Source organism: Paenibacillus arenilitoris, assembly GCF_014705655.1.
Lineage (GTDB): Bacteria > Bacillota > Bacilli > Paenibacillales > Paenibacillaceae > Pristimantibacillus > Pristimantibacillus arenilitoris.
On the sequence record NZ_JACXIY010000041.1, the window covers coordinates 1 to 57,671 of the forward strand.

Here is a 57,671-nt window from a genome sequence, read left to right on the forward strand (position 1 = left end):
CATTTCGTTGTATCGCTTTTCCATTAATCCATGCGGATTAACGGGGCAGTTTCACTCGTTGTTCAGTTTTCAAAGAACAAGCTTTTGTTGCGCCGTCCGCTTGTTTCTCTCGGCCGGAATTAGAATATACCATGCACTTGCCCATTTGGTCAAGCATTATTCTGATTTTTTTTAAAAGGCATAAGCTCATCTTACCGATTTCCTAATAAAAGCAACAACCGTAATCAAAATCAGCGGCAGAGCGTAGGCAGTTGAACCCCAAAAGGGATGAACGACCGAAACGATTTCCACCCACTGCATATCCGAGCTGAACCCGACAAGGGTATTTATAAAAGCAACAAGCGCAATCGGCATCACGATCGACCGATGATCCTTAAGCTTCAATAAATGAGTAATATATAAACACAGCACATAAAGAGTAATCGTTGTTTTCATGTAGGAACCCGCGATTAAAGACAAGCCGATAACCGACTCGATTCTGGTCAAAATCTCCTGGACATCGATCGTGCGGGCCAACTCAAAGAGCGAATATTTTTTCACGCCAGCCAGCGGTCCGAACATCATGATGGTGCAAACGGTAGAAACGCAAAGCGTAACAATATTCAGAATTAAAGTCAGAAGCATGACAAGGTTCAGCCTGCCGCCCGAGCTCTTACGAACGAATGGAAAGAGCATGGCAAACAGAAAGACTTCCGCATAAGGAAAACCGAATGTAAAAAACGCACCGTTCAACATCGGTTTTATTCCATGCGGCATAACCGGAACGAGAAAAGTCAGGTTATAATGCTCCGTGCCAAGCAGTAAGACCGATGCAATAAAAATGACGATCAGGATCAGGATCAACGAGTACATTCTAGCCATGACCTCAATTCCTGCAACGACCGTCAATGCCGCTACGAGAAATACAGGAAAGGTAAACGCATAAATCGGCGTTTCTCTCATCATTGAGCTTCTCATAAACAAACCGATATCAAGGACGATTGCGGTGAGCATATGTAAAATAAAAGACAGCGGAAGAATGGATAAAATAAGGGTCGGCCAGCTTCCGACAAGCTTGCTGCTGTACTGCACGAAAGAAAGAGCGGGAAACCGGCGGTGCAAATAAAGCATGCAAACAAGCATCGCCATCCCTGCCGCGCCGGAAATCAGCAACGACAGCCATGCAGCGTTTTCCGCTTTGCCGATTAATGGAGCCGGAATGTTAATAATCGAAGATCCGGTCATAAATACGAAAAAAAGTATGCCCATCTGCATAGGGCTGACCGACTCCAGTTTTTTCATGATGCTCTCCTCCATTATTCCGAATCACTTCCCGGGCCCCTTCAACCATTGATCAATTGTTCTCGCCGAATCGGTATATACGAGATCGACCCATTCATATAGGCCAAATAAATCCATGCCCGCAACATATTCAATTCCGAGGTACACGGAGATAACAATAATGACAGCATAGACCGTCTTGTCTCTTTTGCCCGATCCGCCCTTCCAATGGAACGCGTCATATAGAAAAACCAGACCGTACGCAGACAGCAGGACAATTATACGCTCCAGCACTCGCCACCACCAGCCTTCCTATTTATTGCCATCCCCTGATACGGCCGGCTTATTGATTACGGTTCCTGTCGTTACAAGTGTTACTTTGACTTCCAATTCGAAAGTGGTTTCCGCAAACTGCCTGTCCCAAGTTCCCTTCATCGTTTCCCATTGTTTGGGGTTCGCTCTGTACAGCATGTTCCCGATCCCGATGATATCCGTTTTTTTTAATTGGAGGTAACGGATGGATTCCGACATCTGTTTTTTGATTTCTTCCTCCATCTTACGGACGAATTTCTCTTCATCTTCTCTCGTTTTTATTTCCGTACACCTCAGCTCGCCGGTAGCCCCTCTTACCACCGTCTTGACTTTAACGTTTACTTTCCCGTCTTTCTCCTTAGGCTTTAATTTCGTTTTTAAATCAAGCACCTCCATTGATTCCGTCCTCCTTGACTGGCCCGGACATGCGATCTCGATAATACCGGATTTATATTGATTTATCAGCATGACCAGTCCCTCCACCTTCTTGGAAGGCAGGACCCCCGTTAACTTGCCTTTTTTGACTAAGGCAAGACCTGCCGTGACGAATTTATCCTCTGCTCTCTTGTCTTCATAAACATAAGCCACAGCCGTATCGTTATGCGGGGCGTTCATCTGCAGCGCCAAATCAAGGAGAGTGGTATCGAGCGACTTCGCCGAATTTCTAAGAGAAAATTGCTGGGTCAAAGCAATCTGTTGGCCGGTTGTCTGTTCAATGACCGGCTGTCTGCTTAAGATTCGATCCGCGCGCCCACTCGTAATCAAGATGGATACCGTATGCCTCGGTTCATGATCCCTGTAGAAGAAGTCGATAAGCTCGCCGATATCCGTCGTTCTTGCTAGCTCTTCTCCAATTAAAAGGATGCGCATATGACTCCACTGGGCTTTTCTTCCCAGATGCAGCGGAATATCGCGGACCGCTTCGAATATTGAGCTATTCGACGTTTTGATTAACAGACTCGAAGATTTTGGGGACGCTCCTTTGCCTTTGCTGCTGCCGCCGGTTACCGGACGATACATTTGCGTCGTCATATCGATTGGCTCTTTTTTGCCCCGATCCAGAGCTACGGCCATGACGAAACCGGCCTCGTCCAGCTCCTCCTTGTTCCAGCAGCCCGAAAGGATCAAAAGAAATACGAGCATCAGGATCGAAACTTTCCATTTCATCTCATCCTTCGTCCCCTCGGGTTAGAATAAAATACAGAACGGGTATGGGCTATTTGCCTGTCTTGTGCAGCTGCTTGCGGGGGATCCTCAGCAATACTTTCAGAGGTATTCTTACGATTACGTCCCGGAGTTGAGCGATTCTGAGCGGCGCAAGCGGCGTGAGATAAGGTTGTCCGAGCGATCTAAGCTGACAAAGATGGAGCAGGATGAGCAGGAAGCAGATCATCATTCCGAAGCCGCCCATCAAGGCTGCGCAAAGCATGAGCGGGAATCTTAAAATACGCAGGGCGATGGCAATGCTGTATTGGGGAATCGCGAACGACGCGATGCCTGTCAAAGCGACGATAACGACCATGATCGGCGAGGCGATTCCGGCGGTAATGGCCGCTTCTCCGATGACGAGCGCCCCGACGATGCTGACGGCGGAGCCGATCGGCTTCGGCAGCCGCACCCCAGCTTCTCGCAGCAGCTCAAAGAAAAATTCCATAAGCAGCGCTTCAAAAAAAGCCGGCAGCGGGATCCCTTCGCGCGTATCGACGATTGCGAGCAGCAGAACGGTTGGAACGAGCTCGGAATGGTACGTCGTTAAAGCGATATAGATGCTTGGCAGCGTGAGCGCGATGATAAACGCGATGATGCGGAGCCACCGAACCAGGGTCGAGTAAATCGTTCTTTGGTAATAATCCTCGCTGGATTGGAAAAATTCAACAAATAAGCCAGGACACAACAAAATGCTGCCCGTGCCCTGCACGAGAACTGCTATCTTACCTTCAAGCATGGCGGCAACCGCCACATCCGGACGTTCCGTATACCGGTGCTGGGGAAAGGGTGACCATGTGGAATCCTCGATCAATTGTTCGACAAAAGAGGTTTCCAAAATTTCCACCTGTTTGATTTGTTCCATTCTGCTCTTAAATTCCGCCAACAGCTCCGGATCCACGGCATCGTCTATATATCCGCAAACCACATGGGTTCTCGTTACCCCGCCCGCGGATAACGATTCGATTTTAAACTTCGGCGAATTGATCCGCATTCGGAGCAAACCGATATTTTTATGCAGACTTTCGACGGTGCTCTCCCGCGGGCCCTGGACGACCGATTCGTTAGTCGGCTCCGTAATTTGTCTCGTCTCGATTTGCAGCGATTTATAGACCAATGCTCTATTCCACTTATTGAAAAAAATGACGATATTCCCATATGTAATTTGATCGACCGCCATCTCTAAATCCTCGAGCAGCTCCGCTTTTTTCTCGGATACCCCTTTATGCTCAAAAAAAGCAATAACGTCCTGAGGCAAAATATCCGTTCCCGGACCCACTTCATGCGTAACAAGATCCTGAAGGGAAGCCTTCATATAATTGAAAACTTCACCTTGTATAAGGGATTCGTAATATACGGAGCAAGCCTTATACTGCATTTCAGGTCCATATGACCATTGCTTGAAAACAATATCGGCGCTTCTTGCGAATATCTCTTCGAGCTGACGGATATTCTCCTCCAGTTGATCGGAGATCGGTCTCGCCGTTTCGTTGCCCGATTGCTTCTCGTTCACTTGTGATTGTCCGGTTGATTGCGTTGAATTCCCAACTTCCATGCCCGAACTCGAGGAATCTCCACTCATCCCAAATCACCCTTGTTTTCGCTTTTACTTGTTGGAATTGGGATTAGTATGGATTAGATCGGCCGAACCTATGCGATGATCCAATTATTGGCGGTTCTCGTCCGTCGACAACTTGCGGACGATATAGTCAGCCGTCCGTATAGCCAGCGCAACGGTTGACAATGTCGGATTTGACGCGCCAGTCGAAGGGAGGACGCTGTTATCGGCAACATAGAGACCTTCTACGCCGTGAATCTGTCCGTACCTGTCCGTTGCCGACGTGAGCGGATCATCGCCCATCCTGCAAGTTCCGAACTCATGGTTGTCAGCCCCGGGCGGCATCAAACAAATGGCAAGCGCGTCGTTTATCTTGGCCAGTCGCAGCTTCATGGCCGCCGAGGCCTGCTGGATACTTTCATACATCTGATAAAGAATGGCCTCGTCTTTCTCGCTGTACGAGAATTCGACTTGCAATTCCGGCATTCCGTATTCGTCTACTCTACTCGGATCAATATATACCCTGTTTTCGTATCGCGACTCCACCTTGCCCGAAGCGCCAAAAAAGCTGATTTCCCACTCATCCTTAATCGGCTTTTTATCGTAATGGTAATTGAAATATTGCTCCGGCCCTTGAAGCTGAAGCCGGTAAGGGCGGTCCTCGCTCTCAGGCACGATAATGCCGAGCGCGCCTAACGGTTCAGGAAATCCTGTCGTACTCACGCTGGCCGTTGCGATCAAATACGAATGATTGGTAAGATAGCGGCCGATCGCTCTTCCTGCGATGCCCGAATTAAGCAGTATACGCGGGGTTTGCAGGGCGCTTGCCGATAAAATGACGGTTTTGGCTTTAAGGATATAAGATTTCTTATCCGAGGTCATTACCCGAACGCCGGCTGCCTTTCCCCCTTCCGTTATCACTTCGGCGGCATAGGTGTTAACGGCCAAGTCAAAGGGACGCCTGCTGAGTGCTCTTGCCATGAACAGGATGGAACTGAAAAAAACATTGGAATGAAGCCGTCCGAATTTCGTCTGGTCAAGATCGGCGGCTATCGGGATATCGTTCGCATTGTAAAAACCGTTTTCACGGAGGCGCTCCAGCAAAATCTGCGTGATCGACGAACCCTTCGTATAGGTAGTCGTTACACTCATCACTTCTTCGGCAATATTGTAATACATCTCCATTTCTTCGATAGAAACCGGCCAGTCGGCGATCTCGAAATTAGGGATGCGGGGAGTTATCGCCCCCCATAATATCGTTCTTCCGCCTGCCGCATAGACCAGCTTCATACCGGGATATTGCGGAAGTCTGTTACCGATCAAATCGGTTATTTCAGGAGGAGCGTACACTCTGAAGTTGTCTCCGTTAATGGTAGCTATGTTGGCAACATGAGTCGGGAGGTAGAGGGGACCCCTTTCCACGATCCCGATCCGTTTATTATTATTTCCCCACTGCTCGCACAACCGCCAGAGGGCGGCTCCGCCTCCCGCGCCTGATCCGACGATGAGCACATCGTACTCGGTCTCGGCCATCTCCTCCGCATCTGCGAGCGGAATCCAATTGGGAATAAATTCGGACTCCGGCACCGGCGGGCAAAAAGGGGCAACGACCCTGCTTTCGTTCAGTGGCACGTAATGGGGATCCAAGTTGACGCGCTGGCCCGCGATATTTTTATAGGGATTGGAAATACGCGGATTTATCGCCGTCAATTGATCTAATTCAAGCTGAAATTGATGGGCTATTTTAAGGAGAGTATCACCTTGTCCGGCAATATAGATCCTCATTCGCATCACATCCTTTTAATGAAAATGTATGCTGTCACAACTTGTTTAAATGACGTCCCCCCATGCGCCGAAACCTTGATTTGTTGTTTTTTGATCGGGAGACACATATATATCCATATCAAGAAAGGGGGATTTATGCGATGAAAGTAAAAATTGGAAACGGCCCGCAATTTGAATTGAAAACGATAAATGTGACCATTTGGAATGAATTTATACACGAAAGAACGGAACCGAACGTAGCAAGCATTTATCCAAGGGGAATTCATGCCGCCATTGCCGCGGGCATCGAACCGTACGGCTTTAGAATCCGGATCGCAACCTTCGATCAGCCGGAGCATGGATTATCTCAAGAGGTCCTTAACCGGACGGACGTGTTGATCTGGTGGGGACATTTGGCTCATGAAGAGGTAGCCGACGAGATCGTCGACAGAATCTATGCGAAGGTGTTGCAAGGGATGGGACTCATCGTCCTGCATTCCGGGCATCGTTCGAAAATATTTCGGAAATTGATGGGGACGAGCTGCGATTTGAAATGGAGATCCGACGCCGAGCGGGAGCGATTGTGGGTGGTCGATCCCTCCCACCCGATTACCGAAGGAATCGGCGAATACTTCGAGCTGCAGACCGAGGAAATGTACGGCGAGTTTTTTGATATACCGGCTCCCGAAGAGCTCATATTTATCAGCTGGTTTCAAGGCGGGGAAGTTTTCCGCAGCGGGTGTGCCTACCAACGCGGACTCGGGAAAATTTTCTACTTCCGGCCAGGAGACCAGGTGTATCCTACATACTACAACCGCAATGTGCTCAGGGTTATCGCAAACGCGGTCCGCTGGGCGGCAAGCCCCCACGGGGCGACTCCGGTATTCGGAAATACGGCTCCTCTGGAGAAAATAATCAAGGAAGAACCTCCCCCGCCCATTCATGTCAAAGCGGCGTCAGGCGGCATGACTAAGCGATACCTCGGCGAAGCATCCGATGGCGAGTCGGTTTATCTCTACACCTTAACCAACCGAAACGGCATGCAAGCATCTATTATGACTTACGGCGGGATAATGACGAGCCTCAAAGTGCCCGATCGAAACGGAATAATGGAAGATGTCGTTCTCGGATACGCCACATTGGAGGAATATATGAAAACCGGCAATAAGCCCTACTTCGGAGCGTTAATCGGCCGGTATGCGAACCGTATCGCAAATGGCCGGTTCACGCTTGACGGCGTAACTTATCGGCTATCGGTCAATGAAGGCTCCAATACGCTTCACGGCGGCAAACGCGGATTTGACAAGAGGGTCTGGAAAGCGGAGGAGGTCTATCCGAATGGCGGGATCGGGCTCGCGCTCGGCTATTTGAGCGAAGACGGCGAGGAAGGATTTCCGGGGAATGTTGCGGTGAAAGCAGTCTACTCGCTTACGGACAACAATGAATTGCGAATCGACTACACGGCTACGACCGATGAAAAGACCGTATTGAACCTTACCCAGCATAACTATTATAATCTGGCCGGTGCAGGGAACGGTAACATTCTTGAACATATCGTTACGATCCGTTCCGATTGGTTTACTCCGGTCAAGCCGGACCTTATTCCGACAGGACAAGTGCAAAGCGTCGCAAATACGCCGCTGGACTTCCTTAAACCGATGTCCATCGGCTCGCGAATCCGATCGGACTATCCGCAAATGCGATTCGCAAACGGTTATGATTTCAATTATGCGCTGCTTCAAAAAGGGAGCGCCCTCCGTTTCGCCGCAAGCGTATTTGAACCGAATTCGGGCCGGTTGATGGAGGTGTACACGACGCAGCCCGCCATTCAGTTTTATTCAGGTAATCATCTTGACGGCGGCATTATCGGCAAGGAAGGAAAGGCATACCTTAAATATGGCGGTCTCAGCCTGGAGACGCAGCATTATCCGGACTCCCCGAATCATCCCCGTTTTCCAAGCACGGAACTGCTGCCAGGCCAAACTTACAGGCAGACAACCATATACAGGTTTTCCGCTGTGTAAGTGTAAGACGGTAATGGGGAGTGCAGCAATCTGCCGTCAAAGTTATCGCTTGAAAGGAGCTGTCCCTAAGGTCATTGACCGGGAGACGGCTTTTTTCTGCATTCAAACAGGAAATCGGTTTTGTGCGGCATAAAAGAAGCTTCCCCGGCATTACAGTATAAATAGGATGAATATAGGTTGAAAGGTTCTGCGTTCTTACATTTGGATGGGAGTGACTCCATTGAAAATATGGGTATCAAACGAGCATGATACGCTTCGGACGATCGCCCAAAAAATCGGCGTTTCCGTTGATGTGCTCATAAAGTTCAACCCGCATATCGCCTATCCCGATCTTGCCGCTGCCGGCCGAACCGTATATTTGCCTTCCGCACCGGCACTTGCGCCGGCCGACACGGGCAAATTCGCCGTGCCTTCGGGGGAATTGCAGGAAGGATCCATTCCGACATGCCCATTGCCGCCGGTCAGGCCGCTTAACAACTGGATTCCGCTTACCCCGATCGAGCAGATGGCCGAGGAGGAATACGATGTCCTCATAATCGGCACCGGAGCCGGCGGGGGATCCGTGCTGTGGCGATTATGCCAGCAGTGGAAGAACGAGAGAAAAAGGATCGGCATCATCGAACGCGGCGACCAGTACATACCGACGCAGGCGCGCAACCTGCCAACGATGAACCAGGAGCGGTTGTCCGCTTATTTCGCGCACTTATCGAGGCCGCTGCCGGGTGCCGGTCCCGGGTATCCGGGAGCAAGGCAGCTGTTTGCGCTTGGCGGCCGGACCTTGTTCTGGTATACGTTCTCGCCCCGGATGCATGCCTGGGATTTGGCGAAATGGCCGATTCCCGTCGAAGAGATGGAAAGCTACTACGGCGTCGCGGAGGAAGTCATGCGCGTAACCGATTCCTTCGCGGAGGGAGCATCGTTTACGGAAATGTTGCTCGAGAGGCTATGGATGCGGGGGTATTCCAAAGCGGCGCCGCTTCCTATCGCGGCCGATATATTGCCTCAAGCCTACGGAGAAATTCATACCGACATGTTCACAAGCTCCATTTCCCTTCTCGCCAGGGCGCTCAATTTAAGGCCGTTCGATCTGGCGATTAATTCGCGGGCCGTGGAGATCCTTCACGACAATGGAAGAGTAAGCGGAGTCAAGGTCGTAACACCTGATCGGGCGGTGCATACGTTGAGAGCCAAAACGATCGTCTGCAGCGCAAGCACGTTCGAAACGCCTCGCCTCTTGTTCTATTCGGGCATTCAAAATCCGGTTTTGGGACATTACTTCTCGAATCAGACGTTTGTGCAAGCAACGGGGAACATAAGCACGGCCGACTTCCCGATTCCATGGGGACCGCTTAACATCATGATCCCGCAAAAGCCGGAATCCCCTTATTCGGTTCTCATGACCGGCCCCGAAGCGTTCTATTGGTATCCCGTTGCCGTTCAAAGGCCGCTTACCGATTTGACTACCGTTAATTTCTACGGGTACGGCAAGGTCGAATCCAGATACGACAATTACGTCGCTCTGAATCCCTACAAAAAAGACGAGTACGGCATTCCGGAAATCGAGGTTCATTTTGCCCTGAATGACACCGACCGGCACGTCGTGCGCCAAATGACGGAAGGGATCCAAAGCATTGCCGTAAATGCAGGGATTCGTCTCGTTTCCGAGGCGGGCAGGCCGCCGATTTGTCTTACGCCCCTTGGGGATTTGCATCATGATTCGGGCACCTGCCGCATCGGAGACGACCCCTCCGCTTCGGCCGCGGACGAGTACGGGCAAGTCCGCGGCTTAACCGGTCTCTACGTGGCCGATAACAGCGCATTGCCCGATACCGGCGCGGAGAACCAGACATTAACGACGATCGCGCTCGCCATCCGAACGGCGGATTACATTGCCCGGACCAACCGGGCGTAAATTTTTATCCCTCTTCTTTCTTTGGCCGAATAAGCTTCACGTTCTTGTTCAGGACGAAAACCTGCTCCGCCTTCTCGCGGTGTTCGTCGGTAATATGCCCGCTTAGCGCTCTGTAAGCGATCAATACGGCCGTCGCATCGTCGGCAAAGCCGGCCACCGGGACGAAATCGGGGATGAGATCGATCGGCAGAATCCAATAGGCCAAGGCGCCGACCGCGGTCATTTTGGCCGAAAGCGGCGTGCCCGGATCAAGCGCGCAATAATAGAGCGTAACGACCTCCTTCGCGAAAGGAACCTTGCCCGCATGCCGCTTCGCCTTGGCCCAAAAACCCTCTTCCACGTATTTGGTCCGGGTCTCGTGGTCGCCGATCTTCTCGACCCATTGGTTCACGTCGACTTCCATCGGCTTATGCGAGCAGGACGGGCACTCCGCATCGTGGAGCGTTTGTTCGTCCACCTCGGCCGCGCTGCCGCATTTCGCGCATTCGACTGTCGCCATGCCATTCACCTCGCTCTCTACACCATCTAATACTCTTCGGTCGTCCCGCTCGTTTCAACCTTATGTATCGAATCCGCATTTAAGAATCCGCGAGCGTTAACTGCCCGCTCACCAGCGTGCTGTAGAAGCCTCCCCGCTCGATGAGCTGCTTGTGCGAGCCTTTCTCGAGAACGGCCCCGTCCTGCAGCACGACGATCTGGTCGGCCTGCCGGATCGTATTCAGGCGGTGCGCGATGACGAAGCTGGTACGGCCCTCCATGAGCCGCTGCAGCGCTTCCTGTATTTTGATTTCGGTAACGGTATCGATGCTGCTCGTCGCTTCGTCCAGCACCAGAATCGAAGGATCGGCCAAAATAGCCCTTGCGATCGCGAGCAGCTGCTTCTGCCCTTGGCTGATGCCGCTCCCGTCCGCTTTGAGAGGCGCGTCGTAGCCGCCGCGCAGCCGCTTGATGAACGAATGGGCATTGGCAAGCTTCGCCGCCCGCTCCACCTCTTCGTCCGTGGCGTCAAGCTTGCCGTAGCGGATATTTTCACGGATCGTCCCTTCGAACAGAAACGGATCCTGCAGCACGAAGGCCATCTTCGAGCGGAGGCTTTCCCGTTTGATGGCACGGGTGTCCAAGCCGTCGATGCGAATGCTTCCCGAGCTTGGGTCGTAGAATCGGCAAAGCAGCTGAATGAGCGTCGTTTTTCCCGCTCCCGTCGATCCGACGAGCGCCACCGTCTCGCCGGCATTTACGGAGAAGCCGACCTTCCGGATCGTGGACTCGCGGCCTTCGTAGGCGAACGAGACGTCGTCGAATACGACTTCGCCCTTCACCGGGCCAAGCTCGATCGCCGCTCCCTCGTCCTTCCGCTCCTCTTCCTCGGCGAGCACGTCGAATACCCGCTCCGCGCCGGCTACGGCCGACAGCAGCGTATTCCACTGGTTCGCCAAATCGTTGAGCGGTCTCGTGAACTGCCTTGCATATTCGGCGAATATGACGATGACGCCGACCGTGATCGCGTCGTTCAACACGAATAAGGCGCCGATGCCCGCGATAATCGCGAAGCTTAAATTGTTTAACGCGTTCATGAGCTTCGGGATAAATCCCGAAATGGTCTGCGCCCAAAAGCCGGACAACCGTATGCGCTCGTTCCTCTCCTTAAATGCCGCGACTACCGTCTTCTCCTGCGAATAGGCCTTCACGATCCGCTGCCCGGAAAGCGTCTCCTCGATGTAACCGTTCAAATCGCCCAGATTGCGTTGCTGCGCTTTGAACAGCCGGCCGGTCTGCGTCGTGATCCATTTCATGCCAAGCGCCATAAGCGGAACGACGAGGAAGGTGAGCAGCGTGAGCATCGGACTGAGCGACAGCATGACACCGACCGTGCCGATCAGCAGCAGGACGCTCGAGAACACTTGAATGACCGAGCTGTTCAGTGAAGCGCTGACGTTCTCGATGTCGTTCGTGACCCGGCTCATCAGCTCGCCGTGCTGGCGCTTGCCGAAATAAGGGATCGGCAGCCTGTGCAAATGCTCGAACAGCTGCACCCTCATAAGGTAGACGATCTGCTGGGAGATGGCGATCATCCAAATGCTCTGCAGCCACATTGCAACGGAATGCAAGACGTAGACGACGGCCATGCCGGCAAGGAAGACAAGGAAGCCGCCGCCGCGGTTTATGAGAAAATGGTCGATGGCCGTGCCCGCAAGGTAAGGGCCGAGCAAGGAAAAAGCGGAGCTCAGCACGACCATCGCAATAACGGCCGCGAGCCTGCCTTTGTAATCGATCAAATAGCCCCACATCCGCCGAAGGGTCGCGGCCGTATTTCTCGCTCTTGGCTTCGCCTTGGCTTTCCCCGGGGCACCCGCTCCTTCCGCCGCCTCCGAGGCGCGTTCCGGCCTGGCGTACCGGAAAGGCTCCTTCAGCTCCCTAAGCATGAGACACACCTTCCTTCCCGAATTGCGACTCGTAAATTTTCCGGTATAGGGCGGATTCGCGAAGCAGCTGCCCGTGATTGCCCCGCGCGATCAACCGGCCGTCGTCAAGCAGCAGGATCGCGTCCGCGCCTGCCGTCGAGCTGATCTTCTGCGTAATAAGGAACGTCGTGCATTTCATTTGCTTAAGCGCTTGCAGCAATGCCTCCTCCGTCCGAACGTCCAGCGCGCTCGTGCTGTCGTCCAGAAGAAGAATGGCGGGCTTGCGGACAAGCGCCCTCGCGATGGTCAGCCGCTGCTTCTGCCCGCCGGACAAATTGACGCCCTTCTGACCGACGATCGTATCGTACCGCTGCGGCAGCTTCATGATCGTCTCGTGAATTTGCGCGATTTTGGCCGCTTCCATCACTTCTTCGAGCGTCGCGTCCTCCTTGCCCCAACGGATGTTCTCTTCGACGCTGCCGGTGAACAGCATAATATCCTGCGGGACGTACCCGACCTGGCGCCGCAGCCGCTCCAGCTTGATCTGGCGGGTATCGGCGCCGTCGACGCGCACGACGCCCTCCTCCGCGTCATACAAGCGGGGGATGAGCTGGATAAGCGAGGACTTGCCGGATCCGGTCGCCCCCATGATCGCGATCGTTTCGCCCGGTCCGGCCTCGAAGGATATCCCGCTCAGGATCAGTTCCTCCGTATCCGGGTAGCGGAACGATACGTTCTCGAAGGCAACGGCTCCTCTGCTTGGCATGCGCGCCGCCGCGGAGCTGTCCTTCGCGTCGAGCAGGTCGATTTCGGTCCCCAGCACCTCTTCGATCCGCTGCGCCGACGCGCGGGCACGCGAGAAGTTGACGATGATCATCGACATGATCGACAGCGCCGCGGTCGTTCGGGTCGCGTAATTGACGACCGCCACGACTTCGCCTACGGATGCGCTTCCGAAATCGAGCTGCACCCGGCCGAACCAGAGCACGGCGATGACGCTGGCGTTCATGACGAGCAAGATGACCGGCATCGTCGCCTCGGTAAGCCTGAGCGCCGCGACCGTCTTCTCCTTCAGCCGCTCGCTGGATCCGCCGAACCGCTCGGCTTCGTGCTTCATGCGGACGAACGCCCGGACGATGCGCATGCCGATCAAATTTTGCTGCATGACGCCGTTCACTTGGTCGAGCTGCTGCTGCACGCTGCGGAACAGCCGCTCCCCCCGCTTAAGCACCCACATCAGGAAGACGGCGAGGAAAGGCACGACGGCGGCCAGCCACAGCGCGAGCTTCGGTTGGACGACGAACGCCATGACGATGCTTCCGACGACGAGAAGCGGCGCGCGCAGCATGATGCGAAGCCCCATGAACACCGTATTTTGCAGCTGCATGACGTCGTTCGTCAATCTGGTAATAAGCGATGATTCCGGAAACCGGTTGAAATTGGCGAACGAGAACGATTGCACCTTGTCGTATAGCCTCTCCCTCAAGTCGAAGCCGAAGCTTTGACTGACGTGGGACGCATAGAACGAACTGAGAATGCCGACCGCGAAAGCGATGACCGAGCAGGCGATCAGCACGCCGCCCCATGTCAGGACGACCGACAGATCGTCGCGCCCGATGCCGTCGTCGATAATCTTGGAAATAATAAAAGGCTGCAGCAGCTCTACCGCCAGCTCCATCAACATGAGCAGCAGAGCCACTATTGCAGCCAGACGATACTTCTTCAAAAAGGCAAACATGGTCAGCATCGCGAAGCCTCCGAGTATTCATAGCTTATTTTTCGCCATCATACTCATTATAGCTCCTAATCCTTGGAGAGGCATAGACAAAGCGGGAAAAATATACTTAACCGTTCGGCGAGTCCTCGTAGAAAACGCGGAACACCATATCGTGGTTATAGTTCCCGAAGCCTTTGCCGTACAACGTTAATCCGCCGACGTGAACCGCATCCTCCTTCACGCCGATCCGGAAGGTCCAATGGTTGCGCGCAAGGCCGATATCGCCGATGCCGACGCCCGACATGCGCTGACCGTCGATATACGAGCCGTCCTCTTGAATGCGGATTACTTTCAGCAAGCCGTATTGATTGACCCGATCGTGCCACCAGACCGGCGAGAACCTGCCCCGGACCTCGCCGTAATCGCCGGGACTCGTCCACATGCCGATCTCCGCGCCGTTAAGCGCGAAGCTGATGTCGGAGGGCCAGTTGTCGTTGACCCCCGGCGCCTCCGATCCGAGCTCCATCGCGATCTCCAGCGCGACGGGGCGCTGCTTCGCCAGCAAATAGTTCGGCACCTTGTATTCGACGTAGCCCTTGCCGAACCATAAAATTCCCGCGTTCATCCGCTCGGGCTCCAGGAAGAAGCGGGGATCGTCGAACTGGCCGACCATCTTCTCGGTCGTGGCGATGCCGCAGGTCGGAAACACCTCGAACTGCGTGTAATGCCCGACGGGCACGCTTACTTCGTGAACCTTGAGCGAGTCGCCGGCGTGCGCCGGCAGCTCGATCGAGACGGACCTCTCCGCGAGCATGCACATCTTGTGCGTGCCGCCTTGCTTGCGGACCATCTTCGTCTGCACGAGACCCGCCTTCTCCAGCTTGCGGACGTGCATCGTGACGATCGCGCTGCTCAGCCCGAGCGACTCGGCCAGCTCCTTCACGTTCATCAGGCTGCCGGCAAGCAGATTGATGATCGATAACCGAACGGGGCTTGCGAGCGCTTCGTACAGCGGAAGCCACGCTTCGTCCGTATTCGCGTGAATCACGACGCCTACAGCTTAATGCGGATGACGTTCCAGGACGCCTTGCCGAGCACCGCTTGGATTTGGCCGCCGTCACTGACAGCCGCGTTGCCGGAGGCATGCGGCGTTACGCGGTTAGGCGATTCGGCCGTGTTCGTCATCTTGAGATCCTCGTGCTCGAGCACGATATGCTCGATGACGCTGAAGCTGCCGAAGCTGCGAAGATCGATCTCGAACGGCAGCGCCTCCTCGATGTTGCGGTTGACCGCGAAGATCGCGACTTCCTCTTTCTCCTCGTTATGAACGGCTACCGTCTCCAGGTAAGGCACGTCGGTATATTCCTTCGTATCGTACTTCGGAGATTTCACGAGCGGCACGAGCACGTTTCCGCGACCGAAGATGCTCGCGTGCATGTACGGATAGTAGATCGTCTGCTTCCAGGCCGGTCCGCCGTTCTGCGTCATAATCGGCGCGATAACGTTGACGAGCTGCGCGATGCAGGCCATCTTCACCCGGTCAGCGCGCTTCAGCATGCTGATCAGCATGCAGCCGACGACGAGCGCATCTTCCTGCGTGTACACGTCTTCGAGCTGCGGCGGCGCGATCTGCCACGGATCAAGCCTGCGGTCCTGCTCATGCGAATGGAACCAGACGTTCCACTCGTCGAAGGACAGATGAATCTTCTTCTTGCCGCGCTTCTTCGCCTGAATATAATCGCAAGTCGAAATAACCGTATTAATGTAGGAATCCATGCCGATCGACTTGGCGAGGAAATTCATCGTATCGTTGCTCGCGTTGCCGAAATATTGATGGATCGAAATGTAATCGACCGTATCGTACGTCAGATCCAGCACGGTCGACTCCCATTCCGGGAAGGTCGGCATGCCGATATTCGAGCTTCCGCAAGCGACGAGTTCAATGCCCGGATCGACGAGACGCATCGTTTTGCCCGTTTCGTTCGCCAGCCTGCCGTATTCGACCGCCGTTTTGTGCCCGATCTGCCACGGTCCGTCCATCTCGTTGCCGAGGCACCAGGTCTTCACGTTATGCGGGTCCTTGTAGCCGTGCCCGATTCTGAGATCGCTCCAATAGGAACCGGAAGGGTGATTCGAGTATTCGATCAAATTCCGCGCTTCGTCGATGCCGCGGGTACCGAGGTTAACGGCCATCATCGCTTCCGTGTTCGCTTTCCTGCACCAGTCCATGAATTCGTTGAAGCCGATCCAGTTCGGCTCGATCGTCCGCCAAGCCAGCTCCAGCCGTCTCGGGCGTTGATCTACCGGACCGACCCCGTCCTCCCAATTGTATCCGGATACAAAATTTCCCCCAGGGTAGCGGACGATCGGAACGTCGAGTCCCCTTACAAGCTCAAGCACGTCCGAACGGAAGCCCTGCTCGTCGGCCGTCGCGTGATCCGCCTCGTAGATGCCGCCGTAAACCGCTCTCCCCAAATGTTCGATGAAGGAGCCGTAAATCCGTTTGTCGACCTGTCCGACCTGAAAATCCTTGTCCACGATCATTGACGCCTTGTCTGCCATCCTAATCCACCTCTTTAACATTAATTGAATTGTTAATCGATAAGGACTTTATTAACAATTGATCTTCCACCATTTTAACAACAGATGCTAAATTAATTCAAGCATTAATTTTGTGCCGTTTAGATTAATAAAGCGATTAATTCTAAAGCATAATCGCTATGCTCTGCGACCATGGAATCAGATCAACATCCGATTTCCATGAAACTCGTTCGTTTTCCCCATAATTCGACGTTTTTCTCCCTTGAGTTAGTTCTCTGTTTCGACTACTATGGAACTATAAGGAAATTTTCGGTTCACTGATGCGGCAGGAGATGAGGACATGAGCAGCAAGGTTCGCTCGTTGGAAGAGGCAGCCGAACATATTATTGATATTCTCAAGCAGGTACTGCAGGTGGACGGCTTGTACATCGCGGTAATCGACGGAACCGAGAACCGGATTATCCGCGCGTTCGACCGGCAGCGCGATTTCATTCCGGCTCCCTCGCGGCAGCAGCTTCTGCAGCAATGCTGCAAGCTCGTGATCGAGCATTCCGAAGCCGTGCTGGTCATTCCCGACGTTCGGGAGGACGAGCGTACCGCAGGCTTGCCGCTTGCGAAGGAGCTCGGGCCGTTATTCTTTGCCGGCGCAGCCATCCGTACATCGGCGAATCGGTCATTCGGAACGATTTGCGCGCTGGGCCGCGAGCCGATCCGATTCGACGGCAAGCAGCTCGCCCTTCTCGAATCGCTCGCCGTCTCGCTCGGCTACATCGTCGAACTCGAGAACGACAGCGTAACGGACAGCTTGACCGGCTTGTTTAACAGGCGGTACTTGTCGTATTTGTATCAGAACGGATCGGACAAGCAGTTCAGCGTTATGTTCATCGACATCAACGACTTCAAGGAGGTCAACGATTCGTACGGCCATGACTTCGGCGACCAACTGCTGCTGGAAATCGCCGCGCGGCTGAAGAAGAACGTGCGCAAGTCCGACATCATCGTCCGGTACGGCGGAGACGAATTCGTCATCTGCTTCCAGCATCTCGTCGATCACCGGGATTACGAGATCGTCGCCGACAAACTGAAGGATTCGATCATGGAGCCGTTCCTCGTTGGCGGGCGGACGATCCGAATCTCCGCAAGCATCGGCATCAGCTCGACGCATGGCGCAAGCGCCAGCCTGAAAGATTTGATCACCGACGCCGACAAGGCGATGTACGGCATCAAGCAGAACGAAAAGAACCTATGAACGCCTGCCCCGCTCGAGCGAACGCTAACGGGAAGCGGACATTCATAGGTTCTTTCTATTATTTCGGCTGCGCGAGCGGAAAATGCATCTCGCAAATCGTACCTTGATCCGGTTTGCTGCGGAACAGGATTTTGCCGTCCATTTCCTTCACCAGGCTCATCACGACCATTAAACCAAGCCCCGTCCCCGTATCCTTGGTCGTGAAATAAGGGATGCCGAGACGCTTCACCTGCGCGCTGCTCATGCCGACCCCCGTATCCCTGATCAAAATCTGCACATGCGACTTCTCAAGCCGGGTATGCACCGACAAAATGCCGCCGTCCTTCATCGATTCGATGGCGTTCTTCATGACGTTCAGCAGGCATTGCTGAAATTTCTTCGGCTCCCCTCTGATCCAGGCCGGTTCGTCGATGAGGTGGTGGATGTCCAGCGTAATGTTGGACAGCACCGAGAACGGCTGCAGCCAAGGAATAACCCCCTCCACCTCTTCTCTTACGTTAAGCAGCGCCGGCTGCTCCACGGTCGGCTTGGAAAAATTCAAGTAATCGGTTATGATGCCGTTCGCGTGATCGATCCCTTCGAAGGCATACGTGCGGTACCGTTCGAACGCCTCTTGGCTGAGGCCCTCCTTGCCCATCATTTGGAGAAATCCCCTCGCCGTCGTAAGCGGATTGCGGATTTCGTGGGAGATCGAAGCCGCAAGTTGCCCGATCAGCTGGTATTTTTCCGACAAGAGCAGCTCCTTCTGAAACCGCTCCTGGTGCTTGACATAAAAATAGACGTAGCTCGTTATAATCGAAGAAACGAACGTCGAGGCAACGACGAGCAGCAGCTGCCGAACAGGCGTCTCGAACCCGACAAGCAGCTGCAGCGGGATGTACGCGGCCAAATAAGCCAAAGCCAGCAGTACCGACAGCAGCGACATTTTTCCCCTCGAGCCTTCCGCTACCCGGTAATGCAGCAGCAAGCCCCCGGCGAGCATGAGCGTGCTTGCGGCCAAGGTTGGCAGCCAATCGTTGCCGACGGCGAAAATGCCGCAAACGACGAAGGCCGCCCAAGTCGCGACGCCCGGTATCGCCCCCTCGTACAAGGCGGCCAGGCAGAGGGAGATCGGGGTCAGGTGAAGCGCGTATACGAGCGGGTCGATGCTCTCGAAGCCGATATAGAAATAGGTCAATACCGCAAGGATCAGGACAAAAAACGGCTTGCGCCGGTTGTGCTCGAACAAAAACCTGGGCGTGATGACGATAAAAATCAAGCACGCCGCGGCAATATACAGCAAACCGTGCAGCACAGGCAAAAGTACGGTTTGAATCACTGGGAGTCCGTTCCTTTCTCCGTCAAGATCGAAGGGTTTATTTGGCAGAAATCGACATGCTACAACATTTATTCGACATAAATCCTCTTTTACCTCTCCTTCATTTTTTAATTTTAAAGTAAATAATAACGGGCGTGTCCGGGGCTCCGATTCCGTCATAACCTTGGCCTAATTCGCATACATATGGTATGAATCGGATTTTCGAATGCGGAGGGATGTCGGATGAACCAGGATGAGCTTCGGGCGCTGGAGCGGTCCATCGACGAAATAACGGAAATTGCGAAGGGCTTCGGGCTCGACTTCTACCAGATGAGGTATGAAATTTGTCCTGCGGATATCATTTATACGTTCGGCGCTTACGGCATGCCGACCCGCTTCAGCCATTGGAGCTTCGGCAAGACGTTCAACAAGATGAAGACGCAGTATGATTTCGGGCTAAGTAAAATTTACGAGCTCGTCATCAACTCGAATCCGTGCTACGCCTTCCTCCTCGAAGGCAATTCATTGATCCAAAACAAGCTGATCGTTGCCCACGTGCTCGCGCATTGCGACTTCTTCAAGAACAATGCCCGCTTCGGCGTAACCAACCGCGACATGGTCGAGAGCATGTCCGCCACGGCCGACCGCGTCCACCAATACGAGATGGATCACGGCACGAATGCGGTCGAGAAATTCATCGACGCCATATTGTCCATTCAGGAGCATGTCGATCCGACGCTGATCAAACCGTACCAGCTCGATAAGAAGCGCTACATCGAGATGATGCGGAAGGAGAACAGCCAGTCTCCGGGGGCGGCCGCCCCTTCCCGGTATGACGATCTATGGAATTTGGACGCCGATCCGTCCGCCTCGGAGGAGTCGCAGACGGGCGAGAACAAACGGTTCCCGCCGCGCCCCGAGAAGGACATCGTCTGGTTTATCGAGGAATATTCGACGGTGCTGGAAGACTGGCAGCGCGACATCATGTCGATGCTCCGCGACGAAATGCTGTACTTCTGGCCTCAGATCGAAACGAAGATCATGAACGAAGGCTGGGCCTCCTATTGGCATCAGCGCATCATCCGCGAGCTGGACCTGACCAGCGACGAGACGATCGAGTTCGCGAAGCTGAACTCCTCCGTCGTCGTGCCGTCCCGGCATACACTCAACCCGTATTATTTGGGGCTGAAAATATTCGAGGACATCGAGCGCCGCTGGGACAATCCGACGAAGGAGGAGCGGGAGCGGTTCGGCCGCGTGCCGGGCAAAGGGCGGGAAAAAATCTTCGAGGTGCGCGAGCTCGATTCCGATATTTCGTTCCTGCGCAATTATTTGACGAAGGAGCTCGTGAACGACCTCGATCTGTACATTTTCGAAAAGAAGGGGCCCGAATGGAAAATTACCGATAAATCGTGGGAAAACATCCGCGATCAGCTCGTTTATTCCAAAGTGAATGGCGGCTTCCCGAGCCTGCTCGTCAAGGACGGCGATTTCAACCGCGTGGGCGAGCTGTACCTTATTCACGAATACGAGGGCATGGAGCTGGATTTGAAATACGTGGAGAGGACGCTGCCTTACGTCGTGCAGCTGTGGGGCAAGAACGTCCATCTGGAGACGTTCGTCGAGGACAAGAAGATCGTGTTCAGCTGCGACGGGAAGAAGACGAGCCGGAAGTTCGTTTAATTTTGATAATATTGGCGGTGCTAGGGGACTCTCTGACCTCTGCACCGCCATTTCTTTGTTTGTCTATCGCTGCTCGTTGCAGGGGGTTCGTCCGAATGATCTGCATCGGGCCTGGTTCTAATTTCGAATACTGAAACTAGAAACGAAAGAAGGGGGCTAATGGAGAGTTCAGTTTCAAATTTTGAAACTAACCACAACGTATATCGATCGGAATGTTCGAATTGTGCCGTTTAATTTCAATTACTGAGACTAACGCGAGGATGATTCGAATAGTAAGTGATTTAGTTTCATTATTTGAAATTTGCATCGCTTTATGCAGCAATCATCTTTCCCTATATCCCGTTACTTTTTATAACACTCGCGTTGCATTGAAGTCAAAATTCAATATTGTCCAATAATTCAACATGCATAACCGCATCCCCCAAAGCCCATAATATTCCGCGAGTCTTATTTCGTCATTGGGGGATCGTTCATGAGCACCGTCAGCAGCCGTATCGAAGTGAACGAGGCTTATCTTAGAGAACAATTCCATAACTGCTCGGACATCGTCTTCCGCTCTTTTCAATTACAGGACGATACGAAGCTTCTGCTTGTTTGTTTTGACGGAATGACCAAATTGCAAGGCGTCGAAGAAAATGTATTGAAGCCGCTCATTTTCAACGGCTTGCCGCAAGGGATCGACCGGATTCAATCGCTTGAAGAGATATTCGGGCGGGAATGGCTTCCGTTAACGAAAGTAAAAACGGACGTGTCTTTGAAGGACCTAACGAATCATATTCTGCAAGGAAGTCTTGCGATCTTGGTGGACGGCGAAGCTTCCGCGCTCGTCGCTCAGCTCCAGGGCTTCGAGACGCGAGGCATTCAAGAACCGAGGAAAGAAGCGACTTTGCGCGGCTCCAAGGAAGGCTTCGTGGAGAACCTCCGCACGAATACGACATTGATTAGACGAAGAATTATTCACCCTCAGCTTAAGATAGAATCGTATACGGTCGGCAAATATACGCAAACCGAAGTCATCCTTGCTTACATACAAGGTCTGGCGGAAGAAAAAGTATTGGGGGAAGTAAGAGAAAAGCTCGGCAAGATCGAGCTCGACGGCGTAATCGATTCTGCTTATATCGAAGAATGGATCGAGAATAACTCCTTCTCCATCTTCTCTCAAATCCAAAATACCGAGCGTCCGGATATCGTGACCGCAGGTTTGCTGGAGGGAAAGGCGGCCATTCTCGTTAACGGAACTCCGTTTGCCCTCATCCTTCCCGTCACCCTCTGGTCCGGACTTCAGTCGGCGGACGACTATTTCGAAAGGTTCATATTCGTCATTCTGACTCGGATGATACGTTATATTATGACGTTTGTTTCGTTTGCGCTTCCCGCATTATACGTCGCGCTTTCGACTTTCCATCCGGAAATGATTCCAAGCTATCTAATGATCGGAATTGCGACCGCCAGGGAAAGCTCTCCGTTTCCAACCGTTATCGAAGTGCTGATTATGATGTTCGTATTTGACGGATTGCAGGAGGCCGGCGTTCATTTGCCCAATCAGCTCGGTCCGGTCGTCAGCATTATCGGAGCGCTCGTTATCGGACAAGCCGCCGTCGAAGCCGGCATCATATCGACGCCGATCATCATCGTCATTTCCTTGACGGGCATCGCGAGCTACACGATTCCGAGATACAGCGCCACCCTTCCCTTTCGCTTGATCCGGTACCTTCTCCTGTTCATTACCGGGGTGCTCGGCTTCGTCGGTTTTGCTTTCGGCATGATCTTCTTGCTGATCCATTTGGTCATGCAAGAATCGTTCGGAACGCCGTTCCTGAGCCCCGTCGCCCCGTTCGACGGCAAACGGATCAAAGACCTGTTCATCCGTTATCCTTTCTGGAGCAAAAACGGCCGAACCAAGAAAGGGAGTCCATGATGATCCGATTCGTCCTATTGACATGCGTCTCCCTCCTTCTTGTCATGTCCGCTTCCGGCTGCACCGATTTTATCGAACCGAATCAATTGGCTTTCGTCTTGGGGTCGGCGATTGATCATGCCGAAGACGGAACGATCGAAATGAGCTATCAGATCGTCATCCCTTCACTGCAGGGCGGTCCGTCCAAGGGGGAAAGCTCCGGCGATTCGGCTCCCTTCTTCGTCATGTCGGCCAAAGGCAAAGACGTATTCGAAGCAACTCAGAAAATCCAGCTCAAAATGTCCCGCCGGTTGTTGACGAGTCATCGCGTTCTCATCGCGATCAGCGAAGAGTTTTTCAATAAGAACGACGCAAGCAAGTTGTTCGATAAGCTCAGCAGGGATCCCGCAAACAATTTGAGGGACATCATCATTATGATCAAAGGAGGCAGCGCCAAGGAGTTCCTTATGATCAAGCACCCCCTGGAACAGCTCTCCAGCATTGCCGCAGGCAAAGAACTGGACATTAACGGATTAAAAGGGTTTTCTTCAAGGGAGCTGATTATTGACAGTCTCTCCAGAGGAATTCGGCCGCTGATGCCGATCATCCAAATCGAAGATAAAAAGTTAAGCGGCAAAAAAACGAGTCCGATCGCCGCGCTGTCCGGTTTTGCCGTCTTGAACGATCGACTCAAGGTCAAAGGCTTGCTTGACAATAATGAAGGCTCCGCGGCCATCTGGATGCAAGGGAAAGGCACGTTTCAAGGCGTGACGATGCCTTGGAAAAACGGTCAAGGCACATTATCGTTTCGATTAACCCGGCTTGAGCGCAAGCTTCGCTCCGCTCCCGGCAATGATCCCGGGCACATTGTATTAATGGTTAAAGCACAAGCTTATCTGCTCGAAAATACGACCCCGCTGGACATGTCCGAAGTAAAAAACATGCTAGAGGTCCAGAAGCACATCAACGAACAAATTCAAAAGGATCTGCAGCTGACGATGGATAAAATCCGGCAATGGGGACCCGACGTATTCGGCATAGGCGAGTTCCTTCATCGCCAATATCCTTACTGGTGGAAATCTCAGAAGGACGATTGGGACGAAAAGTTCAAGACGATCGACGTTACCGTCAAGGCGAATGTACGACTAAGGTCCACCGGAACGAGCGGCGCGCCGCTCGAATGATAGGGGAAAGGAGAGGCAGCGAGAATGAAAGTAAGCGGATATCAATTGTTCTGGATGGTCAGCATCTCCTCCATGATCGTGTTTTCGTACTTGCCCATTCATTTAGCCGCGGAGCAATCGCTTCAGGACTGCTGGATTTCCATTCTGCTCGGAACCATGATCATGCTCGGCGCCACCTGGATAACACTCCGGGTTTGCATGCAAAATAAGGACAAAACGTTCGTTCAGTTCATCAATGACCTGATCGGCACGGTACTCGGCAAAGTGGTCGTCACGATGTATTTCCTGCTTTGGTTCATGCAGATGTCGTTCATAGCGAAAGGAACGGTCGAATTTCAAAATTTGGTTATGCTTCATAACACGCCAATGCTCTTCATCTTGCTCTGTTTGTTGTTTCTCGTGTTGTATGCGGTGTATAAAGGAGGGATTACGGCGATTAGCCGCTGCGCGGAAATTATTGGCCCCTTCTTCGTCTTCATGTTATACGTGCAGCTGTTCCTGAATCCTCAAGATATGGATGCGACGAGGATTTTGCCTGTTTATGCCGACTCGGGCTTGCTTCGCATTCTAAGCGGCACTTTGCACTCGTTCAACTACATGGTGGATCCGTCGATCATTTTAATGCTGTTTTTTTTCGCGGAGAACAAGCGATCCGCCACGCGCGGGATTTTCTGGGGAACGGCGGTTGCCATGCTATGGGGGGTTGTTTCCACTCTGGTTCTTCTGTTCGTAACCGGACCGAACATAGCCGCTGAATTGGTCGTGCCGATCTACTCGCTGACGAAGTTTGTGTCCATCCTTAATTTCATTCAAAATATCGATGCTTTTTTCATTCCTTTGTGGCTGTTCGGCGCCTTTATTAAGCTATCGATCTATTTATTCATCCTTAGCTACGGGCTGTCCGAATGGACCGGCTATCGCAACTGGAAGCTTATCGCATGCCTGACGACTTTTATTTGGCTGGCGTACACGATCTACAGCACGCACAATATTCAAATTTCGAATACGCTAAAAAATAGGTATTTGATCGGGCTCTGCTACCCCATGGTGTACATTGTCTTTCCCTTGTTTTTATGGATGATCGGTCTTATCCGGCAGCGCCGCAAACCGTCAAGCGTCAACTGACTCGGGTAAGCTTGTCACAAGATTGCCGGCATCATCGTTTTAAATATGTACACGAATCACAAATACGAAAAAAGAGGTGCAAGTATGAGCCAACGTTTAAATTTCATGCAGCAATCGCCAGAATTTTTCAAGAAATTGATGGAGTACAGCAACGCCGAGAAAGGCAGTTCAATCGAAGAAAAAATTATCCATCTCGTTCATATTCGGGCATCGCAAATGAACGGATGCGGTTTCTGCCTCGATATGCACGTGAAGCAAGCCAAAATTCACGGCGAAACCGAGCTTCGCCTCTACCATCTCTCGGTTTGGAGAGAATCGACTTTGTTCTCCCCGCGCGAGCGGGCCGCGCTGGCTTGGACGGAAGTACTGACCAAGCTGCCCGAGCACGGCGTGTCCGACGAGGTTTACGACCGCGTGCGCAGCCAACTGTCCGAGAAAGAAATTTCGGATCTGACCTACACGGTTATGTCGATCAATGCTTGGAACCGTTTGAACATCGCCTTCAAGACGGTTCCGGGCTCTTCCGACGCGGCGTTCGGTTTGACGAAAGCGGGTCTGAGCTAAAGGCCGGAAGCCTGATCCTGCGAGCCCTTCGCTTTTCAAGCGAAGGGTTCTTTGTTTTTTTCATTCGCTCCATGCCGAACGTTTTTAACGCACTCGGCGGATAGCCTCCCAAAGGTTAGTTCGTTTGGCATTATTTGAACCGGCGAACGATCCTGCTCCCCGTATAAATCGATACCCCGGAGAAAAAAATAAGCCCGTATTCAAATCTAACTTAAGCGGGGTAAGAAAATGAAAAAAACGTTAACGGTTTTTAGCTTTCTGATCTGCATGCTGATGTTGACTGCCGTACCTGCATTCGCCGACAATGTACACCGCAACACAAATAACGTGGGCACATACGATTACCGAAACAACAATGACAACAACACGTTTGGCGAAGAAATGCGCCAAGACATTAATCGCGGCATCACGAATACGAACCGCGCCCTCGGCACGGACATCGATCATATCGACCGCGCGAACGGCATGAACGGGAACCGAATGGGCATGAACGGCGTCAATCGCACCAACAACCTCCGGACGAACAACGTTCGGGCAACCGCAGCTGCCGACAACGACGGATTCGATTGGGGCTGGCTCGGTCTTCTCGGCCTCATCGGTCTTGCCGGCTTGAGAAGCCGCGACCGCGAACGCACCTAACCTTTAATTCGGCGATAACGGAAAGTACCAATTAAATCTTAGCAACGCAAACTAAACACCCTGGGCATGCGCAGGGTGTTTAGTTTTTATCACGACGCAATAATCGGGAGGCTGCGCTTACGTGGAGACAAGTGTAGAGAAGACAGAAAACGCGTTATCGATATTTGCGCTAGGCGGCGTTCACGAAATCGGGAAAAATATGTACGTCGTGCAGTATGCCGACGATATCGTCGTCATCGATTGCGGCTCCAAATTTCCCGACGAAAGCTTGCCGGGCATCGATCTGATCATTCCCGATATCGGCTACTTGCTGGAAAACCGGGACAAGGTTCGCGCCCTCGTCGTCACGCACGGCCATGAGGATCATATCGGCGGCATTCCTTACGTATTGCAGCGATTGAACATGCCGATCTACGGCTCGCGGCTGACGCTCGGGCTCATCAAAGGAAAGCTGAAGGAAAACGGGCTGCTCGGGCAAACGCAGCTCATCGAGATCCATTCGGAGACCGAGGTCGAGCTTGGCGCGATCCGGCTCGGCTTTTTCAGAACGAATCACAGCATTCCCGATTGCCTCGGCATCGTTTTTTACACGCCGGAAGGAACGGTCGTACATACGGGAGACTTCAAATTCGATCTGACCCCCGTAAACAACCAGTTTCCGGATATTCACAAAATGGCCCGAATCGGCGAGCAAGGGGTTCTTGCTTTATTATCCGAGAGCACCAATGCGGAACGCCCCGGATTCACCCCTTCCGAACGGCTGGTCGGCGAGCACATTGAGGAGGCGTTCAAAAAAGCGCGCAACCGCGTATTTATTTCGACCTTCGCCTCCAACGTCCATCGGCTGCAGCAAGTTATCGATGCGGCCGCGGCAACGGGACGCAAGCTGCTTCTGCTCGGAAGAAGCATGGTGAACGTCGTGCCGATCGCGCTTGAGTTCGGGCATCTGACGATGCCGGAAGGCATGCTTGTCGAGGCGAAGGAAGCAAACGAGCTGCCGCGCGAGAGGCTCGCCGTCTTGTGCACCGGAAGCCAGGGCGAGCCGATGGCCGCCCTCTCCCGTCTTGCGAGTTCCACCTACCGGCAGCTCGAAATTTTGCCGGACGATACGGTCATCTTCGCCGCCACGCCGATTCCAGGCAACGAACGCAACGTAGCCGGCATCGTGGACAATTTATTTCTGCTCGGCGCGAACGTCATTTACGGCTCCGGCACCGTAACGGGGATGCACGTCTCCGGGCATGGCAGCCAGGAAGAGCTGAAGCTCATGCTTACGTTGATGAAGCCCCAATACTTCATTCCGATACACGGCGAGTACCGGATGCTGTATCAGCATCGCTCGTTGGCCGAGTCGGTTGGCGTTGCGAGGGAAAATATTTTTCTACTTAGAAACGGGGACGTCGTCGATATCCGGAATAACATGGCGGTCAATAGCCGGAAGGTCCCGGCGGGCAACACGCTCGTAGACGGCTGGGGCATCGGCGACGTCGGCAACGTCGTGCTTCGCGATCGCCGGCATTTGGCGGAGGACGGCATTCTCGTCGTCGTCGTGACGCTCTCGAGAAACGAGGGAACGATTCTGACCGGACCCGACCTGATTTCGCGCGGCTTCGTCTACGTGCGGGAATCGGAAGGGCTGATGGAGGAGATCAACCGGCTCGTCGTACTCACGGTCAAGGAGCTGCAGGAAAGCGGAGAGCTTGTGAAATGGAGCATATTGAAGCATCGATTGAAGGAAACGATCGGTAAGTTTCTGTACATGCAGACGAAGAGACGGCCGATGATATTGCCGATCATTATCGAGGTATAAGCGAAAGCGAAACCCCTTGTCCGAGACGGACAAGGGGTTTATCGTCAATGTACGATGCCGTCCACGTAGCGTCCGTGCTCCGGAACGGCGATTTCCTGAAATTTCTCGGTCAACAGCTTCAAATTCGCTTTCAGCGATTCGCCGAACATCGGCTCCCCGTGACCGGTAATGGCCAAGTAAGGCTGAAGCGCCGCCAGCGTCTTGACCGACTGCTCCGCCTGCTTCCAGTCCGTCGTAAAATATTTCGGAGGGCCGCTTATTTCTTGCTCCTGCATGATCACTTTATAGAGCGATTCCTGCTTTACCGTCACGAAGGCGTCTCCGGCGATCAGCGTCCCGTCCGTTCCCCGGTACAAGGAAATGTGTCCGGGCGTGTGACCCGGCGTATGGATGTATTTCCAGCCGGTCAGGCCGGGCACGCCGCCGTCCTTCGGCAGCGGATGGACGCGGTCGCCGAGGTCGATGCCGTCATGCGGGAAAAACGGCGACATCTCCGTCACGAGCCCGCCGTCGACGGTCGGATCGGCCGGCGGATAATCGGCCTCGCCGGTCAAATAAGGCAGTTCGAGCTTATGGGCGTAAGCCGGCACATTCCAATGCTCGATGAGCTCGACGATCGCGCCGACGTGGTCGAAATGGCCGTGCGTCAGGATGATCGCTTTCGGCCCCGAGCGGAATCGCTGCTCGGCTTCCTTGATGATTTTTTTGGCCGATCTCGGCATGCCCGCATCCACGAGCACCCAGCCGTCCTCCTCCCGGTTCGGGTCGCCGATAAAGCAAACGTTGACGATTTGAATCGGATAGCAATAAATATCCGGCCGATAGGCCAGACCTTCGCCGCTTGATGCCGACGTCAGCGGCATGAAGGCATGCTCGAATGAACTTTCCAACGTTGTGCGCCTCCTTTTTGTCGTCCCGCCTCCTTTATAAACTGTCCATTTGTCCTTCGCTTATTCCAACCTAGGCCTTGCCGGGTTGCAGTCGGGGGGCGGAACCGCGCCGCATTCCGACAGCTTCAACAGGTAATAGCATTCCTCGCGGAACATGTGGTCGGGCACGAGCGGGCTCAGCCGGCTGAGCAATTCCGCGCTTAACCCGAGCTCCTCCACTTCCTTTAGAAACGCCATAAAGACGGCCATTTCGGCGTTCACATCGGAATGAAACTTCGTCAGCGCGGGATAATGCGGCCTCAACGTTCTCAAATAACCGGCAAGCTCGATCGCCTTGAGATAGAAGTCGTTAAAGTGCTTCTCGAACGCTTCGCTTTTTTGAATCAGCCTTTGCTCCACCGCATCCAAATCCATGGCGATCGCAGCGGCATGTCCAGCCGCGTCCGGCAGCCACAGCAAATCGTGGTGAAGGGAAGTAAAATGGGGTACGGGCTTACCGCTCAGCAGCTCGTTTAAAATAGTCAAATATTCTTCGAGCTCGTTCACCATATGGTTAAGGAAAGTCGGCGTAAGGCCGATGGCCGCCTGCCCGAGCAGCCGCCGGTCCAGCAAGTGAAGCTTGAAGGACCTTAAATGCTCCGCCGCTTCGTGCGCTTCCTTATTCAACTCGGATAACCGGTTCGCGTCTCCTTGCGCCCGCGCCTTCTCCAGAAGCCGATCGAAATGGTCGAGGAATTGCTTAGCCAGTTCGATGTCCCCCGTTTCTTCCGGCGATAGGGCATTGTAGATGAACCTCGCGTGATCCCCTAATATTTGTAGCCAAAATCGATGTTCGAACCAGGCCCCCGCTTCCATCCCGTACATCCCTCCCGTCTTATCCTTACCTTCCATGTTTATGAGCGATCGAATAAATATTGCCATCCCGAGCAAATTAATGATGCGAGACTACGAGAAGGAGGACGATTATGACGAATTCGAAGGCCTTTCCGCAATATCCCGAATCTTATTGGATAGAGTCCGTTTCCGGACTTCCTACTTATCCCGAGCTCAAGCAGCATGCGATTGCCGACGTCGCCGTCGTGGGAGGAGGCATCTCCGGCATAACGACCGCTTACTTGCTTGCCAAGGAAGGCTATAAAGTCGTGCTGCTCGAAGCCGGAAAGCTTTTATCCGGAACGACGGGCCATACGACGGCCAAACTGACCGCCCAGCACGATTTGATCTACGACGAGCTGATCGGGCGCGAAGGACGGGAGAAAGCGGCATTGTATTACAGCGCCTGCACCGATGCGTTGCGATTCATTCGGAGCACGCTCGAGCAGCATCGGATCGAATGCGGCTACTCCGCCCAGGACGCTTATATTTTTACGAATTCCGACGATTATATCGCCAAGCTGGAGAAGGAGATGGCCGCTTATTCGGCGCTAGGCATTCCCGGCTCTTACGTGGACAAGATTCCTTTGAACATCCCGGTCAGAGGAGCGGTCGTCATGCGCGATCAAGCCCAATTCCACCCTCTGCAATATTTGTCGGCGCTGCTCCGCCAATTTGCCGAAACGGGTGGAGAAATTTTCGAGCATACGGCCGCCGTCGACGTTGAAGCGGGAGACAGCCCGAAGGTGGTGACGAGCGCAGGCTACCGGATAACCTGCACCCATGTCGTTTGCTGCACACATTTTCCGTTCTACGACGGTTACGGCTTCTATTTCGCTCGAATGCATGCGGACCGCTCTTACGTTCTTGGCATGAAGATGGATGAGGAATATCCGGGGGGCATGTACCTCAGCGCCGAGGATCCGAAGCGCTCGGTGCGTTACGCGGATATGGGCGATCAAGGACCGCTTGTTCTGGTCGGCGGGCAAAGTCACAAGACGGGACAGGGCGTCTGCACGATCAATCATTACGAGGAGCTGAAGCGGTACGCCGCGGAGCATTTTCGGGTAAAGGAATTTCCTTACCGCTGGTCGGCGCAGGATCTCGTTACGGGCGACAAGCTTCCTTACATCGGACGGATCACCGCGTCCTCGCCGAATATCTACGTGGCGACCGGATACCGGAAGTGGGGAATGACGAACGGCACGGCGGCCGCGATGCTCGTTCGCGATTTAATCAAAGGCGTCGCGAGCCCTTACGAGGAGCTGTACGCACCTTCCCGCTCCGTGACGATGCACGCGGCCGTGAACCTGATCGCGGACAACGCCGACGTCGCCAAGCATCTTATTGCCGGCAAGATCGGGATGGTCCACAAGCGGCCGGAAGAATTGCGCAATGACGAAGGAAGCGTCGTCAAGGTGCGCGGACGCAGGGCAGGCGCCTACAAAGACAAAGACGGGAAGCTTTTCCTCGTCGATACGACCTGCACGCATATGGGCTGCGAGGTGGAATGGAACGACGGCGACCGAACCTGGGACTGCCCTTGCCACGGTTCCCGCTTCTCCATTTGCGGCGAAGTGATCGAAGGCCCGGCTCAGCGGCCGCTGATGAGTATAGCCGGGGAACCCGAGCCCGTTCGTTAACAATAATCAAACAACCCATGCCCCTCGGGCATGGGTTTTCTCGCCAGCGTCTCGATCAGTCCTCGAATTCAGTCCTCGATATTCCGCACGTCTACCGTGACGCGAAGCTCTTGGTCGCCCGTTCCCCGGTATACGCCTTTGACCGGCACGATATCTTTGTAATCCCGCCCATGGCCCAGCTTGACGTAGCGCTCGCCCACGGGATCGGCGTTCGTCGGATCGAAGCTGCACCAGCCCAGACCGGGAACGAACGCCTCGACCCACGCATGCGAAGCCTGCTCGAAGTCCGCGCTCCCGCCCTGCAGGTCGCCGACGAAATGATAGCCGCTTACGTATCTCGCCGGAATGCCGTAGGAACGGGAGCAAGCGATCATCAGATGCGCGAAATCCTGGCAGACGCCGCGCTTCTTCACGAACATCTCCGCCGTCTTCGTCTTCACGTCCGTCGCTTCGGGATCGTAGACGAATTCGGAACGGATCCTGCCCGAGAGGGCCGTCAGCCAATCCAGCACGCCGATTGCCCCGCCGTCCGCGGCTCCCGGCGCCAGCGCCCCGGCATAATCCTCCACCTCGTCCGTAACGGCCGTATATTCCGTCGGAAGCAGCAATTCCGCGAACCGGTCGGCCGCCTCCTCCGATTGCAGCCACCGCCAAGCCGTCTCCGGCGGCCGATTGCTTAAGTACAGCGCCCGCTCCTCCGCGGAAGGCGCCCGCTTCGTCACGACAGTCATCGAGGTGCGGATTGTCAGCCGCCGATGCGGAGCGTTCACGGAGAAAGCGTGCACGCGGTTTCCGAAATAATCCTCGTAGGCGAACAGGGAGGCGTTCGGCTCGATCGCTATCGACTGCTGGTAGCAGGACTGCCGCTCGTTCGTGCTCGGCGTCAGCCTGATTTCATTGACACTGTCCGAAACCGCCTCCGCGTAATCGTATTGCGTCACATGCGAAATGCTCAGCTTCATGCGCTTGCCTCCCCCATTCGAAAAAAGGTTTTGGCGAACGATTGCCCGAGCTGCTGGCACGCGTCCAGCAAATGGGCGACGATCGTCCCATTCCGGTCGATCATCATGTCTTCGCGCTCGAGGCAGGCGAGATCGGCCTTCACCTTGCCGACCTGCCGGATGATTCGCTCGTGCGCCGCGCGGAGCTGCTTATCCTGCAGCTCGATCAGACGCAAATGTTCGTCCAGCGTATGGAGCGCATAATGAAGGGAGCGCGGGAACACGCCGTTCAGCACGACGAACTCCACGATCGCATCGGCCGATATGCCGTCCGCGTAATAGCGGCGGAACGCTTGATAGCCGCTGACCGACCGCAGAACGGCCTGCAGGTAAGGGTAGGAGTTCGCATTGTTCCAGCCTTCGCCGCTTGCCGCGTTGCAGACGGCTTTAATGATGCGCAGCGTATTCTCCGACCGCTCCAGGTAGCGGCCGCATTCGATGAAATGCCATTCGTTCTCCCTCGGCACCACGGACTGGCTTACGCCCTGGAACAAAGCCGTCCAATCCTTGATTCGGCCGAAAAACAAATGAGGAGATTCGCGCAGCATCTCGTCCGGCCGCTGCTCGCGAAGCCACAAATAAAAGGCGTTCGCTGCATCCCACAGTTCGCTCGGCACCTTCTCCCGCAGCGTGCGGAGATTGCCGCGCGCGTGGCTGACGCACTGTGCGAGCGAATTCGGGTTATCGCGGTCGAGCGTCGTATAGAAGAGGACGTCCCGCTCGTTGTAAGATCCGTACTGCTGCTCATAGGCTTCCCTGCTGCCGAGCGCGTCGACGATCCTTACCCATTTCGAGCAGGATTCCCCCGCCTCCCCGAATGAGGGTCCCGCCTCATCCGGCGATTCCTCTTCAACCTGCAAATGATAATGCACGTCGATCAACCTCGCGTGGTTCTCCGCCCGCTCCATGTACCGGCCAATCCAAAACAATGCCTCTGCGTTCCGGTTCAGCATCGCATTCCCTCCATTATTTCATCGATTAAGCACCCACGTATCCTTAACGCCGCCGCCCTGCGAGGAGTTGACGACCAGCGAGCCTTCCTTCATCGCGACGCGCGTCAACCCCCCCGGAATGACATGCGTCTCCTCCCCCATCAAAGCAAACGCGCGCAAATCGATATGCCGCGGCGCCATGCTGCCGTCCACCATGACCGGCGCCCGCGACAGCTTCATCGTCGTCTGTGCGATATAGCGGCCCGGCTCGCGCATAATCGCCTCCGTGAAAGCCTGCAGCTCCTTCGCCGATGCGCTCGGGCCGATAAGCATGCCGTAGCCGCCGGACAGCGACGTCTCCTTCACGACGAGCCGGTCGAGATTCGCCAGCGCGTACTCCCTCTCCTCCTTGCGCGACAAAATATACGTAGGAACGTTGTGCAAAATCGGCTCTTCCCTCAAGTAGTAGCGAATCATATCCGGCACGTAAGCATATACTGCTTTGTCGTCGGCGACGCCCGTACCCGGCGCGTTGGCGATGGCCACGTTCCCCGCCCGGTAAGCGTTCATGAGGCCCGGCACGCCGAGCAGCGAATCCGGCTGGAAGGCGAGCGGGTCGAGGAAATCGTCGTCGATTCGCCGATAAATGACGTCGACTTGGCGAAGTCCCCTTAAATCGCGCAAATAAATTTTGTGATCCTTGTAGACCAGGTCGCCTCCCTCGACGAGATGGATACCCATCTGCTGGGCCAGGAACGCATGCTCGTAATAAGCGGAATTGAATGAACCGGGCGTCAGCAGCACGATTAACGGATCGCGATTGCCGTTAGGGGAAATGGCGCGGAGCGAACTTAAAAAGCAATTCAGGCTTCGGTCGATGCTTTGCACCGAGCAGGACAGATATAAGTCGTGGAACAACTCGCTCATCAGCGTTCTGCCTTTGAATAAATACGAAAATCCGGACGGCGAACGCAAATTGTCTTCGAGTACGTAATAGCGGCCTTTCTCGTCGCGAATCAAATCGATGCCCGATGCCGTAATATAGACGCCGCCGGGAACATGCAGTCCGGCCATCTCCGGCCTGTAGTACGTATTGGCCACGATCATCCGCCTCGGGATGACCCCGTCGGACACGATCCGTTGGCCGTGGTAGACGTCGTGCACGAAGGCGTTGAGCGCCCGGATGCGCTGCCGCACGCCGCGCTCTACGCTGTCCCATTCCCGCTTCGGAATGATCCTCGGAATATAGTCGAACGGGATCGTTCGCTCGAGGGGTTCACTGTGCGCGCCGTCGTACAGCGTGAACGTAATGCCCTCCTCCATCATTCGCTGGTTGATCGCTTGCTGACGGACGGCGAGCTCTGCCGGCTTCATGCGGGCGAACAGTCGGTGAACGCCCTCGTAATGGGCGCGTACGGCAAAGTCTTTGTCGAACATTTCATCGTAAAAGGTTTGGGAATCGTAATAGTGCGATTGCGACTGTTTGGCCGTCGACATGACAACCGCCTCCTTCATGATGGGACAATGGCCGATCCGGCGCTTCCCCTTCGAACCTACGGCTATTTATGTCAGGAATAAGGAATATTACCTAACATTAAAACACATAATCGCCATAATTGTTAGGATCATCTTACTAAAATCTGAAAATTGTGTCAACTTTCCTTACATAAATTAAAAAACAGGAACCCTCCGAACGAGAATCCCTGCTTTGGCTAAGCTGCGTATTCGTCTAGGATTGATTTAAGTGCTGCTGCGCGTCCAGGTTGAACATCTTGGTCGATCGTCCCGTCGGCGAGCGACAGCCAATACCCTTTCTGCGTTTCTTTCAACCGCTCGATATCGCTTACCCTCGCAATAAGCGAGACGAGCTCCGGCTGCGCGCCTACGTGATCGTAGAAGCGGTCGACTACTTCGTCGACGACTTTTTGGAAGATCGGCCTGCAATCGGCGAGAAGCTTCAAGTCTTGTTCCGTAAGGCCCGTATATTCGATTTGTTTTTTGCGTTCCGTCGTTACGTTAATCAATATGCCCGACCCCTTTAGGTGTGTAGAATCGTAATCACCTATTATATCGGGTAGACATACCCCTTTTATTATGACCATATGCGAAACTTTTTATAACCGATCGGCATGGAAGAAAAGCCGACGGACAAAATCGCCCATCAGCTTTTCCTCTCGAAGCGATCCCCTCCGGCTTCCGATCGCGTTATCGGTTGAGCAGGCTGCCCACGTAACGGAGCAGCTCGTTGGAGCAAATCGGGCAGTACCCGTGATCGTCGATCAGACGCTTCGTCACCTCGTTAATGCGCTTCAGCTGGCTTTCGTCCGGCGTTTTGGTGGAGGTCGTAATTTTGACGATGTCCTTCAAATCGGCGAACAGCTTCTTCTCGACCGCTTCGCGCAGCCGTTCGTGGCTCGTGAAATCGAACTTTTTCCCTTTGCGGGAATACGAGGAGATACGGATCAATATTTCTTCGCGGAACGCTTTTTTCGCGTTTTCCGATACGCCGATCTGCTCCTCGATCGAACGCATGAGCCTCTCGTCCGGATCCATCTCCTCGCCGGTCAGCGGATCCTTGATTTTCGTCCAGTTGCAGTACGATTCGATGTTGTCGAGGTAGTTGTCGAACAGCGTGCGGGCGGACTCCTCGTAGGAGTAGACGAACGCCTTCTGGATTTCCTTCTTCGCGAGCGAATCGTACTCCTTGCGCGCGACGGAGATAAAGTTCAAATACCGCTCGCGCTCTTCCTTCGTGATGGACGGATGCTGATCGAGACCGTCCTTCAAGGCGCGCAGCACGTCAAGGGCGTTGATGCACTGCGTATCCCGCTTGATCAGCGCGCTGGATATCCGGTTGATGACGTAGCGCGGATCGATGCCCGTCATGCCCTCTTCCAGGTATTCGCTCTGCATTTCCTTCAAATCGGCTTCCTTGAAGCCCTCTACCTCTTCCCCGTCGTACATTCGCATCTTCTTCACGAGATCCATGCCCTGCTTCTTCGTTTCCTTCAGCCTCGTAAGGATGGAGAAAATAGCGGCCGCACGCAGCGCATGCGGCGCAATATGGATATGCCTCATGTCGCTCTGCGAGATGAGCTTCGCATAAATTTTCTCTTCCTCCGACACTCTCAGGTTGTACGGCACCGGCATGACGATCATCCTGGAATGGAGCGCCTCGTTCTTCTTGTTGCTGATGAACGATTTGTACTCCGATTCGTTCGTATGGGCGATGATGAGCTCGTCGGCGCTGATCAGGGCGAAGCGCCCGGCTTTGAAGTTGCCCTCCTGCGTCAACGACAGCAAGTTCCATAGAAACTTCTCGTCGCATTTGAGCATTTCCTGAAATTCCATCAAGCCGCGGTTCGCTTTATTCAGCTCGCCGTCGAAACGGTAGGCGCGCGGATCGGATTCGGAGCCGTATTCCGTAATCGTCGAGAAGTCGATGCTGCCCGTTAAATCCGCGATATCCTGCGACTTCGGATCGGACGGGCTGAACGTGCCGATGCCCACGCGGTTGTCTTCGGATATAAAAACGCGCTCGACGAGCACGTTTTCGATATCGCTGGCGTACTCGGTCTGCAGCCTCATCTGGCACGACGGACATAAATTTCCTTCGATGCGGACGCCAAGCTCCTTCTCGATCTCCGGCCGAAGCTCCTGCGGTATAAGATGAAGCGGATCCTCGTGCATCGGGCAGCCCTTGACCGCGTAGACGGCGCCGCGCTGCGTCCTGGAAAATCGCTCGAGCCCCTTTTTCAGCATCGTGACGATCGTCGATTTGCCCCCGCTGACGGGACCCATCAGCAGCAGGATCCGCTTCCTGACGTCAAGCCTGCGGGCGGCCGAATGGAAGTATTCCTCGACCAGCTTCTCGATCGCGCGGTCCAGGCCAAATATTTCCTGCTCGAAAAATTTATACCTCTTGCGGCCGTCCTTCTCTTCCACCCCGTACGATTCGATCATTTCGTAAACGCGAGAATGTGCAGTCATGGCCGGGGCCGGATCCTTCTTCAGCAGCTCGATATATTCCTTGAACGTCCCCGTCCAAACCATTTTCTCGCTCTCCGCCCGATAATCCGATATTCGTTTAAATATATCCATTCCGTTCCTCCTCCCATCGCTTCCGCATTCCAACTCCTCGTTCTTCGCCAGGGATCGGTTACTATACGTTCTATCGAGTCATTCCAACTTTTACTGAAGTATTACAATTCTATGCTTATTCGAAACGGAAGTTGCCCACTATTTTTGTCCTTCATCCAGCAAAATCCGACAAGTCGGCGGCGACGTTTGCTATAATGGCGGTATGGGAATCAGACAGGAGAACCGGGAGAGGAGCATTCGAAATTGGCCGTTTCACGCGAGGAGGAGCTATATCATCCGATCAAAACGCATTACGAGAAGCTTGGCTATGTCGTCAAGAGCGAGGTGCTGCACTGCGACCTCGTCGCCGTCCATTCCGAAACGTCGGAGACGGTTATTGTCGAAATGAAAAAAACGTTCAACCTCGCCCTGCTGCTGCAGGGGATCGAACGTCTGCGCCTGAACGGCGACGTCGTGCTCGCCGTCGAGCGCAACCGCAAGAAAAGCGGCGCCCACAACCAGCGCTTCGGCGATCTTACGGAGCTGTGCCGGCTGCTCGGTCTCGGCTTCATGACCGTCACCTTCTACAAGACGAAGCCCCCGGTCATCGAGCTGCTGTGCGAGCCCGGCGACCCGCCGCGGCGAGGGGTCAGACGAAGAAAACAGGAGCGGCTGCTCATGGAGTTCCGCGAGCGAAGCGGCGATTACAACGTCGGCGGCGTGACGGGCCGCAAGCTCGTAACCGCCTACCGGGAGAAGGCGCTCCGCTGCGCGTATGCGCTCTCCTTGTCCGGCCCGCTCGCTCCGAGAGAGGTGGCGGCCATTACGGGCTACGGCCGGAGCGGCCAGACGCTGAGGGATAACTATTACGGCTGGTTCGAGCGGATCGGCCGCGGAAAGTACGCGCTGCGCCCCGCAGGCGAAGCCGCGCTCGCCGAATACGGCGAAGTTCTTGCGGAGTGGGCCGCTTCGATCAGCTCCGCGCCGTAAATTCGCCGATCGCTTCCGCGAGCCTCTCTACGCCAAGCTTCGTGCGCTCGCCGGCATGGCAAGCGAAATTCAGCCGTATGCAGTTGCGTCTCGGGTGCTGCGCGTAGAATTGGCCGCCGGGAACGAACGAGACCCCTTTGCGAATGCTTAGCCTCAGCAGCGCCTCCCCGTCCAAGCCGTCGGGCAATTCGAGCCATAAGAACAGGCCGCCCTTCGGCTTTTGCCAACTAACGTCCCGAAGCCCTTGCCGCAGAAGCTGCTCATGCATTTCGAGCATCCGCTCGCCGCATGCTCCGGCGATCTGGCGGATATGCGCGTCCAGATCGAAATTCTCAAGCAGACGGCTCAAAATTTGCTGGTCGAACGCGCTTGAATGCTGCCCGGCGGCCTGCTTCATCTTCGCGGCCATCCGGATGACGCCGCTGTCGCCGATCGCCCAGCCGGCGCGAAGCGGGGGCGCCACCGTACCGGAGAACGCGCTCGCATAGAAGACCGTCCCGCGCTCCGCTCCGCCCTCCAGCGCGAACAGCGTCGGAAGCCGCTCGTTCGGCTCGAATACGAGATCGCCGTACGGATCGTCTTCGATGATCGGTATCTGATAGTGCTTGCACAGCGCCAGTAGCTTTGTTCTGCGCTCCAGGCTCCACACGCGCCCCGTCGGGCTTCCAAATGTCGGAGAGGCGTACATCAGCTTCGGACGGTGCTCGAGGATCAGCCGCTCCGCGTCTTCGGGAACGATGCCTTGCTCGTCGCTCTCGGCTTCGATCGCCTTAAGCCCGCGCAGCGCGAATAGCTGCAGCCTGGCCGAGCTGGTCGGCTTCTCGACCAGGACGGCGTCGCCGGGTTCCGCAAGGACGCTGACGAGCAGGTCGATCGCCTGCTGCGACCCGGCCGTCACGATCATTTGCTCCGGCGTCGCCGCCATTTGCCTCGCAGCCATGCGGCCGCAGAGCTGTACCCGCAGCGGCGCATACCCTTCCGCCGCCCCGCCATGCAGCGCGCCGGCGCCGCCCGCGATCACGCGGCCTGCCGCCTCGCGAACCGCATGGGCCGGGAACAGCTCCTCCGCCGGCCATTCGTCCGCGAACGAGATGACGTCCTTCCCCTGAGACAGCTTCAACCTATCTCGAACCGACGGCGGCTTAAGCCGCGATGCCATGCTTGAAAACCGATATTCCATGCCGCGCTTCCCTCCTCATGATCGATTCATTCTCCGCTTATCAATAGTGTATGTTAACAATGTGTTCACAACATTTAAAGTTTTCTTTTTTCCCCGCGTTGGTTATAATAAAGACAGCTTATTGGAGGTGCAGGACAGATGAACTTTATTATTGTCATGACTGTGTTCGCGTTGTTCATTACGGCAATGCTGACCAGCTCCTACAATGACGACAAAACAAAAGGACTATAAGCGGCTTCCAGGCTTATATGCAAAACAAATGAAGCTTCCCGGCAGAGCGCGACGGCTCTCGTTCGGGAAGCTTCATTTCGTTTCGTTGGTGAACGGACGCCCGCTTAACGCTGCAGCTCCGCCATTTCCTCCATGCACTCTCCGCAAATGTAACGTTCCTTGAATTCGCTGACGTCGGCCATCGAACCGCAGAACACGCATTTCGGGCGGTAACGCTCCAGAATGATATGGTCACCTTGGACGAAAATTTCAACGGGATCGCCCTCGTTCATGAGATAACGTTTGCGCAACGATTTCGGAAGCACGATTCGGCCGAGTTGGTCCACTTTTCTTACAACGCCTGCTGGTTTCATCTTCTCACCTCTTCTATGTCTGGTTTCGCAAGCCGCATTTGAGAAACCTTTGCGTTATAGTGTTTCGATGACTTCTCGGTTTTTCCTGCCCAAATTAATAATTTCTTAGTATTCTGCAATAATTACATTCTTTTAAGTAATTATTTCCATATTTGCGCAAAACGGTTATAATCGACTACGTTAATCCAGGGAATTGATTTTGTCTAAGCGCTTCATACAAAATAATCGCCGCGGAATTCGACAAATTTAACGATCTTACCTTGTCCGTCATTGGCATCCGGATGCACCGGTCCAGATTGGCGTCGATCAGCTCCCGCGGAAGTCCCTTCGTCTCTTTGCCGAATACGAAAACATCGCCGTCCCGGTATTCGAATTCCGTGTACGTACGCGTCGCTTTCGTGCTCGTGTAGAAAAACCGCCCCTCCGGAAATTGCGCCAGCACCTCGCCGAACGAATCGTGATACTCGATGTGCACGGAATGCCAGTAGTCCAGCCCCGCGCGCTTTAACGTTTTGTCGTCCGTATCGAAGCCAAGCGGCCTGACGAGATGCAAATGCGCGCCCGTCGCCGCGCACGTTCTCGAAATATTACCCGTATTTGCAGGGATCTCCGGCTCTACCAATACGATATGAAATGCCATAATGGATCGTCCACCTCTCGTTTTTTGCTCATTTGGCTATGTACCGCTTCTTTACAATTTTACACCCATTTTACGTACCGTTAATCTAACGCATAACGTCCGCCTTCATAATAAGCTTAGAACAGGCGGAAACATGAAGGAGAGTTGAACAATGCGAAAAAAGATTTTAGTCGTGGATGACGAGCCTTCCATCTCCATGCTGATTGAATTTAATTTGAAGCTTGCGGGCTTCGACGTGCGCTGCGTCGGCGACGGAGAAGCCGTATTCGACATGTTAAAGCCGTTTCGCCCCGACTTGATTGTTCTAGATCTCATGCTGCCCAAGATGGACGGAATCCAGGTATGCCGGGAGCTGCGCAAGCAGAGCAACGCCGTACCGATCGTTATGCTGACGGCCCTTCAGGACGTTACCGATAAAATCGCCGGTCTCGACAACGGCGCCGACGACTACATGACGAAGCCATTCAGCCCGCAGGAGCTCGTCTCCCGCATTCAGGCGATCTTCCGCCGCGTGCAGTCGCTGCCGGGCGCAGCCGACGAAACTTCCTTCGACATCGGCCGCCTGACCGTGCGGGTCGAGCAGCGCGAAGTGTATATGGACGGCAAGCCGGTCGAGCTGACGCCGAAGGAATTCGAGCTGCTGCTTTTCCTGTGCCGGCACAAAGGGAAGGTGCTAAGCCGTCAGCAGCTGCTCCACGGCGTATGGGACTATCACTTTCTCGGCGATACGCGAATTGTCGACGTCCATATCAGCCATCTGCGCGACAAGATCGAGAAGAACGCGCGGACGCCTGAATATATCATGACCGTCCGCAACGTCGGCTATAAGCTGCATGGTCCCAATTTGGCGGAAAGCTCGCTCGGATAAGCGATGCGGACTTTTGATTCGTTGAAACGCAAGACCGCCCTTTCCTTCTATTTTGAAGGAGAGGGCGGTTTTTTATCATGCCATCGTACCTGAAGCCTTCGTTTATCCGTTCCGCTTCTGGAAATCGACCATGAACTGGGCTAGCGCCTGGCAGCTTTCGAGCGGCACGGCGTTGTAGGTCGACGCGCGGAGGCCGCCGACGTCGCGGTGCCCCTTCAGGCCGACGAAGCCTTCCTGCTCCGACTCCTTCACGAACTTCTTCTCCAGCTCCTCGCTTTGGATGCGGAACGTGATATTCATAAGCGAGCGGCTTTGCGGCTGCGCGCAGCCGTTGTAGAATCCGCCGCTTTGATCGATCGCGTCGTAGATGAGCTTCGTTTTGTCGCGGTTGTACTGCTCGACCTGCGTGACGCCGCCCTTATCCTTAATCCATTGCAGCACGAGGTTTACCATGTACACCGAGAAGGACGGCGGCGTGTTGTATAGCGAGCTGCTCTTCGAGTGCGTCTCGTACCGGAACATCGCCGGGATCGTCTTCGGACTTTCCTTCACGAGGTCGTCGCGGATAATAACGACGGTTACGCCCGAAGGGCCGAGATTTTTCTGAGCGCCGGCATAAATGACGCCGAACTTGCTCACGTCGATCGGACGGGACAAAATGTCGCTCGACATGTCCGCGACCAGCGGAACGTCGCCGGTGTCCGGGAATTCGGCGAATTGCGTGCCTCCGATCGTTTCGTTCGAAGTCAAATGCAGGTAGGCCGCGTTGCCGGGGACGACGATTTCCGACATCGACGGCATGCGCATGAACTTGTCGGCTTCCGTCGAAGCGGCTACGACCGTGTCTCCGACCAGCTTCGCTTCCTTAAGCGCTTTGTCGGCCCATGCCCCCGTCATGACGTAAGCGCCCGGCTTACCGGGACGAAGCAGATTGAGCGGCAGCATCGCGAACTGCGTACTTGCGCCGCCTTGGAGGAGCAGGACGTGATAATTGTCCGGAATTCCGAACAATTCGCGAAGAAGCGCCTGCGCCTCGTTATTCACCTGCTCGTATAACGCGCTCCTGTGGGACATCTCCATGATGGACATTCCCGCGCCCTTGTAATCGACGAATTGCTCCTGCGCCTGCTTCAGCACTTCAAGCGGTATTGCGGCTGGTCCTGCATTGAAATTAAATGCTCGTGTCATAATTCGGTTTCCCCACCTTCGATTCTTTAGGTCTGCTATGGCTATGATAGCAATTTTACTAAGCTCCATCAAGTCCATTTCATGTATTTCCCGCACAAAAAGTCGAACATATGAAGAATATCCGACATAAAATATTCGGATTTTCCTGACATCATGTCAAAAAAAAGAAGAGCCTCCGTAGAGGCCCTTCATCGGTATGATTAGCAGTCGTAGTACAGGCTGAACTCGTGCGGATGAACGCGGATTGCGACGGCTTTCGCCTCTGCGCGCTTGATCGCAACGTAGTTCTCGATAAATTCTTTCGTGAATACGCCGCTTTCGGTCAAGAAATCGGAATCCGCTTCAAGGGCGCTAAGCGCTTCGTCGAGCGTGCCAGGAACGCTGCGGATTTCTTTTTTCTCTTCTTCAGGCAGTTCGTAGATGTTTTTGTCGAACGGACCGTAACCAAGAGCAACCGGATCGAGCTTGCGCTTGATGCCGTCGATGCCCGCAAGCAGCATGGCCGCGAACGCGAGGTAAGGGTTAGCCGTGTTGTCCGGCGTACGGAACTCGATGCGGCAGCCTTTTGGCGTTACCGCTGCGATTGGAATACGGATGGCAGCGGAACGGTTGCCTTTCGAGAATACAAGGTTAACCGGCGCTTCGTAACCAGGCACGAGGCGTTTGAACGAGTTCGTGCTTGGGTTCGTGATCGCGATCAGAGCAGGAGCGTGGTACAGGATGCCGCCGATGTAGTGCATAGCCAGCTCGCTCAAGTTCGCGTAAGCGCCTTTGTCGTAGAACAACGGAGTGTCGCCGTTGAAGATCGACGTATGAACGTGCATGCCGCTTCCGTTGTCGCCGAACAATGGCTTCGGCATGAACGTTGCCGTTTTGCCGTATTGGCGAGCCGTGTTATGAATGACGTATTTGAATTTCATCAGGTTGTCGGCCGTTTTGGTCAACGAGTCGAAACGGAAGTTGATTTCCGCTTGGCCAGCCGTAGCCACCTCGTGGTGATGACGCTCGACGCGAAGGCCCGTTTCCTGGAGCAGGCGAACCATTTCGCTGCGGATGTCTTGCTGCGAGTCAACCGGAGCTACCGGTACGTAGCCGCCTTTAACCGCGACTTTGGAACCGAGGCTGCCGCCTTCTTCTTTGCGGTTCGTGTTCCAAGCCGCTTCTTCGGAGTCAACGACGTACGAGGAAGCGTTCATCGAGCTTTCGTAGCGAACTTCGTCGAAAATGAAAAATTCAGGCTCCGGAGCGAAGAAAGCTTGCGTGCCGATGCCGGTCGTTTGAAGATATTCTTCAGCCTTCTGGGCGATGCTGCGCGGGTCGCGGTCATAGCGCTCGCCGTCCGGCGTATAAATGTTGGACATTACGTTCAAAGTCGGATGATCCGTGAAAGGATCGATGAAAACGGACTCCGGATCCGGCATCATAACCATGTCGGATTGCTCGATTCCGCGGAAACCGTGAATGGAAGATCCGTCAAAAGCTACCCCGTTTACGAAAGTATCAGCGTCAACCTCAGCCGCAGGAAGGGTGATGTGGTGCGCATGACCCAGAAGGTCCACGAAACGGAAATCCACGAACTGAATGTTGTTTTCTTTAATAAGGTCCAAAACGTTTTGCACTGACATGAATAATTTCCTCCATTTCCGAACATTTGCTTATTGTGGAACATCTATTGTTCAATAATTGCTCCAAACCATGACGTTATTATAAAACTACCGTTTCAACTCCGTCAATAGCTATGTCAGGTATTTTTTATCCGTATGTAAGCTATACTTACAAGTTTCAACGGAAGTTCACAATTGGCTATTTCGCACAAAACGAAAAAAGCCGCGCGGACATTGCTGAGCAATGTCCGCACGGCCTTCATGTCCAGTCGGCAAGCTAAATTTTCCATTCCTTGAACGCTTCCGCCGGCGCTTTCGGCGTATCGAATACTTTGCCGACGATCGGCGCGAGCTGCTCCAAATCCTTGAGCAGGTTCGCGAATTGATCCGGGAACAGCGACTGTACGCCGTCGCCCGTCATCGAGTTGTCGGGGTCCGTATGCATTTCGACGATAAGCCCGTTCGCCCCGGCCGCGACCGACGCTTTGGACATCGGCTCGACGAGCTCGCGGCGGCCGGTTCCGTGGCTCGGATCGGAGATGACCGGCAAGTGGCTGAGTCCCTGCAGCACCGGAATCGCCGACAGGTCGAGCGTGTTGCGCGTGTAAGTCTCGAACGTTCGGATTCCGCGCTCGCATAACATAACATTCGGATTTCCGCCCGCCAGAATGTATTCCGCCGCGTTGAGGAATTCGTCGTACGTGGCGCTGAAGCCCCGCTTCAGAAGTACCGGCGTCTGGATCGTGCCGAGCTTGCGGAGCAGATCGAAATTTTGCATGTTGCGCGTTCCCACCTGCAGAATGTCGGCGTATTCCGCGCACACGTCGACGTATTCCGGCGTCATGACCTCCGTAATCGTCAGCAGGCCGTGCTTGCGCCCCGCTTCCGCCATCATGACGAGTCCCTCCACGCCCACGCCCTGGAAGCTGTAAGGCCCCGTGCGAGGCTTGAAGGCGCCGCCGCGCAGCACCTGGCCGCCCGCCGCCTTGACGAGGCGCGCGATCTCGTCGATCTGCTCCGGCGATTCGACCGCGCAGGGGCCGCCCATGATGACAAGGTTGCTTCCGCCGATTTTGACGCCTTTCATATCGATGACGGTATCGTCCGGATGGAAGTCGCGGCTCGCGAGCTTGTAGGACTTCGAAATTTTGATGACGTTCTCGACGCCCTTCATCGAGCGAAGATGCTCGGCAAGCGTTGGCTCCGCTTTCCCGATGATCCCGATGACGGTACGGTCCGTTCCCCTCGATACATGCGCCTGCACGCCCGACCTTTCGATATGGGCCACGATTTCCGAGATTCTCTCTTCCTCGATGTTCGCTTTCGTAATGACGATCATACGGATCACTCCTATTGGTTTTATTATGTCGTTTCGGCTTGGCTTGGGTTGATTTAGCTTGGCTCTCTCGCCATTTCCATTCACGCTTCAACGCTTATACGCTTTATAGCTTTTAGGCTTTTATGCTTTTAATCGATAAAGTAAATATACAGCAGATGCCGCTATTCGTCAACCCATCATAACAAAATGAAAATAAACGAATTGGTTCGGCTTCCTTGCGATCCCGTTACTGGCGCTTGACGCCTTTACGCTTATTAGCGTATGTCTGTGGCTCGGGAGAAACGAGGAGGCGCAAACCGCATCGGTTTAAGAGAGGATTCCATAAAGTGAAAATCTCGCCGCCCGCCATAACGTTTCCTTCGCGGGGACGAGATTTTCCTCCCTGTCATTTCCACTGCGTCATTGAGGTGCACTATTCTCCCTGCGCCGAAGCCGTCTGAGGCGCCCCGTCCGCCGACTTCACGCGCACGTTCGGAAGCAGCTTGTTCCTGTTGACCGTACGGCGGATTTCCCAAGTGTCGGGGTTATGATGGTCATACTGCTCCAAATACGAAATGACCTCTTTCGTCAGCGGCGTCGGCGTCGACGCTCCCGACGTTACCGCGACCCGGTCGATGCCCGCAAGCCATTCCCGCTTGATCTCCGATACGTCGGATACGCGGTGGGCCTTCACGCCCGCGATCTCTTCGGACACCTGCGCCAAGCGGTTCGAGTTGTTGCTGCGCGGATCCCCAACGACGATGCAAAGCTGCGCTTCGCCGGCTTGCTTCGCGACGGCCTCCTGCCTGACCTGGGTCGCGAGGCAAATTTCGTTGTGCACCTCGGCGGCCGGGAATCGCTCCGTCAGCCGATCGATGATATGGCGTATATCCCATTGCGACATCGTCGTCTGGTTGGTAATGATCAGCTTCCCGGCGTCCGGCACTTCGAGCGCGGCGATCTCCTCTTCCCGCTCGATCAGGTGGACGCGGTCCGGCGCGACGCCGATCGCGCCTTCCGGCTCCGGATGCCCCTTCTTGCCGATATAAATGATATGATAACCTTCCGCGGTCTTCTCGCGGATCAGATCATGCGTCTTCGTCACGTCCGGGCAAGTCGCGTCCACGACGGACAGCCCTTTCTCTCTCGCTCGCCTCCGCACCTCCGGCGACACGCCGTGCGCCGTAAAAATAACAGTGCCCGATTCGATTTGATCCAAAATATCCAGCCGGTTCGCGCCGTCGAGCGTAATGACGCCTTCCCGCTCGAACGCTTCCGTGACGTGAGCGTTATGGACGATCATGCCCAAAATGTAAATGGGCCTTGGCAGCTCCAAATTTTTTGCCGTTTGCAAGGCGAGCACCATCGCGTCCACGACGCCGTAACAGTAGCCGCGCGGCGATATTTTAACGATTTCCAATTTCCAGCACCTGCTTTCTGACCGGATGTACGCGCGAGTCTCTACTCCTCTATTTCATCCGTTCCTTCTATTATAGTCGAAGGAGAGGTATCGGGCAAAGTAATCGGCAGCCAGATCGTAAACTTCGTGCCGTCGCCTTCGCGGGTCGTCACCTCCACGGAGCCCTTGTGCTCGTCGATGATCCACTTGGCGATCGACAAGCCGAGCCCCGTTCCGACCGTGACGCCACGCGATTCGTCCGCCCGGTAGAAGCGGTCGAATATGTGCGGGATTTCGTCCGGGTTCATGCCGATCCCGGTATCCTGGACGACGAACCCGATTTGCCCTTCCCGGCGCACCGCGCTTAGCTCCACGACTCCTTCCTGCGTGTACTTAAACGCGTTCTCGATGAAAATAAACAGCAGCTGCTGCAAATAATTGGCATTGGCGGTCACGGTCACGCCGCGCATGGCGGACAAATCGCCGACGCGCCACTCCGCCGTGCGGGGAAGCAGCTGCGCCCGGCGCACGACCTCCTCGGTCAACGGCATAAGCTCCAGCGGTTCCTTCTCCATCGTATAGCCGGCGTCGGCCCGGGCAAGCGCCAGCAGGTCGTTCACGAGCGTGCTCATCCGCTTCGCTTCCGCGGAGATGTCGCTCATCGCTTCCTTGGACATTTCCCAGCGGTCGCTGTCCAGCGGCAGCCACTCGCCGTTGCTCTCGTTCCGATTAGAGGCGCGCACCTTCTCCCACATCCGCTCGAGCAGATCGATGTTGCCGCGAATCGTCGTCAGTGGCGTCCGAAGCTCATGCGAGGCGTCGGAGACGAATCGGCGCTGCGCCTTGTACGCTTCCTCCAGCTCGTTATAGGCGAGCTCGAGCCGCGCGAGCATAACATTGAGCGTGCTGACGAGCCTTCCGATCTCGTCCTTCGGCCCGATGGCGGGAATCCGAACGCTGAGGTCGGAGCCCTTCTCGATCTGGTCGGTCGCGCGGATGACGCGCTCGATCGGCCGGAGCGCCTGGCGGGCGATGAACAGCCCGACGGTGAACGCTATCAGGACGACAACGATAGATGAGAAGATTAGAATCGTTCGGAGGCCGCTTAGGAACCGTTCCTCGTTGTGGGACAGGACGCCGATTTGAAGTAGACCGACCAACGTTTCTTTCCCGTTTATTGGAACAATTATCGGGCGTTGGTACGTGAGCATGTCATATTTGTATTTGTTGACTTCAACCTTGGTTTTGACGAAGCCTTCTTTTGGGTTTTTTGATGCTTCCACATAGGGGATGGAGAAATTGTTGTATCTCAAATTATCCGATAACCAAATGGCTCCTTCACTGTAGTTAACGACCTGTACATAAATATCTTTTTGACCGAAGGATCTATCATCTGTATATAAAGATAAATTGAGCTCATCAAGGAAATTCATTTTAGATTGGATGTGAATACTGCTGTTCTGCACCCTAAGCTGTTCCTTCAAATCACCAAAAGTGTTCCAATTAACGAACAAGTAAATGACAACGCCGAACAACAGCAGCGTCCCCGCCAGTAGTCCGGAATACCAAAGCGTAAGCCTCAGGCGGATGGACATCGGTTATCCCGCCTCTCCGCGAAGCACGTAGCCGGTGCCGCGCACCGTCTGGATGATGCGCTTCTTCCCGCCTTCCTCGACCTTCTGGCGCAGCATCGCGATATAGACCTCAAGCACGTTCGATTCGCCGCTGAAATCGTAGCCCCATATTTTCTCCATGATCGCGTCGCGGGTCAGGACGCGGCGCGGATTTTGCATGAACAAGAGCAGCAGGTCGTATTCCTTCGACGTCAGCTCGATGCGCTGGCCGGAGCGGATCGCTTCGCGCGCGTCCATGTCCAGAATCAAATCCTCGTAGACGAGCTGATTGCCGGCCGTTTCGATTTTGTCCGCTTTGCGCCGCAGTAAAGCCCGTACCCTCGCCAGCAGCTCCTCCAGCGCGAACGGCTTCACCAAATAATCGTCCGCGCCGAGGTCGAGTCCCTTGACCCGGTCGATCACGTCGTCCTTCGCCGTCAGCATCAGAATCGGCACCGCGCTGCCGCCCTCCCGCACTCTGCGGCACACCTCCCAGCCGTCCACCTGCGGCATCATCACGTCGAGAATGAGCAGATCCGGCTCCGCCGTCAGCAGCGCCTTAAGCCCCTCCAAGCCGTTGGAAGCCGTCGTCACCTCGTATCCTTCGAACGCCAAGCTTCGCCTAAGCAACGATATGATTTTTTCGTCGTCGTCCACCACTACGATATGCGGTCTCATCGCCCGTTCCCCCTTGTCTATTGCAGCAAAAAGCGCAGAGCCTGCTACTCTCTGCGCTTTCGCCCGTTTATATCATCCGCCGCGTCAAGCGTTAGCCGGCAGCGTTAAACGTATTTTTATCGCCGATTTCGACTTCCAGGTCCATTGCCGTGCCTTTGCGGACGACGTTCAGCTTCGCTTTATCGCCGACTTTTTTCGCTTGGATGGCATCGATGAGCGCCTGCGTGTTGCCGTACTTCTTCCCGTCGATGCCCGTAATGACGTCGAACTGCTGCAGTCCTGCCATGTACGCCGGCGAATTGTAGTATACATTACGGACGATGGAGCCTTCAACCTTCTCCATGCCGAGCTGCTTGGCGATTTCTTCCGTAACGTCTTGAAGCTCGGCGCCGATGAACGGCGCGGCCGGCTTCGGAATTTCCTTGTTGTTCTTCAAGTTGTCCAGCACTTCGTTAATCGTGCTTGTCGGAATGGCGAACCCAATGCCTTGCGCCTGCGAGCTGACGGCGGTATTAATGCCGATGACTTCGCCGTTCACGTTCAGAAGCGGACCGCCGGAGTTGCCCGGATTAATCGAGGCGTCCGTCTGCAGCAGATGCTCGTAGTTGCGCTCGCCCTGCGCGTCTTGAATGTCGATCGGACGCTCCTTCGCGCTGAGCACGCCGACCGTTACCGTATGGTCGAACCCGTATGGGTTGCCGATGGCCACGACCCAATCGCCGATCTCAATGTCGTCGGAGCTGCCGAGCGGAAGCGTCGGGAACGCTTGGTCGCCCGTAATTTTGATGACCGCCAAATCGAGCTCGTAGCTGGAGCCGAGCAGCTCCGCCGTGAACGGCTTGTCGTAGCCTTGCACGATGACCTTGATTTGATCGGAATCGCCGACGACATGCTGGTTCGTCAGAATGTAGCCCGTCGATTCGAAGAAGAAGCCGGTGCCGATGCCGCTTTGCTGCATTTGGCCGTCCTCGTTCGATTCGGGCTGCGTCGTGCCCGGATAGTCTTCGCCGAAAAACTGGCGGAAGAACGGATCGTCCAGCAGGCTGCTGCCGCCCGAATTGCGCTTGGCCGTATTCACGTACGTCTCGATCTTCACGACGGCCGGGCTCGCGGTTTCGAACAATTGCGATATATTGTCCGGTCTCGCCGCGACGGCGGCCGCCGTAGAACCGCTTCCCGCCGTCGAAGAGCCGGCGCTGCCGGATCCGGACGATTCCGACTCGCCAGCTGTCGTCTGCTCCGCTCCCGTGAACCAATTTTGCAAGTCGGCCGTGTACATGAGCGCCCCGACTAACACGACGCCTGCCAGGAAAGAAGAGAAAATCGCCTTGAACGACGTGCGGCGCGGCTCCCGAACCTGCCAAGAGCCCTTGGCCGTTTGCGGATTGAACGACCGGACCGGCGACTGCTTGCGCGCTTGCGCCTGCTCCTCTTCCGTCACGGAGCTAAGCCGGCTCTCGGCTTCCGTCTCCTGCGCGTAAGACGGTCTGACGGACCCGGTCGTGCCGTACGGCAGGTCTTGAATAATTTTCGGTTTGTCCTGGGGTCCAGCACCACCCGGATGGCCGCTGCTCCGCTCGTCGTCCCGCGCGCTCGGCCGGAACGGTCCGTAAGAGTAATAGTAGGACGGCTTCGCAGCCTGCTCCTCTCCGTCCTCCTGCTGCGAATAACGCTCGCCCGTTCCGCTCCCGCCGTCGTCTTGTCTGTCATCCGGCTTGCGGAAAAAATCGTCGTACCCCTTTTTGTTGTCCTGATCGTCCATGAACGGTCTCCTCCTTGAATCTTATTCCATTAAGCATCCGAAGAGCTCGCTCCCGAATGTTTGTCAGTTGATTTATTTCTATCATGCACATTCTACCTTAAAACAAACTTAAAAGGAATTTAAACAGAAATAAAAAAAACGTTCCAAGTGAAATACTGGAACGTTTTCCGAAGCGGCCGGGCGGCCAAGGCTTACCCTACGAGCAGACGCTCCACCTCGTGCAGCGCGTCTTTGGCCCGGTTCACCCAGCTCGGCTCGACATGCGCATCCGGGTCGGACGGCGACTGGAATTGGTCGAACATCGCGCCGAACACGCGCATCGACGCCTCGGGATCGTTGCCCTCTTCATAGAGATGCTTGAGGACGTAAGGCTTTCCCAGCCTGATGATCGCGTCGTTATCGGTATCGTCGTTGTCGATGTTGCCGACGATGACCTCGAACGGGATACGCAGCCATACTTTATGCGCCTCGTCGAGCGGCTTGTCGAAGGAGCCCCGGTTATAGTCCCAGTTGCCGCCCAAGGCGAACTGCCGCTGCTCCAGAAGCTCCTTTGTATCCAAAAAATGCTGCTCCCGTGACTCGAGCACGGATGAGATCGGTATCATGGCGGTAGCTCCTTTTTGCTTGTATGCTGACTAGCTAACAGCTAATAGGTAGTATTCCCTCCATCATTTTGATTATGTGCGATTCGCCCAGCCTTTGCGGTGGGCGAGCACCGCAAGCTGCGTCCGGTCCTCCAGCTCGCACTTCATCAGCAAATTGCTGACATGCGTCTTGACCGTCTTCACGCTGATATGGAGCTCCTCCGCGATTTCCTTGTTCGACTGGCCGTCCGCGATCAAGAGCAGCACTTCTCTCTCGCGCTCCGTCAAGTCCTCGTCGCCCGATTGGGCGGTTCGCTGGCGCAGCCCTCTCGTAAGCGCCTGCGACACGTCGGCCGTCATGACCGGCATGCCTTTGAAGGCGCCGCTGATCGCATAGATCAGCTCTTCGGCGGAGACGGTTTTGAGCACGTAGCTGACGGCCCCCGCTTCGATCGCCCCGTATACCTTGTCGTCTTCGAGGAAGCTCGTCAGCATGACGATTTTCATATCCGGGTATTGGGCCATGATTTCCCGAGTCGCGTCGATCCCGTTCATGCCGGGCATCATCAAGTCCATGAGAATAATGTCGGGCATCGCATCCGCCGAGCATCCCTTCAGATGGTTCAACGCTTCCCGGCCGTCGCCCGCCTCCGCAATTACCTGCAGCTTCGGATCCAGCATCAGGTACGTTCTCAGCCCCGTCCTGACCATGTCGTGATCATCGACGATCATCACTTTAATCGCATTCAAACCGCTCATTGTGCATGCTCTCCCCGCAACATTTTTGGTATCGTGACTTTCACTCTCGTACCGCTTCCCGGCTTGCTCAATATTTCCGCGTCGCCGCCCAGCTTCTGCGCCCTCTCCTGCATCGTCGACAGCCCGTAGGACCCCCGCTTCACCCCGTCGGCTTTGAACCCTAGCCCGTCGTCCTGCAAAATCATGACGACCTGCCGCTCGTTGTCGGACAGCGTAAGCGTGCAGCCCTTCGCCTTGGCATGCTTGACGATGTTCGCCATTGCCTCCTGGGCGATCAGAAAGAGCTGATGCTCCTTCGCCTCGGACAAGCGCTCCTTCAGCCGCCATTCCAATTCGCCCTGCAGGTTGTTCTGCCGGCAGTAATCGGGAAACCATTTGTCCAGCGCTTCGTACAGCGTGCGGCCTTCCAGCTCCATCGGACGCAGCATCGCGATGAAGTTGCGCATCTGCTTCTGCGCCAGGTTCGACATGTTGACGAGCTGCTCCATGACCGCGTCGGCTCTCTCCCGGTCTATCTGTTGAAGCTTCGGCAGCGAAGAGGCGCACATATGGATCGCGAACAGCTGCTGGCTGACCGTATCGTGCAAATCTCTGGCCAGCCTCTTCCGTTCTTCGAGCACGGCGGCCTCGTTCGAGGCCGATTCGCTCATGACGTACTCCTCGCCGCGCATTTGCAGCCATTTCATCTTCTCTTCCATCTGCTCGGCAAGCACGTTGAACTCGCGGTAAACCTCGACGAACGAGTTTTGCCCGCTCTCCGTAATTCTGACGCCGAAATTGCCGTTGGACGCCTGCTTCAGCGACAAATGCAGCGTATCGATGCGTCGTCCGATGCGCTGGGCGGCCCAATAGCCGAAACCCGTGCTCACAAGCAGGAAGACGGAGGCTGCCCATAGGCGCACTTCCGTCTCTTTGAGCTCGCCCGCCAGTCCGATCCACGCCGCCGCCGCAAGCACGAGCGATACGACGGAGGCGGCGACGAACATGCCGATTAACTCCCACTTCCCGCTTCTTAAGAAACGGACCATCATCGCCGGTTCACCCCACCTTCGTCACGCGAACGTCGCCGATGAACGTGCTGACGACAAGCTTGATCCGTTTTTCCGATTCCGAGTAGTACGGCGATTGAATGTTGATATTGTTGAACATGCCGCCTTCCTTGCGGTCAAGCACCTTCACGTCGCCGATGAAGGCGCTGGAGATGACCTGCACGGCGACATCGAAATCGTTCGGAACGAACACCTTCACGTCGCCGATAAAGGAGGAGATGCAAATCCTCGTCTCACCGGGGGATACCTGCGCCTTCGTGAGGTCAAGAACGGTATCGCCTATAAAATGCGAGACGTTAAGCGGCTTCAAATCCCAATAATCGTGGCCGATATGAATGTCCCCGATAAAGCCGGAGCGGGTCTGCGCCTTCGAATCGCCATGATTCCACCACTCGACGTGCTCCTTGTGATGATGCTTCCATTCCTGGAAGTTCTTCTTAGGGGGAGACGGTATTTCTTCGTACGCCGCGTCCTTCGAATAGCTTGGCGGCGCGTCCTGCTTCGCTGTTCCCGGCAGCTCCTTGGACAAGTCGATCGGCTCCTTCGTCGGATCCGGATGAAGCGGCGGCGCGGGCGGCACCGGCGTCTGATCCTGATACGGACGATATGACTTCCATTCGTCAGAAGGCGGTCGGTTGCGCCGCGATTTCGGGCGCCAGATGAGATTGATTCCGACCAGAATGACGACAACCGGCCATATATAAGGAATAATGTCGCCTAACGACCAAGCGAACCATTCCAGGTTTTTTCCGAGGAAGACGAAGCCGACGAGAATGACGATGGCCCCCCACCAGTTCGATCCGCCCCCGTACGAACGTCCCTTCAGCAAGCCCTGAATGCCGACGACGATAAGGATGACGGGCCAATAGGTCTTGAAGAGATCGCCGATATCGAAGGTCACGTGACCCGTTTGTTTCAATAAAAAGATTACGCCTACCGCAATGATGATTAATCCGGTAAACAACCGGCTCGCGAAATTTCCGTTCAAACAGCCCCAGCTCCTTATCGATCCTGCAAAGTTTGATAGCTTTAGTATAACGGACGGCGCATGCTCAGCAAAGGGACGGCCGATTGAAATCGGCATCGGTCTCTAGACCGAGCCGTTTTCGTTGATAATTCCGCATTTAAACCTGACATGCGTTACGAAACGTAACGCGTGGGCGTTGACATTGTTAACTTTATCTCTTTATAATGATGAACGGATTAGGAATAAGAGATAAATCTTACGCAGTTTATACGGAACGGGAGATGAAGGAATGGACGTTTTGGAACTGTCCAAAGGACTCGATACGATCTGGGTCGTTTTGACAGCCGCGATGATTTTGCTCATGGAAGGCGGCTTCGCGTTGCTTGAGGCCGGCTTCGTTCGTCAGAAAAATGCCGTCAGCATCATTATGAAAGTATTCGTCGACATCGCCTTCGGCGCGCTTGTCTTCTACTTTTTCGGATTCGCTTTCATGTACGGGCAGGACGCGGGAGGGTTGATCGGCACGACCGGCTTCTTCATTAACGGCGACTTGTCTCATATCGAATTAAATATTACGCATGAAACGTACTGGCTATTCCAATGCGCGTTCGTCATCGCCGTCATCTCCATCGTATCGGGCGCGGTCGCCGAGAGGATCAACTTCCGCGCTTACATTCTGCTCACGATCGCGATGACCGGCTTCATCTACCCGCTTGCGGGCCACTGGGTCTGGTCCGGCAGCGGCTTCATCGGCAAGCTTGGCATGTTCGACTTTGCGGGCTCGGCCGTCATCCACGCGCTGGGCGGCTTCTCGGCGCTTGCGGCAGCCATGTTCATCGGCCCGCGGATCGGGAAGTTCAGCGCGGATGGCAAATCGAACATCGTGCCGCCGTCCAATCTGCCGCTTGCGTCCGTGGGCGCGTTCATCCTCTGGTTCGGCTGGTTCGGCTTTAACGCGGGCAGCACGCTAAGCGCGACGAACGGCTCGATCGGCCATATCGCGCTCACGACGATGCTGTCGGCGGCTTCCGGCGGCGCAACCTGCATCCTGTTCACGATGCTTCGCTATCGGAAAGCCGATCCGCCGATGGTCATTAACGGCTCGCTAGCCGGCCTCGTCGGCATTACGGCAGGCTGCGCCTTCGTCTCCGACGGCGCGGCCATCCTCATCGGCGCCGTCTCCGGCATTGCCATGGTCCTCGTGACCGAATGGCTGGAGCGTAAACAAATCGACGACCCGGTCGGCGCATTCGCCGTCCACGGCGTCAGCGGCAGCATCGGTACGCTTGCCGTCGGGCTGTTCGCCCTTCCGGAGCTGGCAGAGGGCGTCGGCAAAGGCTATTACGGCTTGTTCTACGGCGGAGGCTGGAACCTTCTCGGCGTTCAGGCGCTCGGGCTTGTGATCGTATCCGCGTGGGGCTTCGCGCTTACTTGGGGCGTACTGTGGCTCGTCCGCAAAATAATGCCCGTCCGCGTATCCAAGGACGAGGAGCTCATCGGCCTCGACGTCGGCATTCACGGCGTGCCCGCATACAGCCAGGAACATGACTTTCTCGATGTCGATCGCCTTCGGGGCGGCAAATAACGCAAAGAACCGTCCGGGCTTCCAGAAGCCCGGACGGTTCTTTCTATTCGCTCTATATCGGCAAATCGATTTACTTCATTTCATTCGCAAGCTCGTAAGGAACGGATACGATATCGGTCGGAGCCGAGACGTTCTGGATCGAGCGGGCGTTCTCGATGTCGAGACGCAGCAAGCGCACCTTCTCCATCGGCTTTTTGACGAAATGGATATATTCCACGGCCAGGTGATGGTCAGGCTTCTTGCCCGACAGCATTCGTCTTAATGTAGACATCGATTGATAAGCGCGTTCTTCCATCAGCCTGCGTTTCTCATAACGCTCGACCATTTGTTCAATCTCGGCAATTTCCTGCTCTTTCTTGGCTACGTACGCGTCGATAAAAGGAAAAACCTCGCCCGCCTTGCGGTGCTGAACAGGAACGGCTGAGCTTGCGTAAAAAATCGGATCCGTCATGAGAATTCACCTGTCTTGTCATGTTATTATTACTTACACTAGTAATCATACAACAAACAGGGCAGGTTTGAAAACCATTTTTTTGCGGGGCCGTTACTCCTGCGGGACGGATAAATCCGCGCCGATCACGCCGACGACCTTGCCGCCGGAATCCCGGATCGGGACGGAGATCGTCAGGCAGTGCTGCTTCGTTATGGCCGATATGTACACGCCTGATTGGAACGATTGCCCGTCCATCGCCCGCTTCCACCACTCCCGGCCGTTCGCGTTGAGCAAGCCGGCCTCGGGCAGCGAGAAGACAAACGAGCCGTCGGCCCGGTTCGACCAGATCGCCTCGATTTCCGGTTTCGATTGGAGCAGCGAGGTCAGCTTCGCCGCATGGCCGTCCGCTTCGAGCACGGCCAATCGGCCGTCCGCCGCTGCCGCCGTCAGCCATTCCCTAACCGCCGCCGCATCCGCCTTCGAGCCGGCGCTTACGCGTCTTGGCCCGACCTGATCGATCGCCATGGTCAAATCCGCAGACGAGCGCTGCAGATTGCGACTAATACGGTTCAGATTCGCGATCTGCGCGCGCTGTTCCTTCGCCATCTCGAGCGTGCTGTCCACGCTTTGGAGCGTCTCGTCCACGGCGTCCACGACATCCTTCAGCATCAGCGTCGTCTCCGTCATATGCTCCGTCTGCCGCTTGCTCGCATTGCTTGTCGCAAGAGCCAGCTCGTCCACTTCGTGAATGCGGGAGAAGATCACATCCATCCGGTCCCGGTTAACGGCCATCTCCGCCACCCCGCGTTCGACGGACATCTTCTCCTGATCGACGGCGTCCACGACGAGCTTGACGCCTTGTCCGATCTGCTCGACCAGCTCCGTGGACCGCTTCACGGCTTCGCCG

At 54.9% G+C, this 57,671-nt stretch carries 47 protein-coding genes and 2 pseudogenes (1 of these 49 running past the window's edge); 15 read left to right on the forward strand and 34 right to left on the reverse strand.

Translation table 11 applies throughout. From position 1 onward, the window contains the following. Positions 1-186 precede the first annotated feature (186 nt). The 5 genes from IDH41_RS26180 to IDH41_RS26200 form a co-directional block, all read right to left on the reverse strand. Positions 187-1,281, reverse strand: coding sequence for a GerAB/ArcD/ProY family transporter (locus IDH41_RS26180; RefSeq protein WP_190866449.1), 1,095 nt, complete (start codon positions 1,279-1,281; stop codon positions 187-189). Between the two features lie 24 nt (positions 1,282-1,305). Further along, positions 1,306-1,554 (reverse strand): hypothetical protein, encoded by a 249-nt coding sequence (locus tag IDH41_RS26185; RefSeq protein ID WP_190866450.1) that lies wholly within the window; start codon positions 1,552-1,554, stop codon positions 1,306-1,308. A gap of 18 nt (positions 1,555-1,572) precedes the next feature. Beyond that, a complete protein-coding gene (locus tag IDH41_RS26190; protein ID WP_190866452.1) occupies positions 1,573-2,739 on the reverse strand; it encodes a Ger(x)C family spore germination protein in 1,167 nt (388 codons plus the stop codon). Between the two features lie 49 nt (positions 2,740-2,788). Next, a complete protein-coding gene (locus tag IDH41_RS26195) occupies positions 2,789-4,291 on the reverse strand; it encodes a spore germination protein (protein WP_317890821.1) in 1,503 nt (500 codons plus the stop codon). Positions 4,292-4,444: 153 nt separating this feature from the next. Further along, positions 4,445-6,121: a GMC oxidoreductase gene (locus IDH41_RS26200; protein ID WP_190866454.1), complete on the reverse strand. Its 1,677-nt coding sequence runs from the start codon at positions 6,119-6,121 to the stop codon at positions 4,445-4,447. A gap of 140 nt (positions 6,122-6,261) precedes the next feature. On the opposite strand from IDH41_RS26200, the pseudogene IDH41_RS31585 reads away from it, so the two are divergent. From IDH41_RS31585 to IDH41_RS26210, 3 genes and pseudogenes are all read left to right on the forward strand, one after another. Then, positions 6,262-7,014 (forward strand): annotated as a pseudogene (locus IDH41_RS31585) (ThuA domain-containing protein); the annotation flags it as partial. Between the two features lie 81 nt (positions 7,015-7,095). Then, a pseudogene (locus tag IDH41_RS31590) lies at positions 7,096-8,124 on the forward strand (aldose epimerase family protein); the annotation flags it as partial. Between the two features lie 220 nt (positions 8,125-8,344). Beyond that, complete coding sequence (locus tag IDH41_RS26210) at positions 8,345-10,036, forward strand: GMC oxidoreductase (RefSeq protein WP_223830082.1); 1,692 nt, start codon at positions 8,345-8,347, stop codon at positions 10,034-10,036. Positions 10,037-10,040: 4 nt separating this feature from the next. Here IDH41_RS26210 and IDH41_RS26215 read toward each other — a convergent pair whose 3' ends face one another. The 5 genes from IDH41_RS26215 to arfA all read right to left on the reverse strand — a co-directional run bounded on the left by IDH41_RS26215 (position 10,041) and on the right by arfA (position 16,717). Further along, a complete protein-coding gene (locus IDH41_RS26215; RefSeq protein ID WP_223830083.1) occupies positions 10,041-10,535 on the reverse strand; it encodes a YkvA family protein in 495 nt (164 codons plus the stop codon). Between the two features lie 79 nt (positions 10,536-10,614). Then, positions 10,615-12,459 (reverse strand): ABC transporter ATP-binding protein, encoded by a 1,845-nt coding sequence (locus IDH41_RS26220; protein WP_190866460.1) that lies wholly within the window; start codon positions 12,457-12,459, stop codon positions 10,615-10,617. Beyond that, positions 12,452-14,185 carry an ABC transporter ATP-binding protein gene (locus IDH41_RS26225; protein WP_190866462.1) on the reverse strand — a complete coding sequence of 578 codons (1,734 nt, stop codon included), beginning with the start codon at positions 14,183-14,185 and terminating at the stop codon, positions 12,452-12,454. The genes IDH41_RS26220 and IDH41_RS26225 overlap by 8 nt, the downstream gene beginning before the upstream one ends. 97 nt (positions 14,186-14,282) lie before the next feature. Beyond that, positions 14,283-15,203, reverse strand: a complete 921-nt coding sequence (locus tag IDH41_RS26230; RefSeq protein WP_190866464.1) for an ArsR/SmtB family transcription factor — start codon at positions 15,201-15,203, stop codon at positions 14,283-14,285. A 5-nt stretch (positions 15,204-15,208) separates the two neighbouring features. After that, positions 15,209-16,717, reverse strand: coding sequence for an arabinosylfuranosidase ArfA (gene arfA / locus IDH41_RS26235; protein ID WP_190866467.1), 1,509 nt, complete (start codon positions 16,715-16,717; stop codon positions 15,209-15,211). A gap of 319 nt (positions 16,718-17,036) precedes the next feature. Between arfA and IDH41_RS26240 the strand changes: the two genes are divergently transcribed. Continuing rightward, positions 17,037-17,945, forward strand: coding sequence for a sensor domain-containing diguanylate cyclase (locus IDH41_RS26240; protein WP_190866469.1), 909 nt, complete (start codon positions 17,037-17,039; stop codon positions 17,943-17,945). A 58-nt stretch (positions 17,946-18,003) separates the two neighbouring features. Here IDH41_RS26240 and IDH41_RS26245 read toward each other — a convergent pair whose 3' ends face one another. Further along, positions 18,004-19,263 carry a HAMP domain-containing sensor histidine kinase gene (locus tag IDH41_RS26245; RefSeq protein ID WP_317890822.1) on the reverse strand — a complete coding sequence of 420 codons (1,260 nt, stop codon included), beginning with the start codon at positions 19,261-19,263 and terminating at the stop codon, positions 18,004-18,006. A 222-nt stretch (positions 19,264-19,485) separates the two neighbouring features. Between IDH41_RS26245 and IDH41_RS26250 the strand changes: the two genes are divergently transcribed. The 7 genes from IDH41_RS26250 to IDH41_RS26280 all read left to right on the forward strand — a co-directional run bounded on the left by IDH41_RS26250 (position 19,486) and on the right by IDH41_RS26280 (position 28,144). Then, positions 19,486-20,925 (forward strand): SpoVR family protein, encoded by a 1,440-nt coding sequence (locus IDH41_RS26250; protein WP_190866472.1) that lies wholly within the window; start codon positions 19,486-19,488, stop codon positions 20,923-20,925. Positions 20,926-21,397: 472 nt separating this feature from the next. Continuing rightward, on the forward strand, positions 21,398-22,843 hold the full coding sequence (locus IDH41_RS26255; RefSeq protein ID WP_190866474.1) for a spore germination protein: 1,446 nt from the start codon (positions 21,398-21,400) through the stop codon (positions 22,841-22,843). Next, entirely contained in the window at positions 22,843-24,006 is a 1,164-nt protein-coding gene (locus tag IDH41_RS26260) for a Ger(x)C family spore germination protein (RefSeq protein WP_190866476.1), read from the forward strand. Before IDH41_RS26255 ends, IDH41_RS26260 begins: the two co-directional genes overlap by 1 nt. 24 nt (positions 24,007-24,030) lie before the next feature. Next, entirely contained in the window at positions 24,031-25,131 is a 1,101-nt protein-coding gene (locus IDH41_RS26265; RefSeq protein ID WP_190866479.1) for a GerAB/ArcD/ProY family transporter, read from the forward strand. Between the two features lie 84 nt (positions 25,132-25,215). Beyond that, positions 25,216-25,695 (forward strand): carboxymuconolactone decarboxylase family protein, encoded by a 480-nt coding sequence (locus tag IDH41_RS26270; protein ID WP_190866481.1) that lies wholly within the window; start codon positions 25,216-25,218, stop codon positions 25,693-25,695. Positions 25,696-25,923: 228 nt separating this feature from the next. Then, complete coding sequence (locus IDH41_RS26275) at positions 25,924-26,334, forward strand: WGxxGxxG family protein (RefSeq protein ID WP_190866483.1); 411 nt, start codon at positions 25,924-25,926, stop codon at positions 26,332-26,334. Positions 26,335-26,455: 121 nt separating this feature from the next. After that, positions 26,456-28,144: a ribonuclease J gene (locus IDH41_RS26280; RefSeq protein WP_317890823.1), complete on the forward strand. Its 1,689-nt coding sequence runs from the start codon at positions 26,456-26,458 to the stop codon at positions 28,142-28,144. A 44-nt stretch (positions 28,145-28,188) separates the two neighbouring features. Here IDH41_RS26280 and IDH41_RS26285 read toward each other — a convergent pair whose 3' ends face one another. Together IDH41_RS26285 and IDH41_RS26290 are read right to left on the reverse strand one after the other, a co-directional pair. Then, positions 28,189-29,007, reverse strand: coding sequence for an MBL fold metallo-hydrolase (locus IDH41_RS26285; protein WP_190866563.1), 819 nt, complete (start codon positions 29,005-29,007; stop codon positions 28,189-28,191). Between the two features lie 87 nt (positions 29,008-29,094). Next, entirely contained in the window at positions 29,095-29,889 is a 795-nt protein-coding gene (locus IDH41_RS26290) for a DUF2935 domain-containing protein (RefSeq protein ID WP_190866485.1), read from the reverse strand. Positions 29,890-29,999: 110 nt separating this feature from the next. On the opposite strand from IDH41_RS26290, the gene IDH41_RS26295 reads away from it, so the two are divergent. Continuing rightward, on the forward strand, positions 30,000-31,550 hold the full coding sequence (locus IDH41_RS26295) for an FAD-dependent oxidoreductase (RefSeq protein WP_190866487.1): 1,551 nt from the start codon (positions 30,000-30,002) through the stop codon (positions 31,548-31,550). A 68-nt stretch (positions 31,551-31,618) separates the two neighbouring features. On the opposite strand, the gene IDH41_RS26300 is transcribed toward IDH41_RS26295, so the two are convergent. The 5 genes from IDH41_RS26300 to IDH41_RS26320 form a co-directional block, all read right to left on the reverse strand. Further along, positions 31,619-32,512 carry a transglutaminase family protein gene (locus IDH41_RS26300; protein ID WP_190866489.1) on the reverse strand — a complete coding sequence of 298 codons (894 nt, stop codon included), beginning with the start codon at positions 32,510-32,512 and terminating at the stop codon, positions 31,619-31,621. Continuing rightward, positions 32,509-33,504: an alpha-E domain-containing protein gene (locus IDH41_RS26305; RefSeq protein ID WP_190866491.1), complete on the reverse strand. Its 996-nt coding sequence runs from the start codon at positions 33,502-33,504 to the stop codon at positions 32,509-32,511. The genes IDH41_RS26300 and IDH41_RS26305 overlap by 4 nt, the downstream gene beginning before the upstream one ends. Positions 33,505-33,522: 18 nt before the next feature. Next, the gene (locus IDH41_RS26310) at positions 33,523-34,980 is read right to left on the reverse strand and encodes a circularly permuted type 2 ATP-grasp protein (RefSeq protein WP_190866493.1); all 1,458 of its coding nucleotides are present in this window, start codon (positions 34,978-34,980) and stop codon (positions 33,523-33,525) included. 215 nt (positions 34,981-35,195) lie between these two features. After that, positions 35,196-35,507 (reverse strand): protoglobin domain-containing protein, encoded by a 312-nt coding sequence (locus IDH41_RS26315; protein ID WP_190866495.1) that lies wholly within the window; start codon positions 35,505-35,507, stop codon positions 35,196-35,198. A 181-nt stretch (positions 35,508-35,688) separates the two neighbouring features. After that, positions 35,689-37,584, reverse strand: coding sequence for a PrkA family serine protein kinase (locus IDH41_RS26320; protein ID WP_190866496.1), 1,896 nt, complete (start codon positions 37,582-37,584; stop codon positions 35,689-35,691). 243 nt (positions 37,585-37,827) lie between these two features. Between IDH41_RS26320 and IDH41_RS26325 the strand changes: the two genes are divergently transcribed. Continuing rightward, positions 37,828-38,553: a DUF2161 family putative PD-(D/E)XK-type phosphodiesterase gene (locus IDH41_RS26325; protein ID WP_190866498.1), complete on the forward strand. Its 726-nt coding sequence runs from the start codon at positions 37,828-37,830 to the stop codon at positions 38,551-38,553. Here IDH41_RS26325 and IDH41_RS26330 read toward each other — a convergent pair. From IDH41_RS26330 to trmL, 3 genes are all read right to left on the reverse strand, one after another. Next, a complete protein-coding gene (locus IDH41_RS26330) occupies positions 38,537-39,733 on the reverse strand; it encodes an aminotransferase-like domain-containing protein (RefSeq protein ID WP_190866500.1) in 1,197 nt (398 codons plus the stop codon). The genes IDH41_RS26325 and IDH41_RS26330 overlap by 17 nt on opposite strands. A 335-nt stretch (positions 39,734-40,068) precedes the next feature. Further along, on the reverse strand, positions 40,069-40,317 hold the full coding sequence (locus IDH41_RS26335; RefSeq protein ID WP_190866502.1) for an AbrB/MazE/SpoVT family DNA-binding domain-containing protein: 249 nt from the start codon (positions 40,315-40,317) through the stop codon (positions 40,069-40,071). A gap of 175 nt (positions 40,318-40,492) precedes the next feature. Then, positions 40,493-40,957: a tRNA (uridine(34)/cytosine(34)/5-carboxymethylaminomethyluridine(34)-2'-O)-methyltransferase TrmL gene (gene trmL / locus IDH41_RS26340; RefSeq protein ID WP_190866504.1), complete on the reverse strand. Its 465-nt coding sequence runs from the start codon at positions 40,955-40,957 to the stop codon at positions 40,493-40,495. A 151-nt stretch (positions 40,958-41,108) separates the two neighbouring features. On the opposite strand from trmL, the gene IDH41_RS26345 reads away from it, so the two are divergent. Further along, the gene (locus IDH41_RS26345; RefSeq protein ID WP_190866506.1) at positions 41,109-41,825 is read left to right on the forward strand and encodes a response regulator transcription factor; all 717 of its coding nucleotides are present in this window, start codon (positions 41,109-41,111) and stop codon (positions 41,823-41,825) included. Positions 41,826-41,927: 102 nt separating this feature from the next. Here the strand turns inward: IDH41_RS26345 and serC are convergent, their stop codons facing one another. From serC to liaF, 11 genes are all read right to left on the reverse strand, one after another. After that, positions 41,928-43,013, reverse strand: a complete 1,086-nt coding sequence (gene serC / locus IDH41_RS26350; RefSeq protein ID WP_190866508.1) for a 3-phosphoserine/phosphohydroxythreonine transaminase — start codon at positions 43,011-43,013, stop codon at positions 41,928-41,930. A 200-nt stretch (positions 43,014-43,213) separates the two neighbouring features. After that, positions 43,214-44,638 (reverse strand): type I glutamate--ammonia ligase, encoded by a 1,425-nt coding sequence (gene glnA / locus IDH41_RS26355; RefSeq protein WP_190866510.1) that lies wholly within the window; start codon positions 44,636-44,638, stop codon positions 43,214-43,216. A 256-nt stretch (positions 44,639-44,894) separates the two neighbouring features. Next, the gene (gene aroF / locus IDH41_RS26360; RefSeq protein WP_190866512.1) at positions 44,895-45,956 is read right to left on the reverse strand and encodes a 3-deoxy-7-phosphoheptulonate synthase; all 1,062 of its coding nucleotides are present in this window, start codon (positions 45,954-45,956) and stop codon (positions 44,895-44,897) included. A gap of 412 nt (positions 45,957-46,368) precedes the next feature. Beyond that, positions 46,369-47,355 (reverse strand): 4-hydroxy-3-methylbut-2-enyl diphosphate reductase, encoded by a 987-nt coding sequence (locus IDH41_RS26365; protein WP_190866514.1) that lies wholly within the window; start codon positions 47,353-47,355, stop codon positions 46,369-46,371. Positions 47,356-47,396: 41 nt separating this feature from the next. Then, a complete protein-coding gene (locus IDH41_RS26370) occupies positions 47,397-48,494 on the reverse strand; it encodes a sensor histidine kinase (RefSeq protein ID WP_317890824.1) in 1,098 nt (365 codons plus the stop codon). A gap of 438 nt (positions 48,495-48,932) precedes the next feature. Then, positions 48,933-49,625 carry a response regulator transcription factor gene (locus IDH41_RS26375; RefSeq protein ID WP_190866519.1) on the reverse strand — a complete coding sequence of 231 codons (693 nt, stop codon included), beginning with the start codon at positions 49,623-49,625 and terminating at the stop codon, positions 48,933-48,935. Positions 49,626-49,716: 91 nt separating this feature from the next. Beyond that, entirely contained in the window at positions 49,717-51,387 is a 1,671-nt protein-coding gene (locus IDH41_RS26380; protein ID WP_190866521.1) for a S1C family serine protease, read from the reverse strand. 191 nt (positions 51,388-51,578) lie between these two features. Then, a complete protein-coding gene (locus tag IDH41_RS26385; RefSeq protein ID WP_190866523.1) occupies positions 51,579-51,992 on the reverse strand; it encodes a YugN family protein in 414 nt (137 codons plus the stop codon). A 72-nt stretch (positions 51,993-52,064) separates the two neighbouring features. Continuing rightward, positions 52,065-52,730 (reverse strand): response regulator, encoded by a 666-nt coding sequence (locus tag IDH41_RS26390; RefSeq protein WP_190866525.1) that lies wholly within the window; start codon positions 52,728-52,730, stop codon positions 52,065-52,067. Beyond that, positions 52,727-53,761 carry a sensor histidine kinase gene (locus IDH41_RS26395; protein WP_190866526.1) on the reverse strand — a complete coding sequence of 345 codons (1,035 nt, stop codon included), beginning with the start codon at positions 53,759-53,761 and terminating at the stop codon, positions 52,727-52,729. Before IDH41_RS26395 ends, IDH41_RS26390 begins: the two co-directional genes overlap by 4 nt. A 7-nt stretch (positions 53,762-53,768) precedes the next feature. Further along, positions 53,769-54,767 carry a cell wall-active antibiotics response protein LiaF gene (gene liaF, locus IDH41_RS26400; RefSeq protein ID WP_223830084.1) on the reverse strand — a complete coding sequence of 333 codons (999 nt, stop codon included), beginning with the start codon at positions 54,765-54,767 and terminating at the stop codon, positions 53,769-53,771. Positions 54,768-55,035: 268 nt separating this feature from the next. On the opposite strand from liaF, the gene IDH41_RS26405 reads away from it, so the two are divergent. Next, positions 55,036-56,331 (forward strand): ammonium transporter, encoded by a 1,296-nt coding sequence (locus tag IDH41_RS26405; RefSeq protein WP_190866530.1) that lies wholly within the window; start codon positions 55,036-55,038, stop codon positions 56,329-56,331. 70 nt (positions 56,332-56,401) lie between these two features. Here the strand turns inward: IDH41_RS26405 and IDH41_RS26410 are convergent, their stop codons facing one another. Next, the gene (locus tag IDH41_RS26410; protein ID WP_190866532.1) at positions 56,402-56,782 is read right to left on the reverse strand and encodes a hypothetical protein; all 381 of its coding nucleotides are present in this window, start codon (positions 56,780-56,782) and stop codon (positions 56,402-56,404) included. A 93-nt stretch (positions 56,783-56,875) separates the two neighbouring features. After that, on the reverse strand, positions 56,876-57,671 hold the 3' portion of the coding sequence (locus IDH41_RS26415) for a methyl-accepting chemotaxis protein (RefSeq protein WP_190866534.1). 602 nt of this gene lie beyond the right edge of the window; 796 of the gene's 1,398 nt are visible here — the last part of the coding sequence; the start codon falls outside the window, past its right edge; the stop codon is at positions 56,876-56,878.

Excerpts from the sequence above, each read along its gene's own strand:
- IDH41_RS26180 (WP_190866449.1), bottom strand. The coding sequence starts at position 1,281 with ATGAAAAAACTGGAGTCGGTCAGCCCTATGCAGATGGGCATACTTTTT.
- IDH41_RS26190 (WP_190866452.1), bottom strand. The coding sequence starts at position 2,739 with ATGAAATGGAAAGTTTCGATCCTGATGCTCGTATTTCTTTTGATCCTT.
- IDH41_RS26200 (WP_190866454.1), bottom strand. The coding sequence starts at position 6,121 with ATGAGGATCTATATTGCCGGACAAGGTGATACTCTCCTTAAAATAGCC.
- IDH41_RS26215 (WP_223830083.1), bottom strand. The coding sequence starts at position 10,535 with ATGGCGACAGTCGAATGCGCGAAATGCGGCAGCGCGGCCGAGGTGGAC.
- IDH41_RS26220 (WP_190866460.1), bottom strand. The coding sequence starts at position 12,459 with ATGCTTAGGGAGCTGAAGGAGCCTTTCCGGTACGCCAGGCCGGAACGC.
- IDH41_RS26225 (WP_190866462.1), bottom strand. The coding sequence starts at position 14,185 with ATGCTGACCATGTTTGCCTTTTTGAAGAAGTATCGTCTGGCTGCAATA.
- arfA (WP_190866467.1), bottom strand. The coding sequence starts at position 16,717 with ATGGCAGACAAGGCGTCAATGATCGTGGACAAGGATTTTCAGGTCGGA.
- IDH41_RS26240 (WP_190866469.1), top strand. The coding sequence starts at position 17,037 with ATGAGCAGCAAGGTTCGCTCGTTGGAAGAGGCAGCCGAACATATTATT.
- IDH41_RS26250 (WP_190866472.1), top strand. The coding sequence starts at position 19,486 with ATGAACCAGGATGAGCTTCGGGCGCTGGAGCGGTCCATCGACGAAATA.
- IDH41_RS26255 (WP_190866474.1), top strand. The coding sequence starts at position 21,398 with ATGAGCACCGTCAGCAGCCGTATCGAAGTGAACGAGGCTTATCTTAGA.
- IDH41_RS26260 (WP_190866476.1), top strand. The coding sequence starts at position 22,843 with ATGATCCGATTCGTCCTATTGACATGCGTCTCCCTCCTTCTTGTCATG.
- IDH41_RS26265 (WP_190866479.1), top strand. The coding sequence starts at position 24,031 with ATGAAAGTAAGCGGATATCAATTGTTCTGGATGGTCAGCATCTCCTCC.
- IDH41_RS26270 (WP_190866481.1), top strand. The coding sequence starts at position 25,216 with ATGAGCCAACGTTTAAATTTCATGCAGCAATCGCCAGAATTTTTCAAG.
- IDH41_RS26275 (WP_190866483.1), top strand. The coding sequence starts at position 25,924 with ATGAAAAAAACGTTAACGGTTTTTAGCTTTCTGATCTGCATGCTGATG.
- IDH41_RS26285 (WP_190866563.1), bottom strand. The coding sequence starts at position 29,007 with ATGCCGCTGACGTCGGCATCAAGCGGCGAAGGTCTGGCCTATCGGCCG.
- IDH41_RS26290 (WP_190866485.1), bottom strand. The coding sequence starts at position 29,889 with ATGGAAGCGGGGGCCTGGTTCGAACATCGATTTTGGCTACAAATATTA.
- IDH41_RS26295 (WP_190866487.1), top strand. The coding sequence starts at position 30,000 with ATGACGAATTCGAAGGCCTTTCCGCAATATCCCGAATCTTATTGGATA.
- IDH41_RS26300 (WP_190866489.1), bottom strand. The coding sequence starts at position 32,512 with ATGAAGCTGAGCATTTCGCATGTGACGCAATACGATTACGCGGAGGCG.
- IDH41_RS26305 (WP_190866491.1), bottom strand. The coding sequence starts at position 33,504 with ATGCTGAACCGGAACGCAGAGGCATTGTTTTGGATTGGCCGGTACATG.
- IDH41_RS26310 (WP_190866493.1), bottom strand. The coding sequence starts at position 34,980 with ATGTCGACGGCCAAACAGTCGCAATCGCACTATTACGATTCCCAAACC.
- IDH41_RS26320 (WP_190866496.1), bottom strand. The coding sequence starts at position 37,584 with ATGGATATATTTAAACGAATATCGGATTATCGGGCGGAGAGCGAGAAA.
- IDH41_RS26330 (WP_190866500.1), bottom strand. The coding sequence starts at position 39,733 with ATGGAATATCGGTTTTCAAGCATGGCATCGCGGCTTAAGCCGCCGTCG.
- IDH41_RS26335 (WP_190866502.1), bottom strand. The coding sequence starts at position 40,317 with ATGAAACCAGCAGGCGTTGTAAGAAAAGTGGACCAACTCGGCCGAATC.
- trmL (WP_190866504.1), bottom strand. The coding sequence starts at position 40,957 with ATGGCATTTCATATCGTATTGGTAGAGCCGGAGATCCCTGCAAATACG.
- IDH41_RS26345 (WP_190866506.1), top strand. The coding sequence starts at position 41,109 with ATGCGAAAAAAGATTTTAGTCGTGGATGACGAGCCTTCCATCTCCATG.
- serC (WP_190866508.1), bottom strand. The coding sequence starts at position 43,013 with ATGACACGAGCATTTAATTTCAATGCAGGACCAGCCGCAATACCGCTT.
- glnA (WP_190866510.1), bottom strand. The coding sequence starts at position 44,638 with ATGTCAGTGCAAAACGTTTTGGACCTTATTAAAGAAAACAACATTCAG.
- aroF (WP_190866512.1), bottom strand. The coding sequence starts at position 45,956 with ATGATCGTCATTACGAAAGCGAACATCGAGGAAGAGAGAATCTCGGAA.
- IDH41_RS26375 (WP_190866519.1), bottom strand. The coding sequence starts at position 49,625 with ATGAGACCGCATATCGTAGTGGTGGACGACGACGAAAAAATCATATCG.
- IDH41_RS26380 (WP_190866521.1), bottom strand. The coding sequence starts at position 51,387 with ATGGACGATCAGGACAACAAAAAGGGGTACGACGATTTTTTCCGCAAG.
- IDH41_RS26385 (WP_190866523.1), bottom strand. The coding sequence starts at position 51,992 with ATGATACCGATCTCATCCGTGCTCGAGTCACGGGAGCAGCATTTTTTG.
- IDH41_RS26390 (WP_190866525.1), bottom strand. The coding sequence starts at position 52,730 with ATGAGCGGTTTGAATGCGATTAAAGTGATGATCGTCGATGATCACGAC.
- IDH41_RS26395 (WP_190866526.1), bottom strand. The coding sequence starts at position 53,761 with ATGATGGTCCGTTTCTTAAGAAGCGGGAAGTGGGAGTTAATCGGCATG.
- IDH41_RS26405 (WP_190866530.1), top strand. The coding sequence starts at position 55,036 with ATGGACGTTTTGGAACTGTCCAAAGGACTCGATACGATCTGGGTCGTT.
- IDH41_RS26410 (WP_190866532.1), bottom strand. The coding sequence starts at position 56,782 with ATGACGGATCCGATTTTTTACGCAAGCTCAGCCGTTCCTGTTCAGCAC.